This is a genomic window from Rathayibacter sp. AY1B8 (genome assembly GCF_002932775.1).
In the GTDB taxonomy this organism is placed as follows: domain Bacteria; phylum Actinomycetota; class Actinomycetes; order Actinomycetales; family Microbacteriaceae; genus Rathayibacter.
Map to the genome: position 1 here is coordinate 1 of NZ_PSWJ01000025.1, position 53,011 is coordinate 53,011.

Sequence of the window (53,011 nt, forward strand, 5' to 3'; positions counted from 1 at the left end):
CCGCCTCCCTCCCGCTCAGCTGGCCCCTCGCGAGTCGAACCCCTCTCCACCCGGCCCGGACCGCCCCCGCGCGACGCGCCGGCGGAGGAGCGCTGCGGGACGCTCCTCCCCCGGCCCGTCGCGCGGGGGCGCTCCGGGCCGGGTGGAGAGGGGATCAGCTCGCGAAGGTCCAGGTGAGCGGGAGCGAGGCGGACAGGCCCTGGTAGGCGTTGGTGGCCGACGAGTCGAGGGTCACGGCGATGGAGAAGGGGGTGGAGGTGCCGGGGGTGACCGGGGCGGTGTTGAGGGTCTTGACGGCCGAGCCGGCGAGGGTCGCGGCGGTGCCGGTGAAGACGGTGGTCCCGCCGGAGGTGATCACGACGTTGAGCTTGCCGCAGAAGTCGGTGGCGGAGCCGGAGGCGCCGGCCGCGACGTTGTTGCTCTGCGAGCAGGTGGCGCCGGGGGTCAGCGTGAAGGTGTTGGCGTTGACGGTGCCGGTGTTCTTCAGCGTGATCGCGGTGGTGACGGTCTGGCCGGGGACCATCGTGGTCGATCCGCCGAACTTGTTGATGGTCGCGCAGGTCGCGGTGTTGGTGCTGATCGAGCCGCCGTCGGTGCTGAGGCAGGTGATGGGGCTGGCACCGGTCGACTTCTCCTCCATGACGAGCGAGCCGGAGGCGGCGGTGTTGCCGGTGTTGGAGATGCTCGCGACGAAGCCGGACAGGGTGCCGGACATCGAGACGGAGAGGAGAGCGGCGGCGGCGATGCTCGTCGCGATGGCGAGGGGAGCGAAGCGGACGCGCTTGGACTTGGCGGTGTGGGTCGACATGGCAGGACTCCTGATCGGGTGGGGCGGGCTGATGCTGAAGGGGGAGGGTCCGGCTGGTGGTCCGCCGAACTCGATTGACCGCTAAGTTACTTGATGACCAAGATACATTGCAATCGTTCTTTCACCCCCTGTCCGGGTGACAGGCCGGGACCCCCGAGGGCGACCCGTACGATGACCCCAGCCCTACCCCGAGAAGGACGAATGACCACCGAGAGACCGACCCCGCGCGACGTCGACCAGGACGCGCCCGCCGTGCAGCTGCGGCAGTCGCTCCGGCTGCTCGAGAACGCGCAGCGGCACCTCCGCGCGAGCATCGCCGCGGGCGTGGGCGTGGGCATCTCGGAGCTCACCGCGCTCGAGGTGCTCGGCGAGTCGCCCGACCTCACGCCGAAGTGGCTGGGTCTCGAGCTCTCCCTCTCGACGGGCGCCGTGACCGCGCTCCTCGACCGGCTGGCGACCGCCGGCCACGTCGACCGGCTCGCCAACCCGCAGGACCGCCGCAGCGTCCTGCTGCGCCTCACCGCCTCCGGGGAGCAGCTGCTCGCGCAGGTGGACGAGCGCTACGACGAGGTCAGCGCGGAGGTGCTGAAGGCCTCCCCCGGGCTGAACGGCATGGCGGACGACCTGGCGCGTGCCGCCGCGGTCATCACCGCGCACACGATCCGCTGATCCGCGCCAGTCGCTAGGAGTCCAGCGCCCGGGTCAGGGTCCAGACGTTGCGCCCCTCCGAGCGCTCGTGCTCGAACGTGGTCGTCAGCGCCTGGATGAGGGCGAGCCCGCGGCCCGACTCCGCGAAGACGTCCGGCATCTCCCGCGGCCCCGTGCCGATTTCCGGCGGATCGGCCGTGTCGACCAGCTCCGCGTGGATCGCGTCTCCCTCGACGCGCACGACGAGGCGGCAGACGATCGTCGTCGTCGACGTCGCGTGCTGGATGACGTTGTCGACCAGCTCGACCAGCGCCGTCTCGACGGCCATGCGGTCGCGGGCCGGCAGGTCCGGCCGCTCGCCCCAGAGCCCGGCGAGCATCTCGTGGACGACCTCGGTGTCGTCCGGGGGCGTGCGGAACCCGACGCTGCGCTCAGTCACGGTACGCGTCGCCGGTGGTGTCGAAGAGGGTGAGCACCCGGTCCAGGTTGGACAGCTGCAGCACCATCACGACCTGCCCGCTGGGAGCCGCGATCCGCAGGTCGCCGCCCGCCTGCCGCGCGGTCTTGAGAGCGCCGACCAGGGCGCCGAGACCGGAGGAGTCCATGAACGTCACCGCGCTGAGCTCGACGACGATGCGGGGGCTGCCCTCGTCGATCGCCCGGCGGACGGCCGAGCGCAGCTCCGGAGCCGAGGCCGCGTTGAGCCGCCCCTCCCCCCGCAGCACGGCGATGTCGGGGGCGATCGTCTCGGTCGTGAACGTCATGCGGGGTCCTTCTCGGCGGAGCGGTCGGCGCCCGTGCGGGTCAGCACGAGGGCGGTGATGTCGTCGGACGCGGAGCCGGAGGCGGCGAGCGCCCTCAGCGCCTGCAGGAACTCGGCGGTGTCGGCGGAGTCGCGGGCGAGGTCGACCGCGCGCGCCAGGGACTGCAGGGTCCCGTCGTAGAGGTCGAGGACGCCGTCGGTGAAGGCCAGGAGCGAGTCGCCGACCGCGAGCTCCACGGTCTGGGTGATCCAGCCGCCGTCCTCCGCGATGCCCAGCGGGAGGCCCAGTGCCGCGAGCCGCTGGAACGAGCCGTCGGCGCGGAGGAGGACGGTGAGCCCGTGGCCCGCGTCGACGAAGTCGATCCGGCCGGACGCGGTGTCGAGGCGCCCGTGGAAGAGGGTCGCGAAGGTCTCGGTGGCCGTGAAGTCGTCGTGCAGCTGCGCGCTCACCGCGCTGACGACCGCGTCGGGGTCGCCGCCCAGGCGCGCCCGGAACGCGGAGCGGATGGACGCGGCCACGATCGCCGCTGCCGTCCCCTTGCCCATCACGTCCACGAGGGTCAGGTCGACCGTCTCGTCGTCGCCGCGCCAGCTGTAGAAGTCGCCGGTGATCGTCCACCGCGGCAGCGAGAGCCCCGAGAGCTCGTAGCCGGCAGGGTGGTGGAGGGAGGAGGGAGCCATCTGCGTCTGCATGTCGGCGGCGCGGTCGCGCTCCGCCGTGTCGCGCAGCTCCCGCTCGACCCACTCGCCGAACTCCTCGAGCAGCTGCCGCTCGTCCGGGGTGAGGCTCCGGGGCACGAAGTCGATGAGGCAGAGGGTGCCCAGCTGCAGGTCGCCCTCGACCGACAGCGGCCGCCCGGCGTAGAAGCGGACGTGCGGGTACCCCGCGACGTGCTCGTGCCCGGCCCACGCCTCGTCGGCACCGAGGTCCGGCACGACGAAGGTGGTGCGCTTCTCGAGCGTCGCGTCGCAGAAAGTGCCGGCGCGCGGGTAGGCGAGCACGGCGTCCGGACGCTGCGGGGACTTCGTGAACAGCGTGGTGTCGTCGAGGAAGTGGATCTCGGCCACGGGCACGCGGAACAGCTCCTCGGCCATCCGTGTGATCCGGTCGAAGCGCTCCTCCGGAGCCGACCCCATCATCTCGAGCGCCTCGAGCGCCACCAGCCGCGGATCCTGCTCGGCCTCGATCATCCGTGCCCCCTTCCCCCTGCGCGCCGCGCCGGGACTCCCCGGAGCGCACACGCACCTCCGACCGTATCGCCCCGCTTGACGGGTGGGGGACCTTCGGCGCCTCTGTACCCCTCACGGGGTACGGCTGTCGCAGATCGCGCGGTCGGGAGCGTCGGCGGTGGCCGATCCCGGCCGTCCTCGCCTCCGCCTCTTGCCGCCGGACGGAGCGGACCCCTACTCTTCACCCGACGCTCCCCCGGCGACCCGCGAGCACCCGAAGCCCGCAGGCTCGTGGGCGTCGCCTCAGGAGCGCCCGTGCCCACTCAGCCGCGTCCCCTCCGCCGATCGCGCGCGGAGACGAACCGACCCTCTCGATCCGACGCGCCCCGGCGCGGGAGCCCACTCGCTGCGGCGCTCCTGCTCGTGACCGTCCTGATCCTCCCGCTCGCCACCGCGCCGACAGCGTCCGCCGTCGACTCGGCGGGCGACGAGTACGACGCGATGCGCCTCGCCCTCGTCGCCGATCTGACGGGCACGATCCCGGGAAGCGGGAGCGTCGGCGGCCTCGCCGCGGCGAAGGGCCGCCTCGTCGCCGAGGCCGAGGGCTACTGGTCGACGCTCGAGACCGACGGCGGCGAGCCCTGGCCCGATCTGGTCACGGGCACCTCGGCGGTGGAGGTGTGGACCGCCTACAAGCGGGTCACCGTCCTCGCGACCGCGCTGAAGACCCCCGGCACCGCCCTCAGCGGCGACCCGGCGCTCCTCCGCGACGTCGTCACGACCGCCGACTGGCTCTCGGCGAACCGCTACAACCGCTCCACCACCGGCACCTCCCGCTGGTGGGAGCAGCAGATCGGCATCCCGCTCGAGCTGAACAGCATCACCGCCCTCCTCTACCCCGACCTCTCGGCGGCGCAGGTGCAGGCCTACCTGTCGGCCTCGACGCGCTTCGCCGACACCGTCACCCGGACCGGCGCCAACCGCGTCTGGACGGCGGCGGTCATCGCCGGGCGGGCAGTGCTTCTGAAGCAGCCGGCGAAGATCGCGGAGGCGGCCGCCGGCATCGACCCGGCGCTGAGGACGGTGGCGTCCGGCGACGGCTTCCACGCCGACGGCTCCTTCGTGCAGCACAGCGTCTTCGCCTACAGCGGCGGGTACGGGCTCTCGATGCTCGACACCCTCGACGACCTGTACTCGCTGCTCGACGGCTCCCGCTGGGAGATCACGAGCCCGGAGGGGCTCGGCGTGTACGACCGGCTCGCCTCCTCCTTCGCCCCCGTCACCTGGTGCGGCGCCGTGATGTCGACGGTCCGCGGCCGCGAGACCGCGCGGGCGGAGTCGGAGGACGGCGACGTCGGCGTCCAGCTGCAGGCGGCGGTGCTGCGCCTCGCCGACAGCGCCCCGCCCGCGGTCCGGACCCGGACGAACGCGCTGGCGAAGAGCTGGCTGGCCTGCAACGCCGGCAGCCCCGTGAGCATCGAGACGGCCGGATCCGTCAGCGACGTCGTGCGCGCGCGGCTCGTCCTCGCCGACACGGGCCTGACCGCGACCCCGATCGGCTCGGGCGTCCGGGCCTTCGCCGGCATGGACCGCTTCACGCGGACCACGGCGACCTCGGGCTTCGCCGTCGGCCTGTCGAGCACGCGGATCGCCCGCTACGAGTCGCTCAACGGCGAGAACCGCAGCGGCTGGTACACCGGCGACGGCGCGACCTCGCTCCACCTGGGCAGCGGGCGCCAGTACGACGACGGCTACTGGGCCACGGCGAACCCGTACCGGATGCCCGGCACCACCGAGGACACGATCGTCCGGAGCGCGGGCGAGGGCGCGTCGTCCCGCCCGACGACGACCTTCACCGGGAGCCTCGAGAGCCCGTCGCGGCGGACGGGGATCGCGGCGCTCGACTTCGACGCGGCGTCGGTGAGCCTGGTCGCGAAGAAGGCCTGGTTCACCTTCGACGACGAGATCCTCGCGCTCGGCTCCGGGATCACGGCGACCGACATGTCCGGGACCGGCTGGGACGGGGTGCGCCGGCGCGCGGAGACGGTGATCGACGACCGCCGCGACGTCGCTCCCGACGCGAGGCTCCGCGTCGACGGCGTCCTCCGCGGTGCGGAGGCGACCGCCACGAGCACCGCCCGCTGGGCCTCGATCACCGGCTCCGCGGAGTCGGTGGGCTACGTCTTCCCGACGCCGATCGCCCTGACCGCGCAGGGGCGGACCCGCACCGGAGCCTGGAGCGCCGTGAGCGCCGCCGGTCCGACGGCGCCGGTGACCGGCCACTACTACTCCCTCACGACGAGCCACGGCACGAACCCGACCGGCGCCTCGTACGCGTACACGGTCCTCCCCGGCGCCTCCGAGGCGGCGACCGCCGCGTACGCGGCGGACCCGGACGTGACCGTGCTCAGCAACACACCCCAGCTGAGCGCCGCCCGCGACCGCTCGACCGGCACCGTGAGCGCCGTGTCGTGGAAGGCCGGGACCACGAGCCCCGTCCTCGTCGGAGGCACCCGGGTCGCGAGCATCACCGGCGCCGGACTGGTCTCGATCCGGGAGGACGCGGACACGGTGACCGTCTCGACCGTCGACCCGACGCAGGTCTCGACGAGCGCGCTCACCGTGACGCTCGCGCGGCCGACCGCGGGCACGGTGTCCTCGAGCGCCGCCCTGAGCGTGACGAGCAGGACGAGCACCGCGACGACGATCACGTTCCGGCCGAACGGGCTGAAGGGAGCGACGGCGTCCATCGTGCTCGCGAAGAGGGCCGCCACTCCGGTGCCGACGGCCACGCCCACGCCGACCGCCACCGCCGCGCCGACCTCGACGCCGACCGCCACCGCGACTCCGCTCGCCGCCGTCGGGGCCGGCACCCACCAGAACGGCTCGCCGGCCGTCGCCGTCACGGGCACCTGGTCCACGACCTCCTCCTCCGCGGACAGCGGCGGCGGTGTCTCCTTCTCGTCGACAGGGGGCGCCTCCGCCACCCTCCGCTTCACCGGCACCGGAGTCTCGTGGGTGAGCCGCCGGTCCAGCACGTCCGGGATCGACGAGGTCCGCCTCGACGGCGTCCTCGTGGCCTCGGTCGACCGCTACAGCGCCACCACCCGCTCCGCCCAGACCGTCTGGACCAGCGGGACCCTGCCCGCCGGCACCCACACCGTCACGATCACCCGCGGCAGCACGCGGAATCCGGCGGCGACCGGGGGCAACCTGATCCACGACGCCTTCGTCGTGAGGGGCTGACGGCCCGGCTACCACCGGCCGCGGTGCCTGGCCAGGCCCTCGCCTGGCGGCGGGCGGGCCCGTAGCGTCGCCCGGACCGATCGACCCGCCGGGGTCACGACGAGAGGACGCGCCATGAGCAGCACGAGCGACATGATCCGGAGCCACCCCGAGGAGCTGCGCGGCGTCGATCCGGAGGTCCTGGCCGAGTGCATCGACGCGTGCGGCGCCTGCGCGCTCACCTGCACCGCCTGCGCCGACGCGTGCCTCGGCGAGGAGTCGGTCGCCGAGCTGGTCCACTGCATCCGCACCGACCTCGCCTGCGCCGACGTGTGCGCCGCGACCGGCGCCGTGCTCTCCCGCCGCGGCGTCGTCGGATCCGCGGCCGTCCGCGCCCTCGTCGACGCCTGCCTCCTGGCCTGCCGCGCCTGCGCCGACGACTGCGAGCAGCACGCCGGGATGCACCAGCACTGCCGGATCTGCGCCGAGGCCTGCCGCCGCTGCGAGCAGGCGTGCGAGAGGCTGCTCGCGCAGCTCTGAGCACGGGCTCCACCGCGGAACGCCGGCGGAAGGCCTCCCCCACCGGACTCGACGGGCGGCTGTCAACCGTCCTGCCCTGCGCGTCCGGCGCTCCGCGGAGGTCATCGCCCACATCGAGCTCGAGACGCGCCGCATGCAGCCGGCCCGCCCCTCCTGGAGCGAGGAGATGACGGACATCCCGCCGCTGGACTTCCTCGAGTACACGGACATCGCCGACCTCGAGGACGCCCGGCGCGACCCGACGGACTAGGCCGCCGCCGGCTCCTCGGTGGAGCGGGAGTCGCTGAGTGACAGCGAGCCGATCGTCGCGATCACGCCGACGAGGACCGCTACGACCAGGAAAGCGACCCGCTCACCCGCGAAGAAGCTCCGGACGAGGTCCGCGCTCCACGCGCCCGCCGGGAGGGTGGTCGCCACCAGTGCGGCGATCAGCGTGCCGACGACGGCCGTGCCGATGCTGGTGCCGATCTCCTGGGCCGTGTCGTTGAGCGCCGCACCGATCGAGGTGCGGTTCGCGGGCATCGCCTCGACGAGGGCGACGGCGCAGATGGTCATGATCGTCCGCAGGCCCACCGTCATCACGACCATCATCACGGCGATCGCGAGGTAGCCCCGGTCCACCGCCCAGGACATCCCGAGCAGCGCGCCGACCAGGAGCCCGGTGCCGATCAGGCAGGCCGCGCGGTGCCCCAGCTTCGCGGCGAGGCGCTCGGTGACCGGAGTGGCGGCGAGCATCGTGACGATGACGGGCAGGTTCGCGAGGCCGGCGCGCACCGGGCTCCAGCCGTAGGCGTACTGGAAGTGCAGGATCAGGCCGAACAGAACGCTCGCGAAGGCGACCGAGGCGCCGAGCTGCGTGAGCGCCGCTCCCCGCGCGGGGCCGGCGCGGAAGATCGCGAGGTCGATCATGGGCGAGACGGCGCGGCGCTCGCGGACGACGAATCCCGCGACGGCGGCGACGGTGCCCGCGGCGCAGGCGATCGTGAGGAGCGACAGCCAGCCGTTCTCGACTCCGCTGGTGAGTGTGTAGCAGCCGAGCCCCACCGCGGCGACGGTGAGGGCGGTCCCCGGCAGGTCGAGCCGACCGGAGGTGAGGTCGGCGCGCCGGTCCGCGGGGACTCCGAGGCGCACGCCGATCCAGACCAGCAGCGCGATCGGGGCGTTGACGACGAGCAGCCACTGCCAGCTGACGGTGCTGAGGATCGAGCCGCCGAGGAGGGGGCCGAGGACCATGCCGGACATCCCGACGATCATCACGATCGTGATCGACCGCATGCGGAGCCTCTCGTCGTCGAAGAGCCGGAACACCAGCGACATCGTGACGGGCGCCATGGCGGCCGCGGCGCAGCCGAGCGCCGCGCGGAGGGCGATCAGCTGGCCGATGTCGGTGACGAGGACGACGGCGAGGCTGATCAGCCCGAACGCGGCGAGGCCGGTGAGGAGCACGCGGCGGCGGCCGAACCGGTCGGCGGCGGACCCGGCTGTCAGCAGCAGCCCGCCGAAGGTCAGGGAGTAGGCACCGGTCACCCACTGCAGTCCGGCGGTCGACCCGTCGAGTGAGCGTCCGATCGTCGGGAGGGCGATCGAGAGCAGCGTGTTGTCGACCATCTCGACGAAGAACGCGAGGCAGAGAGCGGCGAGCGGGAGTGCCGCGGAGCGGAGGGAGGTGTGAGCGCGGGACTCGGCGGAGGTGGTCGTCGGAGCGGACATCGAAGCGCCTTCCTATCGAACGCCGTTCGACTCTCGTACGGCGTTCGATAGTATGGAACGCCGTTCGGTAAGATGCAAGCCATGCCTGCCGATCGCCCGACGGAGACCGCTGCCGCGCCCTCCCCCGCCCGGGGCCGCCGCCGAGCGTCGCACTCGCTCGACACCGTGCTGGCCGAGGCGATCGCGATCCTCGACGAGTCCGGGGAGTCGGCCCTCACGTTCCGCGCGCTCGCGGCCCGACTCGGCGGCGGCGTGGCGAGCATCTACTGGTACGTCGGCAGCCGCGACGAGCTGCTGGAGCGGGCGACCGACGAGGTCATGGGTCGGGTCCTCGCCGACAGCGAGCCGCTCACCCACGGGCCGGACCCGATCGACAACGTCCGCGCCGTCGCACTGGCCCTCTTCGACGAGTGCGTCCGCCGACCCTGGTTCGGCCTCTACATGCTCCGCACGACCGGGGTGCAGCCCAACTCGATGGCGATGTACGAGCGCCTCGGGCAGCAGCTCATGGCTCTCGACCTGACGCCCCGGCAGCGGTTCCACGCCGTGTCGTCCATCGTCAGCTACGTCGTCGGAGTCGCGGCCGACCTGGCGCAGCCGCCGCCCCGCGAGTTCCTCGAGAGCGGGATGGAGAGAGGCGAGTTCCTCGAGCACCTGGCCGACCGCTGGCGCGCCCTCGATCCGGAGGAGTTCCCCTTCGGCCACCACGCGGCCGACGTCATGGCGACGCACGACGACCTCGACGTGTTCCGCTCCGGCCTCGACCTGCTGCTGGCCGGGCTCCGGCTGCAGGCGGGGCGGGGCTGAGGCCGGGTCAGCTCCCCGAGGTCCGCCGGATCGCCACCACGGTCACGTCGTCCGCCAGCAGCCCCTCGGCCGCCAGGCGGGTGACGCCGGCGACCGCAGCGGCGGCGGTCGCAGGGGCGGCGACGGCCGCGTCGGCCACCCGGTCGAGGGCGGCGAGGGAGCCGTCGAAGAGGTCCAGCACGCCATCGCTGCAGATCAGCAGCAGGTCGCCGGGGTGGAGCCGGAGGCCGGTCGGCTCCCACTCCTGCGTGCCGAGGAGGCCGAGCGGCAGGTGGGCGGAGGGGATGCGCTCGCGCGAGCCGTCGGCGCGGCAGACGATCCCGAGTCCGTGCCCGGCGTCGACGAGCGCGATGTCGCCGGTCGAGGCGCTGAGCCGCAGGTGGAGGAGCGTGATGAACGCGTCGTTCGCCGACAGATCCGGCTCGACGACCCGGTCGATGAGCGCCATCGTCGCCGCGGGGCCGAGGGCGGGAGGAGTGACGCGCAGGGCGGCGCGGACCGTGGCGGCGATCATCGCGGCGCCGACCCCCTTGCCCATCACGTCGGCGACGGTGACGGCGAGCCCGTCGGGCGTGCAGCGCCAGTCGAAGAAGTCGCCGCTCACCGTCCCGCTGGGCACGCAGGCGCCGGCGACGTCGTAGCCCGGGAGGTCCGGGACCGAGCGGGGCTCGAGCCGCCGCTGCACCCTCTCGCCGTCGGCGAGCTCCTGCCGCGAGCGGGCGGCGCCGGCGGTGAGCATCTGCGCGACCTGCTCGCCGCTGAGCGAGGCCATGCTGAACGACACCACGACCAGCAGCACGAGCGTGATCAGCGTGGTGGTCGGGGTCCCGAACCAGGTCGCGAACAGCTCGCTGCGCAGCCCCGCGGCCAGGAACACGGCGAACCGGAGCGCGTAGTAGAGGGAGAGGGCGCCGGAGCTCAGCAGCAGCGGCCAGCGCGTGCGCGAGCGCCCGGCGCCGAGCAGCGCGATCTCGCGGGTCGACAGGCCGATGAGGAGCGCCATCGAGGCGAGGTAGAGCGGCCCTCCCGACCAGTCGTTGACGGCGGGCGAGTCGAGGCTGGACACGCCCGTCACCACCACGGTCGGAGCGACCACCAGCCACCACGGCGTCGGTCGGCCGCGGAGGGAGCGGCTCGCCGCCCAGACCGCGGCGGCGCCGGCCACGATGAGCCCGTTCCCGAGCGGATTCGCCCACACCTGGTCGGCCGTGCCGTCGCGGAGGTAGGCGAGCGAGCCGCCCATGAACAGCGCGAGCGCCGTGCACCACCAGAAGCTGAAGGACGAGCGCGTCGACCGGTAGGTGACCAGCGCGAACAGCAGGAAGAGGGTGAGGGCGGTGACCCCGAAGGCGACGCGGAGGGTCGTGGCATCGAGCAAGGCGGGTCCGTGGCCCTTCCAGGAGACCGAGCGGCGGAGCGGCGGACGGGCGCCGTGATCAAGGGGATCCTGGCACGGCGCGCGGGCCGCTCGGGGCGCGCCGTGGAGGCCGGCCCCGGGGATCCGCGGCAGTGCGGCCCGTCCGCCCACCCGACGGGGGGAGCGGGAGGGGAGCTCACCCGTTCGAGGAGAGACCACCGCCCTCGCGCTCGATACAGCATCGCGTGTACCGTCGCTCCCGTGCCCGCCACCGCGACCCTCACCCACTCCGCTGCTCTCGCGCGCCTAGGATCCGCCCTGGCGGACGAGACCCGGTCCCGGATCCTGCTCGCGCTGCGCGAGGCTCCGGCCGTCCCCTCCGACCTCGCGGACGCGCTCGGGGTCTCGCGGCAGGTGATGTCGAATCAGCTCGCGTGCCTCCGCGGATGCGGGCTGGTGGAGGCCGTGAAGGACGGCCGGTACACCTGGTACCGGCTGGCCGAGACTCGGATCGCCGGGGCGCTCGACCATCTGCTCCGTCTGGCCCTGGTCGTCGATCCGGACTGCTGCTCCGGCGACGACTGCCGCTGCGCATGACCGCCCTGCGCGCTCCGCTCCTCCCCGCCCGCCGCCGCGTGCTGCAGAGGCGGATCCGCTGGATCGTCGGCGCGACCATCGCCTACAACGTGGTGGAGGCGATCGTGGCCCTCGCCGCCGGGACGGTCGCGTCGTCCACCGCGCTCGTCGCCTTCGGCCTCGACTCCGTGGTGGAGGTGCTCTCCGCCGCGGCCGTCGCCTGGCAGTTCTCGGGCCGCGATCCGGAGGCGCGCGAGCGCACCGCCCTGCGGGTGATCGCCGTCTCGTTCCTCGGCCTGGCCGCGTTCGTCGCCGTCGACTCGATCCGGGCGCTGCTCGGATTCTCGGAGGCCCAGCACTCCCCCGTCGGCATCGTGCTGGCCGCCGTCAGCCTGCTGGTGATGCCCGCGTTCTCCCTGCTCGAGCGCCGGACCGGCCGCGAGCTCGGCTCGGCCTCGGCCGTCGCGGACTCGAAGCAGACGCTCCTCTGCTCGTACCTCTCCGCCGCCGTCCTGGTGGGCCTGCTGCTGAACAGCACGCTCGGATGGACGTGGGCCGACCCCGTCGCCGGCCTCGTGATCGCCGCGGTCGCCGTCCGCGAGGGCCTGGAGGCCTGGCGCGGCGAGTCCTGCACGACGCCGATCTCCGCGCTGACGAGCGAGGACTCCGAGGCCTGCGGCTGCTGCTGACGGGGGCGGGACGGCGCGGCGCACATCGGCGGTGGACGACCTCCGTCAGGACTTCGTCGCGAGGCCGGCGGCCGATCGGACCCGCTCCGGAGCTACCGACGGCCGGCCCGCGCCTCGACGACGTGCCGGCACCCGACCCCGCCGCGCTCCAGCTCCTCGCGCTCGCGGCGGAGCCCGACGCGGACTCGCCGCGCCTCTGCCAGCGGCAGCACCGCCTCCGGATCGACGGTCGCCAGCAGGAGCGCCGCCCGCGACCTCGCCGCCACCCGCACGTCCAGGCACGGCGTCTCCTCGGCGAGCCCGAGCAGCGCGGCCACCAGCAGCTCCAGCTCGACCGCGGTCGCGTGGAGCACCAGCACCCGCGAGGCCGGGCTCGACGGGCGGCGGACCAGGAGCGTCGCTCCGGTCATCGTCGCCGCCCTCCCCTGCCCGGGACCGGTCCGGGACGTCCGCCCCGCCTCGGCCCTCGGCGACCGCCCGCGCGACGTCGGCGTGCACGCATGGGGTTCCTTCTCTCGTCCTGCTGCGGCGCGAACTGCACCGCACCTCCATCACACGACGTGGGCACCCGGGCCGGGGAGAGGGTTGCCACGCGCGCGTCGGCGGGTCAGGAGGCGCCGGGGATGAGAGGGTTGCGCGATGTCCACTGCGAGCGTGCCGTCGCCGCGCGCCGGAGTCCGGACCCGGCGCTTCCGGCGCCTCGCCCGCACGGGCTTCGCCGTCAACGGACTGATCCACCTCCTGATCGGCGGCCTCGCCCTGCGCGTCGCGGTCAGCGACGAGACCTCGCGGGAGGCGGACGCGTCCGGAGCGATCGGGCGCATGGCCGACTCCCCCGTCGGGCTCGTGGTGGTCTGGGCCGCGCTGATCGGGCTGGTCGCGCTCGGCCTCTGGCAGCTCTCCCTCGGCGGGCGCTCCTCCGCGCCGGGGCTCCCCGCCCGCCTGGGCCGCCGGATCGTCGAGTCGGGCAAGGGCATCGCCTCCCTCACGCTCGCGGGCACCACGCTCGTCTTCGCCCTCGGCGGCTCGACGAGCTCCTCGGCCACGATCCGCCGCATCAACACCGAGCTGCTGACGAGCACGGTCGGCGTCGTGATCCTCGTGATCGTCGGCGGGATCGTGCTGGGCAGCGGGATCGGCTTCGTCGCGATCGGGATCCGGCGCGGCTTCCGCAAGCTCGTCCGCATCCCCGAGGGCCCGACGGGGACCGCCGTGCTGATCCTCGGCGCGACCGGCTACATCACGAAGGGGCTCGCGCTGGGCCTGGCCGGCGGGATCTTCGTGGTCGCGGCGCTGACCGGCGACGCCCGCCAGGCGACCGGGCTCGACGGGGCCATCCGCTTCCTCGACGTCCCTCCGTACGGCACGATCGCCCTGACCCTCGTCAGCGCGGGACTGGTCATGTACGGGCTGTTCCTCGTCGCCCGGGCGAAGCTCGCGAAGCTCTGAGCCGACGCGGCAGTCGTTCACAGTCGCCACCCATATCGCTGAGTATCGTTCGGAGAAACAGGAGGTCATCATGAACGGATCGTCATCGACCGGCGCGTTCGGCACCGGCACGCCCATCGAGAGCATCTGGCGCGCGATGGAGCAGGCCCGCTCCCGCATGGAGAAGCGCGTCGGCTCCCGGGTCGGCCGCGGGGACGTGCGCACCGCGGTGCTCGCGCTCCTCGCCGAGCAGCCCATGCACGGCTACCAGATCATCCGCGAGATCGAGGAGCGCAGCGGAGGCGACTGGAAGCCGAGCCCCGGCTCCGTCTACCCGACCCTCCAGCTCCTCGCGGACGAGGGCCTCATCACGGCCGACGAGCAGAACGGCCGCAAGACCTACACGCTGACCGACGCCGGCCGCGCGACGGTCGCCGAGCACGGCACCTCGACCCCGTGGAACGACTCCGACCACGTCGACTTCGGCGCCCTGCCCAAGGCGGGCCTCGAGCTCGCCCAGGCCGCGGCCCAGGTCGGACGCTCGGGCACCCCCGAGCAGATCCGCAAGGCCGTCGCCGAACTCGAGGACGTGCGCCGCCGCCTGTACGCGATCCTCGCGCAGGACTGACCCGGGTGGCCTCGGTCAGCCCGGGTCCTGCCGCCCCGGGCCACCGAGAGCGGGAGGACCGGCGGCGCTACCGCCGGATCCTCCGCTTCGCCGCGTGGCATCTCGCGGTCACCTGGTTCTTCGACCTGCTCCTGCCGCGGGTGGGGCTCACGCGCGTCGCGCTCCGCACCCGGCCCGGCCGGATGCGCCGCTTCGCCCGCAGCTTCCACGTGCTCGCGGTCGACCTCGGCGGCCTGATGATCAAGGTCGGCCAGTTCATGTCGTCGCGCCTGGACGTGCTGCCGCCCGAGATCACGCGCGAGCTGGAGGGGCTGCAGGACGAGGTCCCGCCCGTCCCGTTCCCGCGGATCCGGGCGCTGGCCGAGTCCGAGCTCGGGCTTCCGCTCGAGCGCGCGTACGCCGGAGTCGACGAGTCGCCCGTCGCCGCCGCCTCTCTCGGGCAGGCTCACCGCGCCCGGCTCTCCCCCGTCGACGCCGAGGACACCGGCTACTCCGCCGCCATCATGAAGGTGCAGCGGCCGGGGATCGACCAGATCGTCGAGGTCGACCTCGCGGCTCTGCGCCGCGTCGGCGGCTGGCTCAGCCACGTGCGCCTGGTCTCGGACCGCGTCGACGCCCCGGCGCTCGTCGAGGAGTTCGCGGTCACCAGCCTCGAGGAGATCGACTACCTGCAGGAGGCGGCCAACTCCGTCCGCTTCGCCGCCGACTTCGCGGGCGACGCCCGGGTGGCCGTCCCGGACGTGGTCTGGGAGCGCTCGACCCGCAAGGTCCTCACGCTCGAGGACGTCACCGCGATCAAGATCACCGACCACGCCGCGCTGCTGGCCGCCGGGATCGACCCGCGGGAGGTCGCTCCGGTCTTCGCGGCCGTGATGTTCGACCAGCTCTTCACCAACGGCTACTTCCACGCGGATCCTCACCCCGGCAACGTCTTCGTCACGCCGACCCCCGGGGGCGAGCTGCCCTGGCGCCTCACCTTCATCGACTTCGGGATGATGGGCGAGGTGCCGCCGAGCACCCGCGCGGGCCTGCGCCGGATGCTGATCGCCGCCGCCTCCCGCGACGGCAAGGGGCTCGTCGACGCGGCCCGAGCGGTCGGCGTCCTCCTCCCCTCGGCCGACTCCCGCGAGCTGGAGCGGGCGCTCACGCAGCTCTTCGCCCGCTTCGGCGGCATGGGCTTCGCCGAGCTGCGGGAGGTGGACCCGCGCGAGTTCCGCGACTTCGCCCTGCAGTTCGGCGACGTGGTGCGCGCGCTGCCGTTCCAGCTCCCCGAGAACTTCCTGCTCGTCATCCGCGCGATGTCGCTGACCTCGGGCGTCTGCAGCGCGCTCGACCCGGCCTTCAACCTGTGGGACTCGGTCGAGCCCTACGCGCAGCAGCTGATCCGCGAGGAGCGCGGCTCCGTCGTGCAGGACGTCGGCAAGCAGGCCGTCGACACGCTCGGCCTGATCTGGCGCCTGCCGCGCCGGCTCGACGAGCTCGTCACGACCCTCGACGACGGCGAGCTCGCGGTCACCGTCCCCACCATCGAGCGCCGGCTGAACCGGCTCGAGGGCACCGTCCGCCGCGTGATCTCGGCCGTGCTGTTCGCGGGCCTGCTGATCGCGGGCGCCGTCGTGCGCCCGGACGACAGCGGCTTCGGGACCGTGCTGATGATCGCGTCGGCGCTGCCGCTGCTGCACGCCCTGCTGGCCCGCGGTCCGCGCGGCTGAGAGCCGCCGTCAGGCCGCGGCGGCCGCGTCGCATCCGTCACCTCCTCCGCCCACCTCACCGGCGGCGCGGTCGACATCGGCTACACGGACGCGGACAGCTGGCTCGCGCAGCACGGCACCGACTACGGGCTCTGCCAGATCTACGCGAACGAGATCTGGCACTTCGAGCTCGCCACCGAGCCGGGCGGCGACTGCCCGGAGCAGCTGCCCGACGCGAGCGCGACCTGAGCGGCTCTCCCGTGCTCCCGGGATCCGATGCGTCGCGAAAGGTCGTCATCGGAGGCGAAGGGGAGCCGTTCGCGACGCATCGATCGCGCAGGCGGCCGGGCGGCGGGGCTCGGCGGCCGGGCTCAGCGGCTGGTGAGCAGCTCGACGAACTCGTCCGCCATCGCGAGCTGGGCGCTCAGCGCCTCGCGGCGCTCGCGGGCCTGCGCGACGAAGGCGTCGAGCTGCGCGCGGACCTCGGCCGGCGCGTCGTCGCCCTCGGCCTCGAGGGTGTCGATCACGCGGAGCAGCGCGGCCATCTCCTCCAGCGAGAAGCCGAGCGGCTTCATGCGGCGGATGAGGATCAGGCGGTCGTAGTCGGTGGACGTGTAGAGGCGGAAGCCGCCCTCGGTGCGGCCGGACGCCTTCACGAGGCCGATCTCGTCGTAGTGCCGCAGGGTCCGGAGCGAGAGGCCGGTCCGCTCGGCGAGCTCGCCGATGTGCATGGTGCCGATCCTGCTCACCCCTTCAGATCTACCCTTACGTGAGGGTAGGGTTGCCCGTGCTGCTGACACGCCTCTGCAAGCTTGGCATCCCCGCCCGCTTCCGCCGACCCGATGCCGCAGCCCTCCGCGCTCCTCGTCGAGCACCCCTCCCACTCCCTGGAGCCGCCGCGATGGCCCTCGCCTCGAAGACCCCTGCCCGCCCGCACGCCGAGCCCACCGTGATGACGGCGCTGCGCACCCCCCGCATCCTGACCCGGGAGGTCCTCGCCGGCCTCGTCGTCGCACTCGCGCTCATCCCCGAGGCGATCTCGTTCTCGATCATCGCGGGCGTGGATCCGCGGGTCGGCCTCTTCTCGTCGTTCGTGATGGCCGTGTCGATCGCGTTCCTCGGCGGACGCCCCGCGATGATCACCGCCGCCACGGGCGCCGTCGCCCTGGTGATCGCCCCCGTCGCCCGCGACTACGGGATGGACTACTTCATCGCGACGGTGATCCTCGCGGGCGTGTTCCAGATCGTGCTCGGGCTGCTCGGAGTGGCGAAGCTCATGCGCTTCATCCCCCGCAGCGTGATGGTCGGATTCGTGAACGCGCTGGCGATCCTGATCTTCTCGGCGCAGATCCCCAATCTGATCGGCGTGCCCTGGCTGGTCTACCCGCTGGTCGCCGTCGGCATCGTGATCATGGTCGTGATGCCGCGCCTGACGAAGGCCGTTCCGGCGCCTCTCGTCGCCATCGTCCTCATCACCGCGGCGGTCGTCGTGACGGCGGTCGCCGTCCCCACCGTGGGCGATCAGGGCGAGCTGCCCCGCAGCCTCCCCGAGCTGTTCCTGCCGAACGTACCGCTGACCTGGGAGACCTTCACGACCATCGCGCCGTACGCCGTCGCGATGGCGCTCGTCGGACTCCTCGAGTCGCTGATGACCGCGAAGCTCGTCGACGACATCACCGACACCCCCTCCCGCAAGACCCGCGAGTCGCTCGGGCAGGGCGCCGCGAACGTGCTCTCCGGCCTGTTCGGCGGCATGGGCGGCTGCGCGATGATCGGCCAGACGATGATCAACGTGAAGGCGTCCGGCGCCCGCACCCGCATCTCGACCTTCCTCGCCGGCGTGTTCCTCCTGATCCTCGTCGTCGCGCTCGGCGACCTCGTCGCGATCATCCCGATGGCCGCGCTGGTCGCGGTGATGGTGATGGTCTCGGTGGCGACGTTCGACTGGCACAGCATCCGCCCGTCGACCCTGAAGCGGATGCCCGTGGGCGAGACGGTCGTCATGATCGCCACGGTCGTCGTGGTCGTCCTCACCCACAACCTGGCGATCGGAGTCGTCGTCGGCGTCCTGGCCGCCATGGTCGTCTTCGCCCGCCGGGTCGCCCACTTCGCCACCGTCGAGCGCACCCTCTCGACCGACGGATCGACGGCCCACTACACGGTCACCGGCGAGCTGTTCTTCGCTTCCAGCAACGACCTCACCACGCAGTTCTCCTACGCGGAGGACCCTGCGCACGTCGTGATCGACCTCTCCGGCTCCCACATCTGGGACGCCTCGACCGTCGCCGCGCTGGACGCCGTCACGACCAAGTACGAGCGCCACGGCACCCGCACAGTGATCGAGGGGATGAACGACGCCTCCACCCGGATTCACGGCCGCCTCGCCGGGAACCTCGGCGCGGGGCACTGAGGGCGGGGGCCGCGGGACCGCGGCGCCCGCCGGGGTCGATGCGTCACGAACGGTCGTCACGGCGGGCGGATGAGGACCGTTCGTGACGCATCGATCCCGAGGGGGCGGGGGTGGGAGGGCGAGCGGGCGGCGCTAGACGCGCACGGGCGCGACGGAGGCGCGGCGGATCAGGCGCGTCTCGAGCTCCATGCGGGTGGCCGAGGCGCCCGAGGCGAGCGGGGTCGCCGACCGGTGCGCCTGGTGCAGCATCCGGAAGGCGATGGCGCCCATCTCGCCGATGGGCTGCTGGATCGTGGTCATCGGCGGGGTCGCCCAGGCCGACTCCTCGACGTCGTCGAAGCCGATGACGCTGAGGTCGCGGGGGATGCGGAGGCCGGCGTCGTCGGCGGCCTCGTAGACGCCGAGCGCCATCACGTCGGAGCAGGCGAAGAAGGCGGTCGGCGCGTCGGGCTCGGCGAGCATCAGCCCGGCGGCCTCGCGGGCCAGCTCGCGGTCCCAGTCGCAGTAGGCGACGCGCGGATCCTCGACCCCGGCGGCGCGGAGCGCGGTGGTGAAGCCGTCGATCCGGGCGCTGCTGTAGAGCTGGGTGCGGGTGCCGCCGAGGACGCCGAAGCGGGTGTGGCCGGCGTCGAGCAGGTGCTCGGCGGCCATGCGGCCCCCGTCCCAGTTGGTCGCGCCGACGCTCGCGACGTCGGCCGGCGGCCGCGTGCTGGGGTCGACGACGACGACGGGCAGCTCGGCGGTGGTCAGCAGGTGCAGCTGCGCGGCCGAGACGTTGACCAGCACCACGATGGCGCCGAGTGAGGGGCGGCGGAGGAGGCGGCTGATCCAGGCCCCGTCGTCGCGGGCGCGGGTGAGCACCAGGTCGGCCCCGGCGGCGGAGGCCTCGGCCTCGATCCCCTCGAGGACCGGTCCGATCCAGGTGCCGCCGATGTGGCCGACGACGACGTCGACGATCTGGGCGGAGTGCGGATCCTCGACCGGCGGGCGCAGGCGCGGTCGGCGGCGGTAGCCGAGCGCGTGCGCCGCCTCCATCACGCGCAGACGGGTCGCCTCCGAGACGTCGGTGCCGCCGTTGAGCACCTTCGAGACGGTGGGGACGCTCGTCCCGGCGCGCTCGGCGATGAGCGCCATGGTCGGGCGGGTGGTCGCTCCGGAGACGTCGTCGTGGTCGGGCATGTGCTCACCGTAGCGGATGCCGACTTTCGCAACTAGCTCTGCGGCAGGACGGCTTGCTCCCGCCGGGAACCGCGGTGCATGATGGTCGGACGCCGGGGCTCCCGCGCAGAAGTTGCGCAAGTCCTGTTCGATGACGAACCGCGGAGCGATCCGCCCGCACGTGAGGACGACGATGACCGACCACTCCCCGACCACTCCCGGCAAGACGGCCCTCGTCGTCCGAGGGGGCTGGGACGGCCACCAACCGGTCGAGGCGACCGAGCTGTTCCTGCCGTTCCTCCGCGACAACGGCTACGACGTGCGCGTCGAGGAGTCGACCGCCGTGTACGCCGACGAGGCCTACATGCGGACGGTCGACCTGATCGTGCAGTCGAACACGATGACCTCCATCCAGTGGGAGGAGTTCCTGGGCCTCCGCGCGGCGGTCGAGCGCGGCACGGGCCTCGCCGGCTGGCACGGCGGGATCGCCGACTCCTACCGCGACAACTCCGACTACCTGCAGCTGATCGGCGGCCAGTTCGCCTCGCACCCCGGCAAGCACCCGGACGAGCGCACCGGCGAGCAGTCGGACAACTACATGCCGCACACGATCGAGATGACGGCCCTCGCCGCCGACCACCCGATCACGCAGGGCATCTCCGACTTCGAGCTGGTCACGGAGCAGTACTGGGTGCTGCACGACGACTACAACGACGTGCTCGCCACGACCACGCAGGCCGTCCGCCCGTGGGACCCGTGGAAGCGCCCCATCACCTCCCCCGCGATCTGGACCCGCCTCTGGGGCGAGGGCCGCATCTTCGTCTCGACGCCGGGCCACCGCGTCGAGATCCTCCAGGACGACAACGTCCGCACGATCATCGAGAGGGGAATGCTGTGGGCGTCCCGCTGAGAGTCGGCATCATCGGCGTCGGGAAGATCAGCGAGCAGTACCTCGCGAACCTCCCGACCTTCCCCGGCCTCCGCCTCGTCGCGGTCGCCGACCTGAACCAGGAGCGGGCGCAGCAGGTCGCCGACGAGCAGGGCGTCCGCGCCCTCACCGTCGACGCGCTGATCGACGACCCGGAGATCGACGCGGTGCTGAACCTCACGATCCCGGCGGCGCACGTCGAGATCGGCACCCGCGCCCTGAAGGCGGGCAAGCACGTCTTCGCCGAGAAGCCGCTCGGGCTGACCCCGGCCGAGGCCGCGCCGATGCTCGACCTCGCGGACGAGCTGGGCCTGCGCTTCGCGAGCGCTCCGGACACGGTGCTCGGGACCGGCGTGCAGACCGCGCGCCTCACCCTCGACTCCGGCGCGATCGGCACCCCGATCGCCGCGCAGGTGCACTGGGCCGCTCCCGGCCACGAGCGCTGGCACCCGGCGCCCGAGTTCTACTACCAGCCCGGCGGCGGCCCGCTGCTGGACATGGGCCCGTACTACCTGACGGCGCTCGTGCACTTCTTCGGGCCGGTCGTCCGCGTCACGGGCCTGGCCACCCGCTCCGACCGCCCGCGCACGATCGAGACCGGGCCGAAGGCGGGCACGCCGATCGAGGTGACGATCGACACGCACATCACCGCGCTGCTCGAGCACGCGAGCGGAGTCGCCACCACCGTCACCGTGAGCTTCGAGGTCTGGCGCAGCCGGGCCCCGAAGTTCGAGGTCTACGGCACCGAGGGCACCATCTCGGTCCCGGATCCGAACATGTTCTCGGACCCGGTCGAGGTCGCCGTCCGCGACGAGGACTGGCGGGTCGTCCCCGACTCCGCCGGCGTGATCGACACCGGTCGCGGAGTGGGACTGGCCGACCTCGCGGAGGCGATCGCGGAGGACCGCCCGCACCGCGCCTCCGGCCGCGTGGCCCTGCACGTGCTCGAGATCATGGACGCCGTGCTCCGCTCGAACGAGGAGAAGGCGGTCGTGACGATCGCGAGCACCGCCGAGAAGCCCGACGTGATGCCGCTGCGCACGGCGGGCTCGATCGGCGCCTGACAGCGCCGGGGGGCGACGACGGGAGGCGGGGGATCGCCGCCAGCGCGTCGCTCCCCGTTCGGGGGTGACGGCGGGGGGCGAAGCCGTAGACTCGGCGGATCGACGGTCCTCAGCCGCCGTCGCACGCGGAGGGGGATCGGCCGTGGCAGTCGGCTTCCGGCGGAGCGGAGAGCTCCGTGCCCTCACACGCCCCCGGCTCCGGGCGGCCGGGGACCCGCTCTCCCCCGAGGACCACCGCTCCCGGCTGTCCGGTTGGCTCAGCATGCCCGGCGGGCCGGGTCTCGTGCGCCCCTCCGCCCTCGCTCCGGCGTGGGAGGCGCCCCTGCTCCGGCTCGTGCGCGCCGGGGCGCCGGCGGAGGACCTGCACGAGGCGACCACCGGCTCCCCCGAGGGCTCGCGCCTCGCGGCCGTCGTCGAGCTCGTCCGCGACGCCCTGCACTCCGCGGACGACGATCGCGCTCTGCGGCTCACCGGCTGGCTGGTGCGCATCCGCTACGACCCGTCGGCCGACTCCTTCCTCCGCCGCTACGGGATCGCGCTGACCGTCCGCCTGCCGCTGAGCGGCGGCCTCGACGTGGAGGTGCCGCTCGACGCCCCGGCGCTGCGCCTGCTCTACGCCGAGCTGACGGCACCCACGGATCCGGCCGCGGCTGCCGTGGCGGTCGAGACCCTGGAGCCGTCGACCCTCGCGGCGTCGACGCTCGCCTCCCTCTACTCCGCCCGCCGACGCTGGAGCGACGTGGCCGAGTTCTCGGCGCCCGTCGAGAACGTGGACGCCGCCTCCGCCGCGGTGCTCATCCGCCGCGGCGTCGCTCTTCGCGAGCTCGGCGTGATCGAGGGCGCCCTCGAGGCGTTCGACCGGGTGGTGCGCCCGACCGTCACCAGTGCGCGGCCCGTGGAGCTGCGGGCGGAGGCGCTGCTCGAGCGCGCGAGCACGCTCCTCTCGGACGGGCGCACGGCTCCGGCTCGGCGCGATCTGGAGCGCGTGCTCTCCCGCTACCCGGACAGCGCCGCGGCGCACGAGCTGCTGGCGGTCACCGGGCGCTGACGCGACGGAGGGGCGCACCCTCTGCAGGATGCGCCCCTCCGGGGAGTGCGTCGGCTCAGTGCGTCGGCTCAGTGCGTCGGCTCAGTGCGTCGGCTCAGCCCTCGGCCTTCGAGGGCTTGCCCTCGGCGGGCAGGACCTTGTGCGGGGTGTCGCGCTCGTCCTCGCCCTCGGCCTGCGACGGCTTGTCGGACTGGTCGTCCGGGTCCTCGACGGGGCTCGGGGTCTGGTCGCTCATCGGAGTCCCTCCGGCTCGTCGGACGTGGCGGACGGCTCGGGGTGCGCCTCGAACTCCATCCAGGCGCGTTCCAGATCGGCCTGCGCCGACTCGGGCTCGCTGGCGAAGTAGCCGTCGTAGATCGCGCGGCCGCCGTGCTCGGGCAGGTCGTCGCGACCGCCGAAGGCCTGCGCGAAGCGGCCGACCTCGTCGTCCCTCTTCTGCTGATCCCGCAACCAGGCGGGGAAGGTCTGCGTCATGGTGACACCTCTCTCTCCTGCCCTCCAGCCAATCGCCCGTCGCGGATCCGGGCAAGCCCTTCCGCCGCGGGCCCCGAGGGGCCAGGCTCCGCCCTGGAGGGCGCGGGCTCCGCCCTGGAGGAGCGGCGCTCCGCCCTCTACAGGACATGTCCGCTACAGGGCGCCCCCGCCCCCGCCGCGGAGGAGAGCCGGCCCCTAGCGTGAGCCCGTGACCGACCCCGCTTCTCCGCGCCCCGCCCGCACCGCCGCAGGCCTGCGCCGCACTCTGCTCGCTCTGACCGCGACCGTCGCCCTGCTCGCCGGCACCGCGGCGCCCCTCGCCTCCGCCGAGCCGGACCCGGTGCCGGTCGGGAACGACCACCTCGCCAACGGCGTCGCCGCCTGGGGGCGCTACCTCAACGGGGAGTGGGACGTGCCGGCGGGCATGTCCGATCTCACGGACGTCGCGAGCAGCTACAGCCACACCCTCGCGCTCCACACCGACGGCACCGTCGAGGCCTGGGGAGCGGATCTGGAGGGCGAGCGGGACGTGCCGGCCGGGCTCCGCGAGGTGACGGCGATCTCGACCGGGTACCTCCACAGCATCGCCCTCACGATGGAGGGGACGGTCGTCGCGTGGGGCGACGACCGCCAGGGCCAGACCGACGTCCCGGCCGGACTCGGCGGCGTGACCGCCGTCGCCGCGGGCAGCTACCACACCCTCGCTCTGCGGGGCGACGGGACCGTGGCGGCCTGGGGCTCCGATCGGTTCGGAGCGACCGACGTGCCGGCGGGTCTCTCCGGAGTGGTCGCGATCGCCGCGGGCGGCTGGAACAGCCTCGCGCTGCGCGCCGACGGGACCGTCGTGGCGTGGGGCGGCGACGACAGGGGCGCGTACACCGCCCCGGCAGGGCTCCGCGACGTCGTCGCCGTGTCGGTCAGCTACTCCCACAGCCTCGCCCTGAAGCGGGACGGCACCGTCGTCACCTGGGGCGACCCCGCCGACTCCGGCTTGCCGCGGGTCCCCGCCGATCTCGGCGGCATCACCGCGATCGCCGCCGGCATCGGCTTCAGCGTCCTGCTGACGTCCGACGGCACCGTCGTCTCCCTGCACCCCGACGGCGACACGGAGCTGGACGTCCCGGCCGGGATCACGGGCGCCACCGGCATCGCGGTCGGCTTCAACCACGCCTTCGCGATCGGCCCGCTGCCGACCCTCACCGCCGACACCGCCGAGACGCTCGTCACGACCGGGACCCGCTACTCCGCGACCTTCACGGCGTCCGGCCCGGCCGCGACCTTCGAGGTCTCGTCCGGCGCCCTTCCCGCGGGGGTGGCCCTCTCGCCGGAGGGCGTCGTCTCGGGCAGGCCGACCACCGCAGGCGACTCCACCTTCACGGTGAGCGCGCGGAACGCGTACGGCACCACGGCCGGCGTGCCGCACACGGTCACCGTGGTCCCCGCGAACACCCCGCCCGTCGTGACGGTCGCCTCCGCCACCGACGGCGCCTCCTACGAGAAGGGCTCGGAGCCGAGGGCCGCCTGCGCGATCACGGATGCGGAGAGCGGAACCTTCAGCGAGGAGGCCGTCGTCACCGGCACGCTCGTGAACGGCCTCGGCACCCGCACGGCGACCTGCACCTGGACCGACCCCGGAGGACTGACCACGACCGCCGCGGCGACCTACCGGATCGTCGACACCGGCGTCCCCACCATCGCCGCGACGACCGCGCCGACGGCTCCGAACGCAGCGGGCTGGTTCCGCTCCCCCGTCTCCGTCGGCTTCTCCTGCGCCGACGGCAGCGGCTCCGGGATCCGCAGCTGCACCCCCGCGCGGATCCTGCGCGAGGGCCCCGGCCAGAGCGTCACCGGCACCGCCGTCGACAACGCGGGCAACCGCGCCACGACGACCCGCAGCGGCATCGCCATCGACACCACGAAGCCGCAGCTCTCGTTCACGTCGAGGCCCGAGGGGTCCTACCCCTTCGGCACCGTGCTCCCGGAGGCGCGCTGCCTCGCGGACGACGCGCTCTCGGGCCTCACCGGCGACTGCGTGATCACGGGCGGCGGCCGCTCCGTCGGACCGCACGTCTACCGGGCGACCGCGACCGACCGGGCGGGCAACGTCTCGACCCTCACCGCGTCCTACACCGTGACCCCGTGGACGATCGGCGGGCTCAGCACCTCGGTGAAGAGCGTGGCCGCCGGAGCCGCGACCGGCATGACGTTCCAGGTGACGTCCACGTCGTCCGCGGGCACGTTCCGCCACTCCGCCCTCGCCGACGTGCGCAGCGTCACGCAGAGGCAGACCTCCTGCACCACCGGCGCCGTCCTCACCGGAGCGCCGATGACCGCCCTGACCGGACGCCTCCGCTACGACACCGCGACGAACCGCTACGTGAAGGCGTGGACGGTGCCCGCGAAGCGGGGCACCTGCTGGACGCTGACGGTCACGACGGCGGACGGCAGCACGGGGAGCGCCCGGTACTCGGTGAAGTAGCGGCGCCGGACGGCCGACGCGCTCCGATCAGGCTCCCGCCGCGGCGTACCGCTCCGCGAGCACGCGGAACGCGGTGGCCAGCTCGGGCGGCTCGGCCCCGGCCATCGGAGCGTCGAACCGGCCGAACGACGCGGCGAGCGCCTCCCACGACCAGGCGCCGAGGGCGAGTCGGCAGCCCGCGTCGCCGAGGTCCTCCACCTCCCCGTCGCCCGCGTAGGGCAGGACCTCGGCGGCGGGCGCCTCCAGCACCACCGAGCCGCGGCACGGCCACCCCTCCCCGGGCGCTCCGCCGCGGAACCGCGCCTCCAGGAACTCTGCGGGACTCCGGACCGGCAGCGCCCGGCGGCGGAAGCGGGCACCGCGGGGTGAGCGCGGCTCGAGCCGGTCGACGCGGAACACCCGCCAGTCGTCGCGGTCGAGGTCGAAGCCGATGAGGTACCAGCGGCCCTGACGCGCGACCAGGTGGTGGGGCTCGACGCGGCGCACCGCCTCCGCGTACGCGAAGCGGAGCACCTCCGAGACCCGGACGGCCGCCGCGACCGCGACCAGCCGCTCCGGAGGGACTGCGGGGGCCGGCGCCGCCGCGACCGTGAAGCGCAGCGCATCAGCTCGGGGCCGGAGCCGGGCGGGCAGGACCTGCCGCACCGTCGCCAGCGCCCGGGCCGACGCCTCCTCGAGCCCCGCGATCGGCGCGCGCAGGGCGGCGGTGAGGGCGAGCACCTGCTCGTCGTCGAAGAGCAGCGGCGGGAGCTCGGCGCCGGCCTCGAGCCGGTACCCGCCGTCGGGGCCCTTCGCCGCGTCGATCCGGTAGCCCATCGTGCGGAGCCGGTCGACGTCGCGACGCACCGTGCGCGGCGCGATCCCCAGGCGCTCGGCGAGCACTCCGCCCGGCCAGTCGCGGCGGGTCTGCAGGAGGGAGAGGAGCAGGAGGAGCCGCTCGGTCGTCGTGGGCACGTCCCGAGGATATTCCGAGAAGAGGACCGTCACCGTCCTCTTCTCCTGGGAGCGTCGGGGCACCGGGTGATCGACCCGGCACGACTGCGAGGAGCGCACCATGAGCATCACCACGACGACCCACCTCAACTTCCGCGGACAGGCCCGCGAGGCGCTGGAGTTCTACTCCTCGGTCACGGGAGGCCGGCTTGACGCGATGTCCTACGCGGACGCGAACGCTGTCACCGCGCCCGACGAGGCCGACGAGCTGATGTGGGGCCAGGTCGTCTCCGAGGCCGGCTTCCGCGTCATGGCGTACGACGTCCCCGCGCACACGGCTTACGACCCGGGCACGATCCCGGTGTTCGTGTCGCTGCGCGGCTCCGACGCCGACGAGCTGCACCGCCTCTGGGACGGCCTCTCGGAGGGGGCGGCGGTCGTCGTGCCCCTGGCCCCGGCGGCCTGGTCGCCCCTCTACGGGATGCTGCGCGATCGCTTCGGAGTGACGTTCGTCGTCGACCTCGAGGTCGCCTGGGGCTGAGGCCCGCGGGCTCGGCGGCGGGGCGCGTCCCACTGCGGACGCGCCGGCCGCCGACTCGGTACGCTCAGCACCGGATCCGGTCGGAGGGACGCTGCATGCTGGAGACGATCTCCGAGGCCCTCTCGCTGGTCACCCTCCCCCTCGGCGTGCTGTTCCTGCTCGCCGCGTTCGTCGCGGCGCTGATCGACGGACGCTGGCTGACGACGACCGCCTACCTCGAGGAGGGTCCGCCCCTCGCGCTGCACTGGGTGACCCGGGCCGGCGAGGTGCGATCGCGTCCGCTGTCCGCCGGGGACCCGCTGACGCCGACACGGTCGGACCAGCGGGAGGTGCACTACCGCGAGGAGGATCCGCACCGCATCCGCCTGCACCGGTGGAGCGACGCGGTGCGGGCGCTGCGCCTGACCGGCCTGATCCTGCTCGGGGCGGGCGTCGTCCTCGGGATCCTGTCGACGGCGCTGGCGGTCCTCGCCTAGGCGGCGCCCCGTGCGCGAGGATCGGACCCGTGGATGCGGAACGGGTTCTCGGAGACGGACGGGCCGACGGGGTGTGGTGCCGGCTCGGGGAGCCGCTGACGGTCGCGCAGATCGCTCGCGGCGGGCCCGCGTGGCTGTCCCTGGACGCGCAGCACGGCGCGTTCGACGACGCCGCGGTCCTCGCCTCCCTGCGCGCGCTCGGCGCCGTGAGCGGGAGGCCGCCCGTCGGCGTCCGGGTCGCCGGGCTCTCCGACGCGCTGATCGGCAGGGCGCTCGACGCCGGAGCGGACATCGTGGTCGTCCCGATGATCGAGACGGTCGAGGAGGCGCTCGCGGCCGTCCGCGCCGCGCTCTACCCGCCGCTCGGCCGCCGCAGCTGGGGGCCGATGTCCGATCTCTGGGGCGCCACTCCCCCGTCGGCCGCCGAGGCGCGCACCGCGCTCTGGGTCATGATCGAGACGCAGGCCGGCCTCGACGCCGTCGATCGGATCCTCGCGGTGCCGGGCGTGAGCGGAGTCTTCGTCGGCCCGTTCGACCTCGCGATCGGCCTCGGACGGGACCTGTCCGACCTGCTCGCCGCGGACGGACCGGACGACCCGCTGCCGAGGATCGCCGCGGCGGCCCGGCGCGCGGGCAAGGGTGCCGGGGCCTTCGCGGGCGACCGCGAGCGCGCCGGGCTGCTGCGAGCGCTCGGCTTCCCGAGGGTCGCGGTCGCGACGGATCAGTCGCTGATCGCGCTCGGCACCGCGGCGGCGCTCGACGCGGACACCGCCGACTCCGGCTGCTGAGCCCGAGGCCGGGCACGGGGCCGGCCGCCGGTCACCGGCGAGCGCTCCCGCCGGGGGGATGCACGGGCTCCGGCGGCTCGGGGACGAAGCGGAGGCCGCTGGCGGAGTTCGCGAGATCGGTGAGCGCCGAGATCCAGGCGGGGTTGATGCGGGGCATGCGGCCGCCGGCGTAGGTGGGGCGGAGCGTGTGCGAGGGGTGCAGCCAGATCGCGCTGCGGCCGTCGCTCATCCCGTTCTCGTCGCGCCAGGTGAGCAGGCACGACTCCCCCCCCCCCCCGGCGCAGCTTCGCGGTGAGGACGATCTGCAGGTGGGCGAGCACCCGGTCCTCGACGTCGATCTCGACCGAACCGTCCTAGTGCAGCTTCCCCATCGGCGTCTCCCGGCCTCGTCCTCGGAGGACGGGCGCGCCTCCGGCCCACCATCCTCGGGTGTCGTCCAGTGACCAGTTCGGGGCGGCGACAACCACCGGATCAGCTGGTGCCGGCGGATCCGCTGGTCTCGACGGGGCAGGGCTCAGGCCGGCGGGTTCGCCGCCATGAAGTCGCGCATCGGCAGCAGGTTCTGGAGAGGCGCGAAGTACCCGAAGCGGGGCAGGTCGAAGACCACTCCCGCGACTCCGGAGGACCCCATCGCCGCGATCCACTCGAGCGCGGCCGGCATCGGCACCTTCAGCACGCGCGACGCGTCCTCGTCGGAGAGGCCGGCGTGCAGCGCCCCGGCGCGGGCGCGCTCCCCCGTGGTGAAGGCGAAGACCATCGGCCCCGACTCCAGGCCGCCGACGAAGGGGGTGGGCGCGTCGTCCGGCCCCCGCGCGATGAAGCACCACATCGGCAGGGCGTAGACGCTGCGCCAGAGCGCGTCCATCGCGGCGAAGCTCTCGGGGTCGGCGCGCAGGGCCTCCGCCCGGGCGTCGATCTCGACGGTCTGATCCATGGGGCTCCCCTCGGCGCCGGCGATCGGCGCGGACCTCCACGCTAACGATGCTCCCGCTGGGCCGCACCCGCGATCGATCCGTCAGCAGCGGCCCGTCCCGGCGGCGTGCACGGGCCGCGGGCGACGGATGGATGCGGTGGTGGCTGGGCGAGCCGTCCGCTGATCCGCCCGGCCACTGGCCCCGTCCAGGCGGTTAGGTTAGGTTAACCTTCGCAACCCACACCACCCCCTTCGAAGGATCGCCGTGCCCGCCACTCGCACCCCCCTCCGCCTGACCGCCGTCGCCTCGCTCGGCCTCGCCGCCCTGCTGCTCACCGCCTGCTCGGGAGGAGCCGACGCCGGCTCCGAGGGCACGTCCGAGAGCAGCGCCGCCGAGAGCAGCGAGGGCTTCCCCGTCACCGTCGACCACGCCTTCGGCAGCACCACCGTCGAGTCGGCCGACCGCGTCGTCGCGACGAGCTGGACCAACCAGGACGTGGCGCTCGCGCTGGGTGTGACCCCGGTCGGCTTCACCCGCGCCTCCTACGGCGACGAGGACGGCGACGGCCTGCTGGTGTGGACGAAGGAGGCGCTCGACGCCTCCGGCGCCGAGACCCCGACCCTGTTCGACGAGACCGACGGCGTGCCCTTCGAGGCGATCTCGGACCTCAGCCCGACCGTGATCCTCTCGGCCTACTCCGGCATCACCCGGCAGGACTACGACACCCTCAGCCAGATCGCCCCCACCGTCGCCTACCCGGGCCTGCCCTGGGGCACGACCTGGCAGGACTCCGCGAAGCTCGACGGCGCCGCGCTGGGCCTCGAGGACGAGGCCGTCGCGAAGGTCGGCGAGATCGAGAGCGACATCACGCAGACCACCGCGTCCTACCCGCAGCTCGCGGGCACCACGTTCATGTACGGCTGGTACGACCCGACCGACGCGAGCACCTTCACCTACTACACGCCGAACGACGCGCGCGTGAAGTTCGTCGAGGACCTGGGGCTCGACGTCGCCCCGAGCGTCGCCGAGCTCTCCGGCGACTCGGAGGCGTTCAGCGGCACGATCAGCTCCGAGAACGCCGACCAGCTCGACGCCGACGTGCTCGTCGTCTACGGCGACGACACGACCCTCGCCGCACTGCAGGCCGACCCGCTGCTCTCCAAGATCCCGGCCGTCGAGCGCGGCTCCGTCTACGTGCTGGAGGACGGCTCCTCCGCCGCCATGGCCACCTCGTCGCCGAACCTGCTCAGCATTCCGTGGGTGCTCGACGAGTACACCGCAGGCCTCGCCGCGGCCGCCGACAAGGTGTCGTGACCCGCACCGCACCCACCCGGAAGACGAGGGCGACCGCGCTGGCGGTCGCCCTCGTCGCGCTGGCCGTCGCGTCGGTCCTCTCGCTCGTGTACGGCTCCCGCGAGATCCCGCTCGGCGAGGTCTGGCCGGCGCTGACCTCGCCCGATCCGGCGTCCATCGTCGACGCGGCGGTGCAGGGGCGGGTGCCGCGGACGGTCCTCGCGATCCTGGTCGGCGCCGCGCTCGGGCTCGCCGGAGCCGTGATGCAGGGCCTGACCCGCAACCCGCTCGCCGATCCGGGCATCCTCGGCCTCAACTCCGGCGCCTCGCTCGCGGTCGTGCTCGGGATCGCCGGGGTCGGCGCGACGAGCCTGCCGCAGTTCATCTGGCTCGCGTTCCTCGGAGCCGCCGCCGCCGGGGCGTTCGTCTACGCGGTCGCGTCGCTCGGCCGCGAGGGCGCCACTCCGCTGAAGCTCGCCCTCGCCGGAGCCGCGACCGCCGCCGCGCTCACCTCCCTCATCAGCGCGGTCCTGCTCACGCAGGAGACCACGCTGAACCGCTTCCGCTTCTGGCAGGTCGGCGGAGTCGGCGGCGCCGAGACCGCGAGCATCCTGCAGGTCCTCCCGTTCCTCGCGGTCGGCGCGGTGCTGGCCCTCTCCAGCGCGCGAGGGCTCGACGCCCTGGCGCTCGGCGACGACCTGGCGACCGGCCTCGGCCGGCGCGTGGGGCGCATCCGCCTGGTCGCGGGGCTCGCGGCCGTGCTGCTCTGCGGCGCCGCGACCGCGATCGCCGGACCGATCGGATTCATCGGCCTGGTCGTCCCGCACCTCGCCCGCCGCGTCACCGGCCCCGCGCACGCCTGGCTGCTGCCCTCCTCCGCTCTGCTCGGCGCCCTGCTGCTGCTCGTCGCCGACGTGGTCGGCCGCGTGGTCGCCCGGCCGAGCGACGTCGAGGTGGGCATCGTGACCGCGCTGATCGGCGCCCCGGTGCTCATCGCGATCGTGCGCCGCTCGAAGGTGCGGGCGCTGTGAGGACCGCGGAGGCGCCCGCCGCGGTCGGCATCGCGGCCGGCCGCACGCTGCGCCGTCGGCGCACGGTCATCGGCTGCGCGGTCCTCGCGGTGCTCGTGCTGGCGCTCGTCGTCGTCTCGCTCACGGTCGGCAGCACGGTCTACTCGGTGCCGGAGGTCGTCCGCGTGATCCTCGGCGAGACCGTGCCGGGCGCCTCCTTCACCGTGGGCACGCTGCGGCTGCCGCGCACCATCACGGCCGTCCTGGTGGGCGTGGGCTTCGGGATGGGCGGCGTGATCTTCCAGACGATGCTGCGCAACGCCCTCGCCAGCCCCGACATCATCGGCATCACCTCGGGGGCGAGCGCGGCGGCCGTCGTCGCGATCGCGTTCTTCGGGCTCTCGGGAGGCGCGGTCTCGGTGATCGCAGTCGCGGCCGGGCTCGCGACGGCCCTGATCATCGCCGGGCTGGCCGAGGGCGGCGGAGTGATCGGGGCGCGGCTGATCCTCATCGGCATCGGCGTCGCGGCGATGTTCCAGAGCGTGATCGCCTACGTGCAGACCCGCGCCGACTTCGAGGACGTCCAGGAGTCGCTGCGCTGGCTGACCGGCAGCCTCAACTCGGCCGCCTGGCCCTCGGTCCCGCCGCTCGCGCTGACGATGCTCGTGCTGGTGCCGCTGGCGCTGCTGCTCTCGGGCCGGCTCGGCGTGCTGCAGCTCGGCGACGAGTCGGCGACCGCGCTCGGGCTCGACGTGCGGCGCAGCCGGCTGGCCCTGCTCGCGGTCGGAGTCGGCCTCGTGGCCGTCGCGACCGCCGCCACCGGCCCGATCGCGTTCGTCGCCTTCGTCTCGGGGCCGATCGCGCGGCGGATCCTGCCGAGCGCGCGCACGCTGCTGATCCCCTCCGCCCTGGTCGGCGCGGTCGTGGTGCTCGCCGCCGACCTGCTCGCCCAGTACGTCGTCGGCGCGCTGTTCTCGGGCGCGCGCTTCCCGGTCGGCGTCGCCACCGGCGCCCTCGGCGCGCCCTTCCTGCTCTGGCTCCTCGCCCGCCGCAACCGCTCCGGAGGCTCCCTGTGACCGACGCCCCGCCCACCCTCGCCGCCGACGCGGTCACCCTCGCCTACGACGAGCGCGTCGTGGTCGACGGGCTCTCGCTCGCCGTGCCGCCCGGCCGGATCACGGTGATCGTCGGCGCGAACGCCTGCGGCAAGTCGACGCTCCTGCGCGCGATGGCGCGGCTGATCACCCCGCGCTCGGGGAGCGTCCTGCTCGACGGGCGCGCGATCCACCGGCTCCCGACGCGCCAGGTAGCGCAGCAGGTGGGGCTGCTGCCGCAGACCCCGATCGCGCCGGAGGGGATCGCCGTCTCGGACCTGGTCGCCCGGGGCCGCTACCCGCACCGGGGCCTCTTCGGCCGCGGCTCCGGATCGGACGACGACGCGATCGTCGAGGAGGCGCTGCGCGACACCGGCACGCTCGAGCTCGCCGACCGCCCCGTGGACGAGCTCTCGGGCGGGCAGCGCCAGCGTGTGTGGATCGCGATGGCCCTCGCCCAGCGGACCGACGTGCTCCTCCTGGACGAGCCGACGACCTACCTCGACGTGTCGCACCAGGTCGAGGTGCTCGACCTGCTCACCGACCTCAACCGCTCGCGCGGGACGACCATCGTGATCGTGCTGCACGACCTCAACCTCGCCGCCCGCTACGCCGACCACCTCGTCGCCGTGCGCGACGGAGCCCTGCACGCCTCGGGCACGCCCGCCGAGGTGGTGACGCCGGAGACGGTGCGCGCGGTGTTCGGTATGGAGTCGCGCGTGATCGAGGACCCGGTCTCGCGGACGCCGCTGGTGCTGCCCATCGGGCGCCACCACTCGGGCTGAGCCCGGCCGTTCAGACTGAGCGGTCAGGCCGGGGCCGCGGCCAGGGAGGCGCCGTCGACGAGCGTGCAGCGGAGGAGCTGCTGCTCCCGTCGCGCGGGGTCGCCCTCGATGAGGATCTGCACGGCGCGGCGGCCCATGTCGCGCCGGGGCAGCTCGAAGCCGGCCTGCCAGCCGGTGCGGTCGGCCGATCCGGAGAGCGACACCAGCGACAGGTCGCCCGGCACCGCCACCTCCTCGGCCTCGGCGGCCTCCTGCAGGAGGACGAACTGCTCCTCCTGCTCGGCGAGGACGACCGTGACGCCCTCGGCGGCGATCCGGCGGATCCACTCCCGCGGCGACGCCTCCGGCCCCGGCACGAGGTGGAGGAAGCCGTCGCCGAGCTCGGCCCGCGCGCCGGCCATGCGGTCGGTGTACGACTCGACACCCTCGCCGTGGCCGGCGTAGGCGAAGCGGGTGTGGCCGAGGGCGCGCGCGCAGGAGATCAGCTCGCGGACGATCGACGCGTAGTCGGCGGCCACGTAGGGCACGGGCCCACCGGCGTCGTCGCGGCGGCCGATGCTGACGAAGGAGAAGCCGCTCGCGTTGAGGAACTCGAGCTCCTCGCGGGGCATGCGCTGCCCGAGGAGGATGCAGGAGTCGGCCAGGCGCAGCCGGGTGGTGCCGCCGCTGAGGCCGCCGCGACGGCCGCCGACGCGACCGCTGGTCAGCAGGAGGAGGTCGATGTCGCGGTTCTGCGCCTCCTCCTCGATGCCGGCGAGGAACGGATGGAAGAAGTCCTCGCGATCGAGCGGGAACAGGCTCTCGTAGGTGTAGACGCCGATCATGCCGGTGCCGACCTGCTTGAGGCGGCGCGCGATGGGGTCGGCGACGTACCCCGTCTCCTGGATCGCCTTGAGGATCCGCGCCCGCGTCGCCTCCGGGACCCGGGCGAGCTGCTCGCCCTTGTCGTTGAGCACGAACGACACCGTCGTCTGGCTGACTCCCGCGAGACGCGCGATGTCCTTCTGCGTGATCCGCGGCACCCGGACACCCCCGCTTCATCCTGGTAATAGGTATTACGTCTTGACCTCAGGCTACCGATGACGAAGGATCGCCGTACGCCCATCCGGGGCGAGAGAGGGCGGAACGTCGACGATGATGAATCCCGCAGACCCAGACAACCAGACCACGGCCTCCCCGAGGCCCGATCGGCAGCACAAGCCCGATCAGCAGCCCGAGCACGATCCGCAGCGCAGGCCCGACAACTCGCGCCGCCTCTTCCTCGCCGGGGGCGCCGCCGCCCTCGCCGGCGCGGCAGGGGCCGTCGGCGCCGCCACTCCGGCCGCCGCCGCGCCCCCGGCCGACGCTCCCGGGCAGAAGAAGCGCCTGAGCGTCACCGAGGGGCCGATCTCACCCCTCGACAAGGAGTTCCGCTGGGACGACCGCGCCGGCGCCGACAACACCCGCGCGGTGCAGGCGGCCATCGACAAGGCGATGACCGCTCCGGGCGGCGAGGTGTCGCTGCCCGCCGGCGAGATCCGGGTGACGGGCCTCGCGGTCGACTACCGCGGCTACCCGGTGCAGCCCGAGAACGGGCCGCCCTACGGCTACGCCGGGCCGAAGATCGTCGGCGCCGGCATGCGCCAGACGAGGATCGTCCAGATCGAGGGCTCGACCCGCGACATCTTCACCGTCTCCGGCCAGACGGGCGACGCGGCCGGTCCCGCCAACAACAACAAGGCCACCGGCGTCGTCCTCGCCGACTTCGAGATGACGGGCACGCCCTCCGGCGGCCACGGGATGTCGCTGCGCTCGCTGGTCAACTGCGAGTTCCGCAACCTGTGGATCCAGAAGACCGGCAAGTCGGGCATCTTCCGCGAGCGCGCCACCTTCGTGTCGGGCGTCGACGACGAGTACTCGTACGCCAACTCCTGGAACAAGATCAAGATCGTCGCCCCCGCCGGCTGGGGCGTGGAGGACTCGGGCAAGGCCTCCATCGGCGGCTCGATGACCAACGTCGAGGCGATCAGCCCCGGCCTCGGCGGCTTCCTCCTCGCGCCGACGAACATGACGCTGCTCGACTGCCAGGCCATCGGCGGCACGGTCGGCCTCCGGTCGATCCGCAACGAGAACCGGCGCTCGGTCAACTCCGGCCTGACCCTGATCAACTTCCGCTCGGAGGGCTCCCGCGACGGCTGGGAGGTGCTGATCGAGGCCGGCACGAGCCACATGATCGTGAACCCGAACTTCTTCCCGACCTCGGGCGCGAACTGCCTCGGCGTCGGCCTGACGAACGGCGGAGCGGACTTCGAGGTGCGCAACCTCACCGTCCTCGGCGGCTTCTACGGGCTCAGCCTCGGCCGCTTCCCGCAGCAGAAGGCCATCGTGCTGGGCAGCGACTCCTCGCAGACGCGCCTCGTGAACCCGTTCATCGAGCGCGGCGCCGCGGGAGTGGACGAGGGCTCGCTGATCGTCGACGACGGACGCCTGACCTCGTTCGAGCTCGGCCGCGGCCGGGTGGAGCGCGCGGCCGGCTACACCACGGTCGCCCGCGCCCCCGAGACCATCCCGACCCCTCCGGCCGGACAGGTCAACGAGGGCTGGGAGCGCTCCGGCGACACCTGGCGGAAGGTGGCCGTCTTCCCCGACGGGCACCGCGTCGTCATCGCCTCCTGACCCCGGGCGGCGGCGCCCTCCGCGCCGCCGCCCTCCCCCACTGCACACGGAACGAGCACCAGAACGCATGCATGACGACAGCACCCGCATCGAAGCCCGCATCGCCCGCTTCCGCGCCGAGAGCCTCCGGCCGGCGATCCACCGGGCGGTCGAGCCGCTCGGGATCGAGTCGTGGACCGCTCCGGGCGAGCCGGTCCCCTTCGACCAGGCGCGGGCCGCGTCCTACGCGCCCGCCCGCATCGGGGAGCCGTGGGGCGCCCCCTGGGGCACCGTGTGGTTCCACGTGCGCGGCGAGATCCCCGCCTCCTGGGTCGGCGTCGACGGCTGCGAGCCCGAGCTCGTCGTCGACCTCGGCTACACCGGCGCCCAGTCCGGCTTCGAGGCGGAGGGGCTCGTCTTCACCGCGACCGGCACGGTCGTGAAGGCCGTCGAGCCGTTCAACCAGTCGGTCCCGCTCGACCGGCTGCCCGGCCGCGAGGCGGGCGACCGCACGGTCGAGCTCTACATCGAGGCCGCCGCCAACCCGAACATCACCGGCGACTGGTCCTTCACCCCCACGGCGCTCGGCGGCCGCCCCGCCGACGGCGCCCTGCCGTCCGACCCGCTCTACCGCCTCCGACGCCTCGAGCTCGGACTGCTCGACCGGGAGGTCTGGGAGCTGGAGCAGGATATGGCCGTGCTCGTCGGGCTGATCGGGCAGCTGCCCGAGTCCTCCCAGCGCCGCGCCGAGATCGTGCGCGCCCTCGACCGCGCCGTCGACGTCCTCGATCCGGACGACGTGTCCGGCACCGCCGCCGCCGGCCGGGAGGCGCTGAGGACGGTCCTCGAGCGCCCCGCCTCGGCCAGCGCGCACCACCTGCACGCCGTCGGCCACGCCCACATCGACTCCGCCTGGCTCTGGCCCGCCCGCGAGACCGCCCGCAAGGTGGCCCGCACCTTCTCCAACGTCTGCGACCTGATCGAGCGCGAGGAGGGCTTCGTCTTCGCCGCCTCCTCCGCGCAGCAGTACGCGTGGCTGAAGCGCGACCACCCGGAGCTGTTCGAGCGCGTCCGCGGCCACGTGCTCGCGGGCCGCTTCGTGCCGGTCGGCGGTATGTGGGTCGAGTCGGACACGAACATGCCCGGCGGCGAGGCGCTCGTGCGCCAGCTGCTCGAGGGCAAGCGCTTCTTCCTCGACGAGTTCGGGATCGACACCGAGGAGGTCTGGCTCCCGGACTCCTTCGGCTACTCCGCCGCGCTGCCGCAGATCATCGCCGGAGCAGGCGGGCGCTGGTTCCTCACGCAGAAGATCTCGTGGAACGAGACCAACACGATGCCCCACCACACCTTCTGGTGGGAGGGCATCGACGGCACCCGCGTGTTCACTCACTTCCCGCCCGTCGACCTCTACAACTCCGACCTCTCCGGAGAGGACCTCGCCCGAGCCGAGCGCCAGTACGCCGAGAAGGGCAGCGGCACCATGTCGCTCGTGCCCTTCGGCTACGGCGACGGCGGAGGAGGCCCCAACCGCGAGATGATCGCGGCCGCCCGCCGCACGCGCAGCCTCGAGGGCTCGCCGACGGTCGAGCTGTCCACACCCCGCCGCTTCTTCGAGGAGGCGCAGGCCGAGTACCCGGACGCGCCCACCTGGTCGGGCGAGCTCTACCTCGAGTTCCACCGCGGCACCTACACGTCGCAGGCGCGCACCAAGCAGGGCAACCGCCGCAGCGAGCACCTGCTCCGCGAGATCGAGCTGTGGGCGACCACGGCCCTCGTCCGCGCCGGGGTCCCGTACCCGGCCGACGAGCTGCGCGAGATGTGGCGGACGGTCCTCCTGCAGCAGTTCCACGACATCCTGCCGGGCACCTCCATCGCCTGGGTGCACCGCGAGGCGGAGGAGAACTACGCCCGCATCGCGCAGCGGATCGAGGAGATGATCGCCGAGACCGTCCGGGCCCTCGCCGGCGAGGGCTCCGCGGAGCTGCTGGTGAACTCCTCCCCCTTCGCCGTCGGGGGCGTGCCGGCGCTCGGCGCGGCCGCGGCCGACCCCGCCGCGGAGCACTCGGCCCCGATGCTCCGCTCCGACGGCGACGCCCACGTCCTCGACAACGGGCTCGTCCGGGTGCGGATCGGCGCCTCCGGGCTCCTCGAGTCGGTCGTGGACCTCGCGAGCGGCCGGGAGGTCGTGCCCGCCGGCGCCGCCGCGGGGCTCCTCCAGCTGCACCGCGACACCCCGAACAAGTGGGACGCCTGGGACCTCGACGACAACTACCGCCGCACGGTGGAGGACCTCGTCGGCGTCGACTCGGTCCGCGCCGGCACCGTGAGCGACCCGCTCGGCCGCGAGGTGCCGACGGTCGTGATCACCCGCTCGTTCGGCGGCTCCACGGTCGTGCAGACCGTCTCGCTGCAGATCGGCCGGGCGGCCGTCGACCTCGGCCTCGACATCGACTGGCACGAGCGCCGCAAGCTGCTCAAGCTCGCCTTCCCGCTCGACCTGCTCTCGGACCGGGCGACGTCCGAGATCCAGTTCGGCCACGTGCACCGCCCGACCCACGTGAACACGACGTGGGACGCCGCCCGCTTCGAGACCGTCGCGCACCGCTGGGTGCACGTCGGCGAGCCGGGCTTCGGCGTCGCGGTCGTCAACGACTCCACCTACGGGCACGACATCACCCGCGACCGCGCCGCGGCCGGCACACCGACGACCACGGTCCGGCTCTCGCTCCTGCGCGCGCCGCTGTTCCCCGACCCGGACGCCGACCAGGGCCGCCACCGCCTCGCAGTGTCGCTCGTGGTCGGCGCCGATCTGCCCGACGCCGTCGAGGCCGGCTACGCGCTGAACACCCCGGTCCGCAGGCTCACCGGTGCCGCGCCCGTCGCTCCCCTGGTGTCGATCGACGACCCCTCGGTGATCGTCGAGGCCGTGAAGGCGGCGGACGACGGGAGCGGCGACGTGATCGTGCGGCTCTACGAGTCGCTCGGCCGCCGCGCCGCAGCGACCCTCCGCGCCGCCTTCGCCGTCCGGGCGGTCACCCGCACCGACCTGATGGAGCGCCCCACCGAGCAGATCCGCATCGAGAGCTCCGTCGAGGCGGAGTCGGCCGACGTGCGCCTCGAGCTGCGTCCGTTCGAGATCGCGACGGTGCGCCTGGCGCGCTGAGTGCGAGGGGACGCGGGGCGGGAGCAGGCCGGGCGGGCTTGCTCCTGCCCCTGCGTCATGTGGTCTGCTCGATGCACACCGTCCCGATCGGAGAGGTCCCCCATGCAGTCGTTCCCCGCCCCGCCCCGCCAGGTGCAGATCGGCGACGCCGCCGCGTTCGCCGGCGTCACTCCGCGGGCGATCCGCCACTACCACCGGCTCGGCCTGCTCCCCGAGCGCGAGCGGGGCGGAGACGGCCGCAGGCGCTACGGCTACGACGACATCATCCGGCTGCTCTGGATCCGCCGCCTGGCCGATGCCGGGGTCGCGCTCGAGGACATCCGGGACGCCTTCGCCGTCGCAGCCCCGGCCGGCGCCGAGGACAGCGCCGACCGCGAGGACGAGGTCGCGGGCGTCCTCGCGCGGCTGGACGACGCGCTCGCCGCGCAGGAGGAGGAGCTGCAGCTGAAGCGGGCCTCGGTCCGGCGCATGCGGACCCTCGGCGGCCGGCTGGGGCTGCTCGACGACATCGTCTCGCGCCGCCTCGAGGGCGCACCCGAGGGCTCGCTGCGCCAGGCCGACCTCGACACCCTGCTGGTCACCGAGCGGATGTTCGGCCCGCTGGGCGCCGTCTCCCAGGCCGGCCGCTTCCTCGTCCTCGCCGCCGATCCGGCGCTGCGGGCGGAGGCCGACCGCGTCGACGCCGCCGAGGAGGCCCTCGACGACACGGTCGCCGAGGACGACCCCCGGGTGGAGCAGGTGGCGCGGGAGCGGCACGCCTTCGAGGCCCGGCTGATGCGCGTCGTCGAGGAGTCCGGTCAGCTCGAGGAGGATGAGGCGATCTTCGAAGCGTGGGACGAGGCGCACCCGCCCGAGGACCCCGCGCCGGCCCCCGATCCCGCACAGGGCTCCCGCGCCCGGAGCGCCGGCGAGATCATCCGGAGCCTGCCCTACGACGTCTCGCCGGCCCGCCTGCGCGCCATGGACCTGGCGATGCGGCTCGGGATGGAGGAGGCGCCGACGCGCTGAGACGCGGCGTCACGCCCGCTCGGTCACCCGAGGACCTCTCGCAGCACCTCCAGCGCCCGCTCGCGGTCGCCGACCCCGCCGCCCTCGTGCCCGCTGTACGGCCACACGTCGATCGACGTCTCGCCGCCGGAGACGTTGTGGGAGGCGAAGACCGTCGAGGGCGGGCAGATCGGGTCCATCAGGCCGACCGAGCGGTGCACCCGGCAGCGCAGGCGCCGCGAGAAGTGGACGCCGTCGACGTAGGAGAGGGTCCGCTCGACGGCGTCGAGGTCCTCGGGCCGGGTCGCCAGGTAGCGGGCGATCTCCACGTAGGGCGCCTCGTTCGTGACGGTCGTGGCGCGCAGGACGTCGGAGAGGAAGGGCACCAGGGCGATCGCCGCGCGCACCCGGGGGCGCAGCGCCGCCGCGGCGGTCGCGAGCGCTCCGCCCTGGCTGCCGCCGAAGACCGACACGCGGTCCGGGTCCAGCCCGGGGAGCGCCTCCACGGAGTCGACGGCGAGCGCCGCGTCCGCGATCAGGCGCCGGTAGTAGTACGTCTCGGGCGACTCGATGCCGCGGGTCGTGACCCCGGGGTACGCGGGTCCGCTGCCGTGGGGGTCGGGGGTGGCTCCGGAGCGGGCGAGACGGCCGGCTCCCTGGCCTCGCGCGTCGACGACCAGGTGCGCGTACCCGGCGGCGGCGATCCAGAGGTGCTCGATCGGACGGCCCCGTCCGCTGCCGTACCCGGGGTACTCGATCACCACGGGGAGCGGGGCGCCCGGATCGACCGCGGGGGTCACCAGCCAGGCGGCGATCGGCTCGCCCGCGAAGCCGGGGAACCGCACGTCCCGCACCCGCACCAGCGGGAGGCCCGCGTCGACCGGCGCGGCGCTGACGCCGGGGCCGCCCTCCCGCCCGAGCGCGAGGGTGGCCCGCCAGAAGGCGTCGAAGTCGTCGGGCTCCGCGACCTCCGCGCGGAACTCGCGGAGGGCGGCGAGGGGGCGATCCGTGAACACCGGGTCAGCCTTTCAGACCGGAGTGCGCGAGCCCTTCCACGAACTGCCGCTGAGCGAGGAGGAACACGGCCAGCACGGGCACGACCGTCATCGTCGCCGCGGCGAGCTGCACGTCCCACATCTCCCCGCCGTAGGCGTCGGTGAAGCGGGTGAGCGCCTGGGGCAGGGTGAAGAGCTCGGGTGAGGTCAGGTAGACCGTCGGCTCGAGGTACATGTTCCAGGACCCGAGGAAGGTCAGGATCGCGACGGCCGACAGCGCGGGCTTGGACAGCGGCAGGAAGATGCGCCGCCAGATCCCGAAGCGGCCGAGGCCGTCCAGGCGCGCGGCCTCCTCGAGCTCGCCGGGCATCGCGATGAAGTACTGCCGCATGATGAACGTGCCCAGCACCGCCGGCGCTCCGACCATCGGCACCAGCAGCAGCGGCACGTGGGTGTCGATGAAGCCGAGCTGCCGGAAGATCTGGAACAGCGGGATGATCGTCACCTCCGTCGGCACCAGCAGGCCGGTCAGGACGACGAGGAACACCGCGTTGCGTCCCGGGAACGGGATCCGGGCGAAGGCGTAGCCGGCCAGGCTCGAGACCAGCAGCGTCACCACGGTGACCGTGACCGCGATGTAGAGGCTGTTCCAGTACTGGAGCGCGAACGGCTGGAACCGGAACGCCTCGGCGTAGCCCGCCAGGCTCGGCGAGTCCGGCAGCAGGGTCGGCGGGTTCGAGAAGATCTCGTTCACCGGCTTGAACGACGAGGCGATCATCCAGAACGTCGGCACCGCGAACGGCAGCACGAGCAGGATCAGCGTCACGACGAGCAGGGCGGTCATGAGCGGGCTGCGGCCGCGGCGGCGCTTGACGGGCGGCTCCGGGACGGCTTCGAGGCGTGGCGTGAGCGGGGTCCCCTGCTCGACGACGGCGTCAGTTCTCATAGAAGACCCATTTCCTGCGCAGCTGCCACTGCACGACCGTGAGGATCAGGACGAAGAGGAGCAGCATCAGCGAGAGCGTCGCGCCGTAGCCGATGTCGCTGAACTCGAAGGCCTGTTGGAACACGTAGTAGACGAGCACTGTCGTCGACAGCTCCGGCCCGCCCTCGGTCAGGACGGCGACCTGCGCGAACGCCTGCAGCGAGCCGACGATCGTGAGGATGGCGGTGAGGAGCAGGGTGGGCGAGATGAGCGGGAGCGTGATCCGGAAGAAGATCGCGCGGGGGCTCGCGCCGTCCAGCCGGGCCGCCTCGTAGAGGTCGCCCGGCACCCCCTGCAGCGCGGCGAGGAAGAGCACCATGTTGACGCCGACGCTGCGGATGACCTGCGTGACGATGACGCTCGCCATCGCGGTGGGTCCCTCCTGGAGCCAGTTCGGCCCGTCGAGGCCGACCAGCGAGAGCAGGCCGTTGATCGCGCCGTTGTCCTGGAGGAGGAAGCCCCAGACGAGGGTCCAGGCGACCACCGAGATGACGACGGGCGAGAAGAAGAGCGTGCGGAACAGGGCGCCGCCCGGGATCCTCCGGTTGAGCAGCACGGCCAGGCCCAGCCCGAGGGCGAGGTTCAGGACGACCACTCCCCCGGAGAAGACCGCGGTCGTGCCGAGCACCGCGCCGATGCTCGGGTCGTTGATCGCCCGCTCGTAGTTCTCGCCGCCCACGAAGGTCATGGAGCCGGTGAAGACGTTCCACTCGTTGAGGCTGAACCAGACCGCGAGCCCGACGGGCAGCAGCACGAACACGATCACACCGAGCAGCTGGGGCGCGATGAAGAGCCAGCCGGCGAGCGCGTCGCGGCGCCGGAGGTTCCAGTAGGCGCCGGCGGGAGCGGATCGGCGGCTGTCCGTCGAGGTCGCGGTCATGGGATCACTTCCCCTGGAGGACGGGCGCGATGGCGTCGCAGACGCCTCCGAGCACCTCGGCGACGTCGGCGTCGGCCGACCACATGCGGTCCAGCGCCGTCTTGCCGACCGAGGTGATCTCGGCGGGGCTCGTCACCGGAGGGGTGGCGGACACGTCGGCGAGCTCGTCGACCACGACGCGGTCGAGCTGCTCGGCGCTGAGGCGGGTGTTGACCTTCGCCAGCTCCTCACCGGACAGCAGCGACTCGCGGGGCGGCGGGAAGAACTGCGCGAGCTTGGCGGAGTTCTCCGGGTTGGTCATGAACGAGAGGAAGCCGGTCGCCTCCTCCACGTGGTCGCCGCCTGCGAGCGCCGCCATGCCGGCCTGGCCGATGTTGCCGTACTCGCCGGCGGGGCCGACGGGCAGCGGGTAGATCTCGAACGGGAACGAGCCGTCGAGCAGGCTCGCGCGCGAGACCTGCGCGGTCGTGAACGCGGCGTCGCCGGCGAAGAAGTCCGCCGTCACGCCGGGTCCGGGGGTCGCGCCGCTGACGTAGACCGAGTCGTGGAAGAACTGGAACGCCTCCACCATCTCGGGCGAGTCCATCGTGCACTGGGTCCCGTCGTCGCTCCACGGCTGGGCTCCCCAGCCCGCCCAGAGGTTCGCGAGGCTCAGCCAGCCCGAGAAGTCGAAGTCGCGGATGATGTAGCCGGCCTTGCCGGTCGACTCGTTGACGGCCGCGCCGATGCGGTCGACGTCCTCCCAGCTGAGCGTCGCGGGGTCGACGGTCTGCCCGGCCTGCGCGATGAGGTCCTGGTTCACGTACAGCGCGAACGGCGAGTTGGAGAACGGGTACGCGTAGAGCTCGCCGTCCTGGCTGAACGACTGCGCCACGCTGGGCAGGATGTCGTCGTACTCGTAGCCCTCGGTCCCCTCGAAGGTCTCGGTCAGCGGAGCGAGCGCTCCGGCGTCGATCAGGTCCTTCGCGATGTCGCCGACCCAGGCGAGGTCGGGGGCGTTGCCGCCCGCGGCCTGCGTGGTCAGGGTCGAGTTGTAGTCCGCGAACGGGAGGGACTCGAAGGTCACGGACTCGATCTCGGGGTGGTCGGCGATGTACTCGTCGGCCATCGAGTCGAACAGGGCGAGCTGCTTCTCGTCGGAGGTCCAGACGGACATCCTCAGAGCGACGGGTGCTGAGTCGTCCCCGCCGCCGGCGGCGCCGCAGCCCGAGAGGGCGGCGATCACTCCGACTGCGGCGAGCGAGGCCATCAGCTTCTTCGCTGGTCTCATCGTCTCTCTTTCTCCAATGGTCTTCTCGGTGTTCCCGGTCAGTACCCGACGACGTCGGGCCAGTGGGTCTCTACGCCGCGCGACTCGAGCCTCGCCTGCAGGCGGGCGACGAGGGCGGGGTCGGCGGCGATCTCGTGGGGCGACAGGTCCTCGGCGAGGGCGAGGGCCGCCAGCTCGCCGACGGCCTCGCCGATGTTCCACTCCACGGGGTGGAGGCGGTACGCGCCGTTGGTGATGTGCGTCGTCCCGATGTTCTTGCCCCCGGGCAGCAGGTTCGTCGGGGTGCGCGGCACGAGGGCGCCGAGCGGGATCTCGAACGGCGAGCACTCCACGTCGAGGTAGTTGTCGCCTCCGGTGGTCGGGTGCAGGTCGATCCGGTACATGCCCACGCCGACGGAGTCGTCGAAGCGCGCGGGGCTCCCCGTCCCGCGGGCGGCGACGGAGACGTCCTGCTCGCGCACCGTGGTGAGCGCGCGGATCCGGCGGGACTCGCGGATGTAGGGGGCCTGCGCGAGGCCGTCGGCGGTGCCCATCACGTCGCCGCGGAGCCGGAGCCCGGGCCAGCCGCGGCCGCCGTCGGGCCGGGGCGCCTCGGTCTGGAGCCAGTAGAAGTACGACAGCGAGAGAGCGCGGGCGCCGGCGAGGTGCTTCTCCGGCTCCGGCACGTCGAGGATCGAGCTGTCGAGGTAGTCGAGCATCGGCCAGTTCGCGAGCACGATGTCGCTGTCGAGCGCGCCCGGCCGGAGGGTCTCGGTCGCGAGGATCCGGCGGAACATCCAGAGGTCGGTGTCCCCGCCCTGCGCGCGCTGGTCCGCGGTGCGGGTGTCGCCCACGGCGTTCACGTGCATCGTGCGGGTCTCGGGGCGCAGCGTCCTCGGGTTCGGCGCGGTGAAGGAGAGGAGCTTCCCGCCCCAGAACGGCACCTCGTACTCGTGCCAGTAGTCGTAGTCGGCCGGGCGCTCGATGGTGTGGTCGCCGTCCGCGCTGTCGAAGCCGAAGCACCAGGTGACGGCCTGCACGTTCATCGGGTCGGCGACGGCGGGAGCGCTGGGCTCGCCGTGCTCGTCGCGCGACTCGGACCCCGTGACGTAGTCGACCTCCGCGAGGGGGAGCAGCTCCCCCGTCTCGGTCGCGTCGATCACGTACCGTCCGGAGACGGCGAGCTCCTCGCCCGAGACCGCGTCGCGCAGCAGGACGCGCTCGATCCGGCCCGGGCCGCCGTCGACGGCGAAGGGGACGACGCCGGTGACGACGCGGATCGCTCCGCTCGAGCGGTAGGGGGCGAGCATCTCGTCGAGCACGGCGACGGCCACTCGGGGCTCAGCGCAGAGCCGGCTCACGAGTCCGCGGCCGGGGTTCAGGCGGTCGTCGCGCATCGCCTCGGCGGTGAGGGGGTAGTTGCGGCGGTAGTAGCCGCGGATGCCGTCGCGGAGGCGCCGGTAGTCGGCGGTGACGCCGAACTGCTCGACCCAGGTGTGCTCGTCCGGCGGGACGCCCTGCGAGGTGAGCTGGCCGCCCAGCCACGGGTACTGCTCGGTCAGCACGACCGAGAGGCCGTTGCGGGCGAGGGCGATCGCCGCCGCCACTCCTCCGAGGCCGCCGCCGATCACGGCGACATCTGCTTGCATCGGGGTCACGCGTCCGCCTCGTCCTCGTCGACAGTCTGGGTCATCGGCCTACTACCCGCGGGTAATACGTATTGCCGATTGATTAGACCGTAACGCACGAGTGTCCGGTTGGCAACGGTCTCCGCCGTTCCGAGCGATGCCGCGGCGACCCGCGGGCGTCCTCAGCCGGGAGCGGGCCGGGTGTCAGGGCTCGGTGGCATGCTCGACCCCGAGCGCGGCCGGCGGGCGGCGGCGCGGAGCGGAGCAGCATGATCGGATTGGATCTCACCGGGCGCACGGCCCTCGTCACGGGGTCGGGGCAGGGCATCGGGCTGGCCATCGCGACGACGCTCGCGGAGGCGGGCGCCGAGGTGATCGTGAACGCCCGCTCCGAGCGGTCGATCCGCCGGGCGATCGAGGCCGTCGGCGCCGCGGTGCCGGAGGCGCGGGTGCGCGGAGTCGCGGCCGACGTGTCGACGGAGAAGGGCACGGCCTCCCTCCTGCGCGCGGCCTCGGAGGTGGACGTGCTCGTCAACAACCTCGGGATCTTCGGCTCCGCCGATGCGCTCTCCATCGACGACGACGAGTGGCGCCGCTACTTCGAGGTCAACGTGCTCACCGGCGTGCGCCTGACCCGCGCCTACCTCCCCGGGATGATGGAGCGCGAGTGGGGCCGCGTCCTCTACATCGGCAGCGACTCCGCCGTCGTCACGCCCGCCGAGATGATCCACTACGGAGTGTCGAAGACCGCGCTGCTGGGCGTCTCGCGAGGCTTCGCCAAGGCCGCCGCCGGCACCGGGGTGACGGTGAACAGCGTGCTCGCCGGGCCGACCCACACGGGCGGCGTCGAGGACTTCGTCTACGAGCTGGTCGACCGCGAGCTCCCGTGGGAGGAGGCGCAGCGCGAGTTCATGCGCCTGCACCGGCCGCAGTCGCTGCTGAAGCGCCTCATCGAGCCGGAGGAGATCGCCCACATGGTGGCGTACCTCGCCTCCCCGCTCGCCTCGGCCACCACGGGCGCCGCCGTGCGCGTCGACGGCGGCTACATCGACTCGATCGTGCCGTAGCGCGCGCTCCCGGGGCTTCCCGGGGCGCCGGCCGTCAGCGCGGAGGGGCGACCGAGCCGCCGGGGCGCCACGGGCCGCCGATGCGCTCCTGGAGGAGCGGTGCCGCCGGGTCGGCGAGGCGGGCGAGCAGCGCCTCCACTCCGCGGCGGCCGAGCTCGCGGCCGGGCGCGACGAGCAGGTCGAGCGCCGGGTCGGCCAGGTCGGCGACGTCGGGGTCGGAGGCGAGCAGGACGATCGAGAGGTCCTCGGGCACGCGCAGCCCGCGGTGCCGCACCTCGTGCGCGAACCCGACGGCGGCGCCCCCGTTGACGATCACCACGGCGGTCGCGGAGGCGGGGTCGAACGAGCGGGCGAGGGTGCGGCCGCCGGCGGGCGACTCCTCGCAGCGCAGCAGCACGCCCTCGACGCCGCGGGCCGCGCAGGCGAGTGCGAACGCCTCCTGGGTGCGCGCGTAGGGGCCGAAGTCAGCCGCGGCGTCGCGGTCCGGGCCGAGCACGAGCGCCACCCGCGCGTGCCCCAGGCCGGCGAGCCGGCCGAGCGCCTCCTCGACCATCCCCTCGAAGTCGATGTCGACCCAGTCGAGGGCGGACGGGTCGCGGGTGCGCCCGATGAGGGCGAAGGGCGTGCCGGAGTCCCGAAGGACCGGCACGCGCTCGTCCTCGCTGGTGACCTGCATCAGCACGACGCCGTCGATCAGGCCGTCGGCGCGCAGGTCGGCGAGGCGGTCGGAGCCGCCGACCGTCGGCCACAGGACGATCGAGTGGTCCTGCTCCGCCGCGGCCTCGGCGGCTCCGAGCAGGAACGAGGTGGCGGTGTTGAGCGGCCGGCTCGACACGAGCGGGTAGACGACCGCGACGATCCCGGAGCGGCGCCGCGCGAGAGCGCGGGCCAGTGCGTGCGGCCGGAAGCCGAGCTCGCGCATCGCCGCCCGCACCCGCTCGCGGGTCTCGGGCGAGACGGGCTTGGTGTCGTTGACCACGAACGAGACCGTCGCGATCGAGACCCCCGCGAGGCGCGCGACGTCCCTCATCGTGGCCACCGCGCCTCCTCCGCTCGCGCCGCCCGGCCGTGGTTGACGCGGGGCGGACGTCTCCCGCATCCTAGGAGACGCGGCCGGTAAAGCGGTTAACCCCGTGTCGGGCCGCCCACCGCCGCACCGTCTCCACCGTCGAAGAAGGAACACCGTGACCACACCCTCCTCCCCCGTCCGCGTCCTCGTCTGGGGCGAGAACCGCCATGAGCAGATCGAGGAGAAGGTCCGCGCGATCTACCCCGACGGCATGCACAGCACGATCGCCGACGGCATCCGCGAGAACCTCGGCGAGCGCGCCTCCGTCTCCACCACCACGCTCGACGAGCCCGAGCACGGCCTCACCGAGGACGTCCTCGACGCCACCGACGTGCTCGTATGGTGGGGCCACATGGCCCACGGCGACGTCTCCGACGAGATCGTCGAGCGCGTCCAGCGCCACGTCCTCTCGGGCATGGGCCTCGTCGTCCTGCACTCCGGCCACTGGTCGAAGATCTTCGGCAAGCTCATGGGCACCACCTGCACGCTGCGCTGGCGCTCGGAGCAGGACCGCGAGCTGGTCTGGACCGTCGACCCCACGCACCCCATCGCCCAGGGGATCCCGCACCCCTTCGTGATCCCCCGGCAGGAGATGTACGGCGAGTTCTTCGACGTGCCGGCGCCCGACGAGCTCGTGTTCCTCTCGACCTTCTCGGGCGGCGAGGTCTTCCGCTCCGGCATGACCTGGAAGCGCGGCCACGGGCGCATCTTCTTCTTCTCCCCCGGCGACCAGGACTACCCCGTCTACCACCAGGCCGAGGTGCGCCGCGTGATCGCGAACGGCGTCGAGTGGGTGCGCTCCTCGCGCCCCGAGCGCCGCCTCCCGGTGCTGCAGCGCTACGAGGCCGAGGACTTCCACAACGGCCAGGACTACGAGGGAGCGCTCGTCCGATGACGGTCCGCCTCGTCCAGGTCGGCGCCGGCGCGATGGGCCGCGCCTGGATCCGCACCATCCGCGACTCCCCGGACGCCGAGCTCGTCGGCCTGGTCGACCTCGACGTCGACCTCGCGACGGCCGCGGCGGAAGAGGAGGGGGTCGGCCCGGTCGCGGTCGGCACCTCCGTCGCCGAGGTCGCCGCGCGCTCCGGCGCCGACGCCGTGGTCAACGTGACCGTGCCGCGGGCGCACCTGCCCGTCAGCTCGGAGGCGCTGTTCGCCGGGCTGCCCGTGCTCTCCGAGAAGCCGATCGCGCCGACCATCGCCGAGGCGCTGGTGCTCGCGGCGACGGCAGAGGCCTCGGGCCGGCTCCTGATGACCAGCCAGTCGCGCCGCTACTACGCAGCGATCACCGCCTTCCGCGAGCAGATCGCCGGGCTCGGGCAGCTGGGCACCGCCTCCGTGCACTTCGCGAAGGCGCCCCGCTTCGGCGGCTTCCGCGACGAGATGGACCACGTGCTCCTGGTCGACATGGCGATCCACGCCTTCGACGCGGCGCGGTACCTGCTCGACAGCGACCCGGTCGCGGTCTACTGCGAGGAGTACAACCCGGGCTGGAGCTGGTACGCCGACGGAGCCGCGGCGAGCGCCGTGTTCGAGTTCGCCGGCGGAGTGCGCTTCAGCTACACCGGCAGCTGGTGCGCCGACGGCCTCGAGACCTCGTGGAACGGCGACTGGCGCGTGAACGGGGCCGGCGGCACCGCGCACTGGGACGGCGACGGCGCTCCGGAGTGGCAGTCGCGCGAGTCGGAGGCGGTGCGGACCGCCACGCTCGAGCCCGTGCCCGAGGAGATCGCGGGCTCGCTCGCGGAGTTCGTGCGGGTGCTGGGCTCGGGGGCGGTCCCCTCGGGCGAGGTGCACTCGAACGTGCGGAGCCTCGCGATGGTGGAGGCGGCGGTCCGCTCCTCCGAGACGGGCGCGCGGGTGCGGCTCGACGACGTGCTGGAGGAGGGGTACGCGGAGGCACTGACGCTCGCGCGCGACGAGCGAGTCCGCGCGGCCCTCGGCTCCTGGGGCTCGGCCGCCGAGGGTCTCGCGCGCTGACCACGCCGCCCGGCGGATCTCGAGACGTCCGTGCCGGCGTCTCGAGACCCCGCCCGGTCGCGGCTCCGCCACCGCGCGTTCGCCGGGCGGACACCTGCGGGCGGCGGCGCGTTCACCGGGGGCGGCCAGCGTGGGCGGGTTCCTTCGAAGCCGCTCAGGAGACCCGTGTCCTCTCGTCACACCCGCACCCGCACACGCACCGCCACCCTCGCCCTCACCGTCACCCTCGCCGGCTGCACCCTCGGAGCCGCGGCCCTGCCCGCCTCCGCCGCGGGCGACTCCTTCTTCACCCGCATCGCCACGGTGCCGGCCTACCTCAACGCGGCCGACCCGTCCGCCGACTCCGCCGTCGCCGAGATCTCGAGCGCGTCGCCCGACGGCCGCCTGGTCTACTCGACGGACTCCGCCGGGCAGCGCATCGACGTCCTCGACATCTCGGACCCCGACGCCCCCGAGCCGCGCGGCGGCGTCGGCGTGGGCGGCGAGCCGACGTCGGTCTACGCGACCGGCGAGTACGTCCTCGCGGTGGTCGACACGAGCGATGGCGACTTCGCGAACCCCTCCGGCCACGTCAGCGTGCTGCACGCCGACGACCTCGCGCCCGTCGCGAGCATCGAGCTCGGCGGCCAGCCCGACTCCATCGACGTCACCACCGACGGCTCGACCGCGGTCATCGCGATCGAGAACCAGCGCGACGAGGACCTCGCCCCCGAGGGCGGCGAGGAGGGCGACCTCCCGCAGGCGCCCGCCGGGGAGCTCGTGGTGATGGATCTCGCGGGCGACCCCTCCGCCTGGGTGCCGGAGCACGTCGACCTCACCGGTCTCGCCGGCCTCGACACCCCGTCGGACCCGGAGCCCGAGTACGTCTCGATCAACCCGGCCGACACGGCCGTCGCCGTGACGCTGCAGGAGAACAACGCCGTCGCGATCGTCGACCTGGCCACCCGCTCCGTCACCGCCTCGTACACCGCGGGCACCGCCTCCGTCAGCGGCATCGACACGCTCGACGACGACTCGATCTCGCTGACCGGCTCGATCACCGACGTCCCGCGCGAGCCCGACGCGATCGGCTGGGTCGGCGACGACCACGTCGCGATCGCGAACGAGGGCGACTGGAAGGGCGGCACGCGCGGCTGGTCGATCCTCGACGCCGCGACCGGGGCCGTGCAGTGGGACGCCGGGAACTCGTTCGACCACCTCGCGGTGCGCCTCGGGCTCTACCCGGACAAGCGCTCCGACGCGAAGGGCTCCGAGCCCGAGGGCCTGCTCTCGGCCACCTTCGACGGCGTCCCCTACGTGTTCGTCGGCGCCGAGCGGGCGAACTTCGTGGCCGTCTACGACGTATCGGAGCCGACCGCGCCGCGCTTCGTGCAGGCGCTGCCGTCGACGCCCGGCCCGGAGGGGCTGCTCGCCCTGCCCGAGCGCGACCTGCTGGTCGTCTCGAGCGAGACCGACGACGCCGAGGCCGCCGTCCGCGCGAGCGTGCAGCTCTACGCGCTCGGCGCCTCCGCCCCCGCGTTCCCGACCGTGCTGTCGGCCGACGTCGACGGATCGCCGCTGCCCTGGGGTGCGCTCTCGGGCCTCTCGACCGACCCGGCGGCGCCCGACCGCCTGTACGCGGTGAGCGACAGCGCCTACGCGCCGAGCACACTCCACTCGATCGACGCCTCCGTCTCGCCGGCGCTGCTCGACACGACCCTCACGGTGACCGAGGGCGGCGAGCCCGCCGCTCTGGATCTGGAGGGGATCGCCGCCCGCGTCGACGGCGGCTTCTGGGCCGTGACGGAGGGCGGGACAGGCGACGGCAACGCGCTCCTGCGGCTCGACGCGGACGCCGCGGTGACCGAGCGGATCGCCCTGCCCGCGGAGCTCGCCTCCGCACTGGGCAAGCAGGGCTTCGAGGGAGTGACCGTCGAGGACGGCGCCGCCGGTGAGATCGTCTGGACGGCGCTGCAGCGCGAGGCCTCGATCGACGCCGACGGAGTGGTCCGGATCGGGCGCTACGACGTCGCCGCCGACAGCTGGAGCTTCTTCGGCTACCCGCTGGAGGCCGTCTCCGGGGCGGACGGCGACTGGAACGGGCTCTCGGAGATCACGCTGACCCCCGCGGGCACGCTCGCGGTGATCGAGCGCGACAAGCTCAACGGGCCGGACGCCGCGCTGAAGGCCGTGTACACGGTGCCGCTGCCGACGGAGGCCGGCGCGGCGGTCGGCGAGACGCTGCCGATGCTCGAGAAGACCCTCGCGGTCGACGTGCTGCCCGCGCTGCAGTCCGGGAACGGCTGGACCCAGGAGAAGCTCGAGGGCCTCGGGATCACCGGCTCCGGCGAGGTGTTCGCGGTGACCGACAACGACGGTGTGGACGACGCGAACGGCGAGACGGTGCTCGCATCGCTCGGCTCCGCGGAGTCCGTGTTCGGGACGGGGACGGTGCCGACCCCGGGACCGACGGCTGAGCCGACAACGGCGCCGACCGCGCAGCCCACGGTCGCGCCGACGACTGAGCCGACCACGGCGCCGACCGCGCACCCCTCGGCCGAGCCGACCCGCACGCCGGCTCCTGCTCCGGCCGGCGCCGTTCCTCCGCGGACCGGATCGGGACTCGCGAGCACCGGCGTCGAGACGGGCTGGACCGCCGCGGCGGCGCTCGCCCTGCTCGCCGGTGGAGCGCTCGCGCTCGGAGTCACGCGCCGCCGCCGCGACGCGCGCTGACGAACGCCGACGGCCCGGGGGACAGTGTCCTCCGGGCCGTCGGCGTTCCCCCGCGCGAGCGGGGCGGGTGGTCGGGTGTCAGCTTCCGGTGGGGGCGTCCTCGGTGTCGGGAGAGGTGCTCTCGGAGGGCGCCTGCGGGGCGACGGGCGCGGCAGGGCCGGAGCAGGAGCCGGCGTGCGGGTCGGCTCGGCCGAGGGGTGCGCGGTCGGCGCCGTGGTCGGCTCAGT

Annotated in this window: 49 protein-coding genes; 28 read left to right on the top strand and 21 right to left on the bottom strand. The window is 73.6% G+C overall.

Going from position 1 to position 53,011, the window contains the following annotated elements; genetic code table 11:
• Positions 1–154: 154 nt before the first annotated feature.
• Positions 155–808: a hypothetical protein gene (locus C5C63_RS13490; RefSeq protein WP_104224276.1), complete on the bottom strand. Its 654-nt coding sequence runs from the start codon at positions 806–808 to the stop codon at positions 155–157.
• 201 nt (positions 809–1,009) lie between these two features.
• Between C5C63_RS13490 and C5C63_RS13495 the strand changes: the two genes are divergently transcribed.
• Complete coding sequence (locus C5C63_RS13495; protein ID WP_104224277.1) at positions 1,010–1,477, top strand: MarR family transcriptional regulator; 468 nt, start codon at positions 1,010–1,012, stop codon at positions 1,475–1,477.
• 13 nt (positions 1,478–1,490) lie between these two features.
• On the opposite strand, the gene C5C63_RS13500 is transcribed toward C5C63_RS13495, so the two are convergent.
• The 3 genes from C5C63_RS13500 to C5C63_RS13510 are packed head-to-tail and all read right to left on the bottom strand — an operon-like array spanning position 1,491 to position 3,410.
• The gene (locus C5C63_RS13500) at positions 1,491–1,895 is read right to left on the bottom strand and encodes an ATP-binding protein (protein WP_104267898.1); all 405 of its coding nucleotides are present in this window, start codon (positions 1,893–1,895) and stop codon (positions 1,491–1,493) included.
• Positions 1,888–2,220: an STAS domain-containing protein gene (locus C5C63_RS13505; RefSeq protein WP_104326233.1), complete on the bottom strand. Its 333-nt coding sequence runs from the start codon at positions 2,218–2,220 to the stop codon at positions 1,888–1,890. The genes C5C63_RS13500 and C5C63_RS13505 overlap by 8 nt, the downstream gene beginning before the upstream one ends.
• On the bottom strand, positions 2,217–3,410 hold the full coding sequence (locus tag C5C63_RS13510; RefSeq protein ID WP_104224280.1) for a PP2C family protein-serine/threonine phosphatase: 1,194 nt from the start codon (positions 3,408–3,410) through the stop codon (positions 2,217–2,219). The genes C5C63_RS13505 and C5C63_RS13510 overlap by 4 nt, the downstream gene beginning before the upstream one ends.
• Positions 3,411–3,812: 402 nt before the next feature.
• On the opposite strand from C5C63_RS13510, the gene C5C63_RS13515 reads away from it, so the two are divergent.
• Complete coding sequence (locus tag C5C63_RS13515; protein WP_104326234.1) at positions 3,813–6,635, top strand: polysaccharide lyase 8 family protein; 2,823 nt, start codon at positions 3,813–3,815, stop codon at positions 6,633–6,635.
• Between the two features lie 114 nt (positions 6,636–6,749).
• The gene (locus C5C63_RS13520; RefSeq protein ID WP_104326235.1) at positions 6,750–7,154 is read left to right on the top strand and encodes a four-helix bundle copper-binding protein; all 405 of its coding nucleotides are present in this window, start codon (positions 6,750–6,752) and stop codon (positions 7,152–7,154) included.
• A 246-nt stretch (positions 7,155–7,400) separates the two neighbouring features.
• Here C5C63_RS13520 and C5C63_RS13525 read toward each other — a convergent pair whose 3' ends face one another.
• Positions 7,401–8,864 carry an MFS transporter gene (locus C5C63_RS13525; protein WP_104255961.1) on the bottom strand — a complete coding sequence of 488 codons (1,464 nt, stop codon included), beginning with the start codon at positions 8,862–8,864 and terminating at the stop codon, positions 7,401–7,403.
• Positions 8,865–8,945: 81 nt separating this feature from the next.
• Here C5C63_RS13525 and C5C63_RS13530 point away from each other — a divergent pair, with 81 nt between their 5' ends.
• Entirely contained in the window at positions 8,946–9,671 is a 726-nt protein-coding gene (locus tag C5C63_RS13530) for a TetR/AcrR family transcriptional regulator (protein ID WP_219812210.1), read from the top strand.
• A gap of 7 nt (positions 9,672–9,678) precedes the next feature.
• On the opposite strand, the gene C5C63_RS13535 is transcribed toward C5C63_RS13530, so the two are convergent.
• On the bottom strand, positions 9,679–11,049 hold the full coding sequence (locus C5C63_RS13535; RefSeq protein ID WP_104326236.1) for a PP2C family protein-serine/threonine phosphatase: 1,371 nt from the start codon (positions 11,047–11,049) through the stop codon (positions 9,679–9,681).
• Between the two features lie 240 nt (positions 11,050–11,289).
• Here C5C63_RS13535 and C5C63_RS13540 point away from each other — a divergent pair, with 240 nt between their 5' ends.
• Together C5C63_RS13540 and C5C63_RS13545 are read left to right on the top strand one after the other, a co-directional pair.
• Complete coding sequence (locus tag C5C63_RS13540) at positions 11,290–11,625, top strand: helix-turn-helix transcriptional regulator (RefSeq protein WP_104234042.1); 336 nt, start codon at positions 11,290–11,292, stop codon at positions 11,623–11,625.
• Entirely contained in the window at positions 11,622–12,293 is a 672-nt protein-coding gene (locus C5C63_RS13545; RefSeq protein WP_104326237.1) for a cation diffusion facilitator family transporter, read from the top strand. The genes C5C63_RS13540 and C5C63_RS13545 overlap by 4 nt, the downstream gene beginning before the upstream one ends.
• A gap of 92 nt (positions 12,294–12,385) precedes the next feature.
• Here the strand turns inward: C5C63_RS13545 and C5C63_RS17110 are convergent, their stop codons facing one another.
• Positions 12,386–12,703: a hypothetical protein gene (locus tag C5C63_RS17110; RefSeq protein ID WP_104261209.1), complete on the bottom strand. Its 318-nt coding sequence runs from the start codon at positions 12,701–12,703 to the stop codon at positions 12,386–12,388.
• Positions 12,704–12,932: 229 nt separating this feature from the next.
• On the opposite strand from C5C63_RS17110, the gene C5C63_RS13555 reads away from it, so the two are divergent.
• The 3 genes from C5C63_RS13555 to C5C63_RS13565 all read left to right on the top strand — a co-directional run bounded on the left by C5C63_RS13555 (position 12,933) and on the right by C5C63_RS13565 (position 16,061).
• The gene (locus C5C63_RS13555) at positions 12,933–13,742 is read left to right on the top strand and encodes a DUF1206 domain-containing protein (RefSeq protein ID WP_104234039.1); all 810 of its coding nucleotides are present in this window, start codon (positions 12,933–12,935) and stop codon (positions 13,740–13,742) included.
• A gap of 70 nt (positions 13,743–13,812) precedes the next feature.
• Positions 13,813–14,349, top strand: a complete 537-nt coding sequence (locus C5C63_RS13560; RefSeq protein WP_104224292.1) for a PadR family transcriptional regulator — start codon at positions 13,813–13,815, stop codon at positions 14,347–14,349.
• Between the two features lie 5 nt (positions 14,350–14,354).
• Entirely contained in the window at positions 14,355–16,061 is a 1,707-nt protein-coding gene (locus C5C63_RS13565) for an AarF/ABC1/UbiB kinase family protein (RefSeq protein ID WP_104295810.1), read from the top strand.
• 350 nt (positions 16,062–16,411) lie between these two features.
• Here the strand turns inward: C5C63_RS13565 and C5C63_RS13575 are convergent, their stop codons facing one another.
• Positions 16,412–16,771, bottom strand: coding sequence for a MerR family DNA-binding transcriptional regulator (locus C5C63_RS13575; RefSeq protein WP_104227142.1), 360 nt, complete (start codon positions 16,769–16,771; stop codon positions 16,412–16,414).
• Between the two features lie 170 nt (positions 16,772–16,941).
• On the opposite strand from C5C63_RS13575, the gene C5C63_RS13580 reads away from it, so the two are divergent.
• Complete coding sequence (locus C5C63_RS13580; protein WP_104326238.1) at positions 16,942–18,450, top strand: SulP family inorganic anion transporter; 1,509 nt, start codon at positions 16,942–16,944, stop codon at positions 18,448–18,450.
• A gap of 132 nt (positions 18,451–18,582) precedes the next feature.
• Here the strand turns inward: C5C63_RS13580 and C5C63_RS13585 are convergent, their stop codons facing one another.
• The gene (locus C5C63_RS13585) at positions 18,583–19,629 is read right to left on the bottom strand and encodes a LacI family DNA-binding transcriptional regulator (protein ID WP_104295812.1); all 1,047 of its coding nucleotides are present in this window, start codon (positions 19,627–19,629) and stop codon (positions 18,583–18,585) included.
• Positions 19,630–19,801: 172 nt separating this feature from the next.
• Here C5C63_RS13585 and C5C63_RS13590 point away from each other — a divergent pair, with 172 nt between their 5' ends.
• The 3 genes from C5C63_RS13590 (at position 19,802) to C5C63_RS13600 (ending at position 22,648) form a co-directional block, all read left to right on the top strand.
• Complete coding sequence (locus C5C63_RS13590; RefSeq protein ID WP_104224320.1) at positions 19,802–20,518, top strand: ThuA domain-containing protein; 717 nt, start codon at positions 19,802–19,804, stop codon at positions 20,516–20,518.
• Positions 20,503–21,600: a Gfo/Idh/MocA family protein gene (locus C5C63_RS13595; RefSeq protein WP_104295813.1), complete on the top strand. Its 1,098-nt coding sequence runs from the start codon at positions 20,503–20,505 to the stop codon at positions 21,598–21,600. Before C5C63_RS13590 ends, C5C63_RS13595 begins: the two co-directional genes overlap by 16 nt.
• A gap of 262 nt (positions 21,601–21,862) precedes the next feature.
• Positions 21,863–22,648, top strand: coding sequence for a tol-pal system YbgF family protein (locus tag C5C63_RS13600; protein WP_104354956.1), 786 nt, complete (start codon positions 21,863–21,865; stop codon positions 22,646–22,648).
• Between the two features lie 94 nt (positions 22,649–22,742).
• Here C5C63_RS13600 and C5C63_RS17115 read toward each other — a convergent pair whose 3' ends face one another.
• Together C5C63_RS17115 and C5C63_RS13605 are read right to left on the bottom strand one after the other, a co-directional pair.
• The gene (locus tag C5C63_RS17115) at positions 22,743–22,883 is read right to left on the bottom strand and encodes a hypothetical protein (RefSeq protein WP_181067846.1); all 141 of its coding nucleotides are present in this window, start codon (positions 22,881–22,883) and stop codon (positions 22,743–22,745) included.
• Positions 22,880–23,122 (bottom strand): hypothetical protein, encoded by a 243-nt coding sequence (locus C5C63_RS13605; RefSeq protein ID WP_104234033.1) that lies wholly within the window; start codon positions 23,120–23,122, stop codon positions 22,880–22,882. Before C5C63_RS13605 ends, C5C63_RS17115 begins: the two co-directional genes overlap by 4 nt.
• A gap of 208 nt (positions 23,123–23,330) precedes the next feature.
• On the opposite strand from C5C63_RS13605, the gene C5C63_RS13610 reads away from it, so the two are divergent.
• Positions 23,331–25,601, top strand: coding sequence for a PxKF domain-containing protein (locus C5C63_RS13610; RefSeq protein ID WP_104326239.1), 2,271 nt, complete (start codon positions 23,331–23,333; stop codon positions 25,599–25,601).
• A gap of 27 nt (positions 25,602–25,628) precedes the next feature.
• On the opposite strand, the gene C5C63_RS13615 is transcribed toward C5C63_RS13610, so the two are convergent.
• Positions 25,629–26,555 carry a YafY family protein gene (locus C5C63_RS13615; RefSeq protein WP_258065464.1) on the bottom strand — a complete coding sequence of 309 codons (927 nt, stop codon included), beginning with the start codon at positions 26,553–26,555 and terminating at the stop codon, positions 25,629–25,631.
• Between the two features lie 100 nt (positions 26,556–26,655).
• On the opposite strand from C5C63_RS13615, the gene C5C63_RS13620 reads away from it, so the two are divergent.
• From C5C63_RS13620 to C5C63_RS17125, 3 genes are all read left to right on the top strand, one after another.
• Complete coding sequence (locus C5C63_RS13620; protein WP_104326241.1) at positions 26,656–27,075, top strand: VOC family protein; 420 nt, start codon at positions 26,656–26,658, stop codon at positions 27,073–27,075.
• Between the two features lie 95 nt (positions 27,076–27,170).
• Entirely contained in the window at positions 27,171–27,551 is a 381-nt protein-coding gene (locus C5C63_RS17120) for a hypothetical protein (RefSeq protein WP_104267914.1), read from the top strand.
• Positions 27,552–27,580: 29 nt separating this feature from the next.
• The gene (locus tag C5C63_RS17125; protein ID WP_181110620.1) at positions 27,581–28,339 is read left to right on the top strand and encodes an HpcH/HpaI aldolase/citrate lyase family protein; all 759 of its coding nucleotides are present in this window, start codon (positions 27,581–27,583) and stop codon (positions 28,337–28,339) included.
• 31 nt (positions 28,340–28,370) lie between these two features.
• Here C5C63_RS17125 and C5C63_RS17535 read toward each other — a convergent pair whose 3' ends face one another.
• Entirely contained in the window at positions 28,371–28,568 is a 198-nt protein-coding gene (locus C5C63_RS17535; RefSeq protein WP_308471550.1) for a hypothetical protein, read from the bottom strand.
• 285 nt (positions 28,569–28,853) lie between these two features.
• Entirely contained in the window at positions 28,854–29,273 is a 420-nt protein-coding gene (locus tag C5C63_RS13635; protein WP_104224305.1) for a hypothetical protein, read from the bottom strand.
• 244 nt (positions 29,274–29,517) lie between these two features.
• Between C5C63_RS13635 and C5C63_RS13640 the strand changes: the two genes are divergently transcribed.
• From C5C63_RS13640 to C5C63_RS13655, 4 genes are read left to right on the top strand one after another with little or no spacing between them, the layout of a single operon-like run.
• Positions 29,518–30,567, top strand: a complete 1,050-nt coding sequence (locus tag C5C63_RS13640; protein WP_181027213.1) for an iron-siderophore ABC transporter substrate-binding protein — start codon at positions 29,518–29,520, stop codon at positions 30,565–30,567.
• Positions 30,564–31,577: an iron ABC transporter permease gene (locus C5C63_RS13645; protein WP_104224306.1), complete on the top strand. Its 1,014-nt coding sequence runs from the start codon at positions 30,564–30,566 to the stop codon at positions 31,575–31,577. Before C5C63_RS13640 ends, C5C63_RS13645 begins: the two co-directional genes overlap by 4 nt.
• Positions 31,574–32,632 carry an iron chelate uptake ABC transporter family permease subunit gene (locus C5C63_RS13650; protein ID WP_104326243.1) on the top strand — a complete coding sequence of 353 codons (1,059 nt, stop codon included), beginning with the start codon at positions 31,574–31,576 and terminating at the stop codon, positions 32,630–32,632. The genes C5C63_RS13645 and C5C63_RS13650 overlap by 4 nt, the downstream gene beginning before the upstream one ends.
• A complete protein-coding gene (locus C5C63_RS13655; RefSeq protein WP_104326244.1) occupies positions 32,629–33,435 on the top strand; it encodes an ABC transporter ATP-binding protein in 807 nt (268 codons plus the stop codon). The genes C5C63_RS13650 and C5C63_RS13655 overlap by 4 nt, the downstream gene beginning before the upstream one ends.
• A gap of 23 nt (positions 33,436–33,458) precedes the next feature.
• Here the strand turns inward: C5C63_RS13655 and C5C63_RS13660 are convergent, their stop codons facing one another.
• Complete coding sequence (locus C5C63_RS13660; protein ID WP_104326245.1) at positions 33,459–34,457, bottom strand: LacI family DNA-binding transcriptional regulator; 999 nt, start codon at positions 34,455–34,457, stop codon at positions 33,459–33,461.
• A 112-nt stretch (positions 34,458–34,569) separates the two neighbouring features.
• Between C5C63_RS13660 and C5C63_RS13665 the strand changes: the two genes are divergently transcribed.
• The 3 genes from C5C63_RS13665 (at position 34,570) to C5C63_RS13675 (ending at position 40,240) form a co-directional block, all read left to right on the top strand.
• Positions 34,570–36,090: a hypothetical protein gene (locus tag C5C63_RS13665; RefSeq protein WP_104234018.1), complete on the top strand. Its 1,521-nt coding sequence runs from the start codon at positions 34,570–34,572 to the stop codon at positions 36,088–36,090.
• 67 nt (positions 36,091–36,157) lie between these two features.
• Complete coding sequence (locus tag C5C63_RS13670; protein WP_104326246.1) at positions 36,158–39,232, top strand: glycoside hydrolase family 38 C-terminal domain-containing protein; 3,075 nt, start codon at positions 36,158–36,160, stop codon at positions 39,230–39,232.
• 102 nt (positions 39,233–39,334) lie between these two features.
• Complete coding sequence (locus C5C63_RS13675) at positions 39,335–40,240, top strand: MerR family transcriptional regulator (protein ID WP_219815301.1); 906 nt, start codon at positions 39,335–39,337, stop codon at positions 40,238–40,240.
• A gap of 23 nt (positions 40,241–40,263) precedes the next feature.
• On the opposite strand, the gene C5C63_RS13680 is transcribed toward C5C63_RS13675, so the two are convergent.
• The 5 genes from C5C63_RS13680 to C5C63_RS13700 are packed head-to-tail and all read right to left on the bottom strand — an operon-like array spanning position 40,264 to position 45,977.
• The gene (locus tag C5C63_RS13680) at positions 40,264–41,235 is read right to left on the bottom strand and encodes an acetylxylan esterase (RefSeq protein ID WP_104326248.1); all 972 of its coding nucleotides are present in this window, start codon (positions 41,233–41,235) and stop codon (positions 40,264–40,266) included.
• Positions 41,236–41,239: 4 nt separating this feature from the next.
• Positions 41,240–42,160: a carbohydrate ABC transporter permease gene (locus C5C63_RS13685; protein ID WP_244229554.1), complete on the bottom strand. Its 921-nt coding sequence runs from the start codon at positions 42,158–42,160 to the stop codon at positions 41,240–41,242.
• Positions 42,150–43,079 carry a carbohydrate ABC transporter permease gene (locus tag C5C63_RS13690; protein ID WP_104234014.1) on the bottom strand — a complete coding sequence of 310 codons (930 nt, stop codon included), beginning with the start codon at positions 43,077–43,079 and terminating at the stop codon, positions 42,150–42,152. The genes C5C63_RS13685 and C5C63_RS13690 overlap by 11 nt, the downstream gene beginning before the upstream one ends.
• A 4-nt stretch (positions 43,080–43,083) precedes the next feature.
• Entirely contained in the window at positions 43,084–44,349 is a 1,266-nt protein-coding gene (locus C5C63_RS13695) for a sugar ABC transporter substrate-binding protein (RefSeq protein ID WP_104224315.1), read from the bottom strand.
• A gap of 38 nt (positions 44,350–44,387) precedes the next feature.
• The gene (locus C5C63_RS13700; protein ID WP_104263304.1) at positions 44,388–45,977 is read right to left on the bottom strand and encodes an FAD-dependent oxidoreductase; all 1,590 of its coding nucleotides are present in this window, start codon (positions 45,975–45,977) and stop codon (positions 44,388–44,390) included.
• Positions 45,978–46,228: 251 nt separating this feature from the next.
• On the opposite strand from C5C63_RS13700, the gene C5C63_RS13705 reads away from it, so the two are divergent.
• Positions 46,229–47,023, top strand: coding sequence for an SDR family NAD(P)-dependent oxidoreductase (locus tag C5C63_RS13705; RefSeq protein WP_104297739.1), 795 nt, complete (start codon positions 46,229–46,231; stop codon positions 47,021–47,023).
• 34 nt (positions 47,024–47,057) lie between these two features.
• On the opposite strand, the gene C5C63_RS13710 is transcribed toward C5C63_RS13705, so the two are convergent.
• On the bottom strand, positions 47,058–48,053 hold the full coding sequence (locus C5C63_RS13710) for a LacI family DNA-binding transcriptional regulator (protein WP_258059511.1): 996 nt from the start codon (positions 48,051–48,053) through the stop codon (positions 47,058–47,060).
• A gap of 154 nt (positions 48,054–48,207) precedes the next feature.
• Here C5C63_RS13710 and C5C63_RS13715 point away from each other — a divergent pair, with 154 nt between their 5' ends.
• The 3 genes from C5C63_RS13715 (at position 48,208) to C5C63_RS13725 (ending at position 52,784) form a co-directional block, all read left to right on the top strand.
• Positions 48,208–48,987, top strand: a complete 780-nt coding sequence (locus tag C5C63_RS13715; RefSeq protein ID WP_104326249.1) for a ThuA domain-containing protein — start codon at positions 48,208–48,210, stop codon at positions 48,985–48,987.
• Positions 48,984–50,072, top strand: a complete 1,089-nt coding sequence (locus C5C63_RS13720; RefSeq protein ID WP_104267971.1) for a Gfo/Idh/MocA family protein — start codon at positions 48,984–48,986, stop codon at positions 50,070–50,072. Before C5C63_RS13715 ends, C5C63_RS13720 begins: the two co-directional genes overlap by 4 nt.
• Positions 50,073–50,237: 165 nt before the next feature.
• Positions 50,238–52,784 carry an esterase-like activity of phytase family protein gene (locus C5C63_RS13725; RefSeq protein ID WP_104326250.1) on the top strand — a complete coding sequence of 849 codons (2,547 nt, stop codon included), beginning with the start codon at positions 50,238–50,240 and terminating at the stop codon, positions 52,782–52,784.
• Positions 52,785–53,011 lie beyond the last annotated feature (227 nt).

What these genes read in the sequence shown, in the direction of transcription:
- C5C63_RS13505 (WP_104326233.1), bottom strand. Translation starts at nt 2,220, where the DNA reads ATGACGTTCACGACCGAGACGATCGCCCCCGACATCGCCGTGCTGCGG.
- C5C63_RS13510 (WP_104224280.1), bottom strand. Translation starts at nt 3,410, where the DNA reads ATGATCGAGGCCGAGCAGGATCCGCGGCTGGTGGCGCTCGAGGCGCTC.
- C5C63_RS13560 (WP_104224292.1), top strand. Translation starts at nt 13,813, where the DNA reads ATGAACGGATCGTCATCGACCGGCGCGTTCGGCACCGGCACGCCCATC.
- C5C63_RS13720 (WP_104267971.1), top strand. Translation starts at nt 48,984, where the DNA reads ATGACGGTCCGCCTCGTCCAGGTCGGCGCCGGCGCGATGGGCCGCGCC.
- C5C63_RS13590 (WP_104224320.1), top strand. Translation starts at nt 19,802, where the DNA reads ATGACCGACCACTCCCCGACCACTCCCGGCAAGACGGCCCTCGTCGTC.
- C5C63_RS13545 (WP_104326237.1), top strand. Translation starts at nt 11,622, where the DNA reads ATGACCGCCCTGCGCGCTCCGCTCCTCCCCGCCCGCCGCCGCGTGCTG.
- C5C63_RS13710 (WP_258059511.1), bottom strand. Translation starts at nt 48,053, where the DNA reads ATGAGGGACGTCGCGCGCCTCGCGGGGGTCTCGATCGCGACGGTCTCG.
- C5C63_RS13670 (WP_104326246.1), top strand. Translation starts at nt 36,158, where the DNA reads ATGCATGACGACAGCACCCGCATCGAAGCCCGCATCGCCCGCTTCCGC.
- C5C63_RS13525 (WP_104255961.1), bottom strand. Translation starts at nt 8,864, where the DNA reads ATGTCCGCTCCGACGACCACCTCCGCCGAGTCCCGCGCTCACACCTCC.
- C5C63_RS13700 (WP_104263304.1), bottom strand. Translation starts at nt 45,977, where the DNA reads ATGCAAGCAGATGTCGCCGTGATCGGCGGCGGCCTCGGAGGAGTGGCG.
- C5C63_RS17115 (WP_181067846.1), bottom strand. Translation starts at nt 22,883, where the DNA reads ATGAGCGACCAGACCCCGAGCCCCGTCGAGGACCCGGACGACCAGTCC.
- C5C63_RS17120 (WP_104267914.1), top strand. Translation starts at nt 27,171, where the DNA reads ATGCTGGAGACGATCTCCGAGGCCCTCTCGCTGGTCACCCTCCCCCTC.
- C5C63_RS13555 (WP_104234039.1), top strand. Translation starts at nt 12,933, where the DNA reads ATGTCCACTGCGAGCGTGCCGTCGCCGCGCGCCGGAGTCCGGACCCGG.
- C5C63_RS13490 (WP_104224276.1), bottom strand. Translation starts at nt 808, where the DNA reads ATGTCGACCCACACCGCCAAGTCCAAGCGCGTCCGCTTCGCTCCCCTC.
- C5C63_RS13580 (WP_104326238.1), top strand. Translation starts at nt 16,942, where the DNA reads ATGGCCCTCGCCTCGAAGACCCCTGCCCGCCCGCACGCCGAGCCCACC.
- C5C63_RS13495 (WP_104224277.1), top strand. Translation starts at nt 1,010, where the DNA reads ATGACCACCGAGAGACCGACCCCGCGCGACGTCGACCAGGACGCGCCC.
- C5C63_RS13685 (WP_244229554.1), bottom strand. Translation starts at nt 42,160, where the DNA reads ATGAGAACTGACGCCGTCGTCGAGCAGGGGACCCCGCTCACGCCACGC.
- C5C63_RS13635 (WP_104224305.1), bottom strand. Translation starts at nt 29,273, where the DNA reads ATGGATCAGACCGTCGAGATCGACGCCCGGGCGGAGGCCCTGCGCGCC.
- C5C63_RS13575 (WP_104227142.1), bottom strand. Translation starts at nt 16,771, where the DNA reads ATGCACATCGGCGAGCTCGCCGAGCGGACCGGCCTCTCGCTCCGGACC.
- C5C63_RS13675 (WP_219815301.1), top strand. Translation starts at nt 39,335, where the DNA reads ATGCAGTCGTTCCCCGCCCCGCCCCGCCAGGTGCAGATCGGCGACGCC.
- C5C63_RS13600 (WP_104354956.1), top strand. Translation starts at nt 21,863, where the DNA reads ATGCCCGGCGGGCCGGGTCTCGTGCGCCCCTCCGCCCTCGCTCCGGCG.
- C5C63_RS13695 (WP_104224315.1), bottom strand. Translation starts at nt 44,349, where the DNA reads ATGAGACCAGCGAAGAAGCTGATGGCCTCGCTCGCCGCAGTCGGAGTG.
- C5C63_RS13665 (WP_104234018.1), top strand. Translation starts at nt 34,570, where the DNA reads ATGATGAATCCCGCAGACCCAGACAACCAGACCACGGCCTCCCCGAGG.
- C5C63_RS13690 (WP_104234014.1), bottom strand. Translation starts at nt 43,079, where the DNA reads ATGACCGCGACCTCGACGGACAGCCGCCGATCCGCTCCCGCCGGCGCC.
- C5C63_RS17110 (WP_104261209.1), bottom strand. Translation starts at nt 12,703, where the DNA reads ATGACCGGAGCGACGCTCCTGGTCCGCCGCCCGTCGAGCCCGGCCTCG.
- C5C63_RS13520 (WP_104326235.1), top strand. Translation starts at nt 6,750, where the DNA reads ATGAGCAGCACGAGCGACATGATCCGGAGCCACCCCGAGGAGCTGCGC.
- C5C63_RS17535 (WP_308471550.1), bottom strand. Translation starts at nt 28,568, where the DNA reads ATGAGCGACGGCCGCAGCGCGATCTGGCTGCACCCCTCGCACACGCTC.
- C5C63_RS13585 (WP_104295812.1), bottom strand. Translation starts at nt 19,629, where the DNA reads ATGCCCGACCACGACGACGTCTCCGGAGCGACCACCCGCCCGACCATG.
- C5C63_RS13530 (WP_219812210.1), top strand. Translation starts at nt 8,946, where the DNA reads ATGCCTGCCGATCGCCCGACGGAGACCGCTGCCGCGCCCTCCCCCGCC.
- C5C63_RS13620 (WP_104326241.1), top strand. Translation starts at nt 26,656, where the DNA reads ATGAGCATCACCACGACGACCCACCTCAACTTCCGCGGACAGGCCCGC.
- C5C63_RS13605 (WP_104234033.1), bottom strand. Translation starts at nt 23,122, where the DNA reads ATGACGCAGACCTTCCCCGCCTGGTTGCGGGATCAGCAGAAGAGGGAC.